Consider the following 57,671-nt stretch of genomic DNA (forward strand, 5'->3'; position numbering starts at 1 on the left):
CAGCTTGGTATTCCAAAAATGTTAATTGGAATGAGGCCCATGCCGGTTAAAGTATCATGAATACTGTAAATTAATACCCCAAAGATCGCTATCGGATAAATCCAATTAAATATAATGAATCTATCGAAAATATAAAGCAAAATCAGACTAATGGTTACCGGGTATAATATGCTAAGAATAGGGCCAGCAAAAACAATTATTTTATCCAGGCCAATAGAGGTCAGGAAGATGGAAATAATGACGGTAATGATTACGACCGGTTTGTAGGGTATTTTCCCATTAGAATGTTTCTCAAAGAAATTGCCTGTGATGGCAGTCAGGGCGATGGAAGTAGAGAGACAAGCAACTGCAATGACAATATCCATCATGAACTTTCCTTCTGCCCCTAAGATTTGCTGAATGAGGTTGGCTAACAAATCCGGTCTGCTGGCTTCCGCAGGCATTTGGCCACTCATGTTTGAGGCAAGGAAAAGGACTCCACCATAAACAAAACCAAGTAATCCACCGGCAATCAATCCAGCATTTACCCCAATTTTGATGATTTTTTTCTTGTCGGTATACCCTTTTTCGTGAAGCGCCGCAATCAGGACGGCACCCATGAACACCGTTCCCAGGGCATCCATAGTCTGGTAGCCCTCCAGGAACCCCTTTCGGAAAATGTCTCCTTCCAGAGAAGGTTCTGCGATTTCATTAATCGGAAAAAATACACCCTTGAAAATGATAATGGCGACTAAGCCAATTAAAGTAGGGGCTAAATACTTCCCAATCTTTTCCATAATCCCGGTAGGTTTAATCACAAAAAACAAAGTGATGGAAAAGTAGATGGCCGCAAACATCAGGGCACTGAGGCCTGGAATCGTATTTTGAAATACCAATTCATAAGTTAAGGCACCATTTCTGGGGATGGCAATCAAAGGGCCTAAACAAATTATAATAATGCCCTCAATGAAGAGGCCAAATTTAGGATGAACTTTTTCCCCCATTTTCAGGGAAGAGCCTCCTGCTTTGAAAATGGCGATTACACCCAGGATAGTTAATCCGACATCTGAAGATAAATAACCTAAAGCCGCAGTCGTCCAGTCGGAACCCGAAGCATGTCCCAATCCTAATGGAAAGATGAGGTTCCCAGCGCCAAACATAGTCGCAAAGAAAGCAAAGCCAAGGATGATCGTGTCTCTTGTTGTCGTATTTTTATTATAAAGTTTTCCCATTTTAAAGTATTAAGGGCATTTGTGTAATGGAATAATCCTTACTGGATTTTTGTGGACTCTGTCTCTAATGCAGTTTTGTTTTTTTGCCTTTTAGAAAGTGAAAGGGCAATGACCATTACGGCAAGTCCGGGATACAGTACCATTGGAAGGGTGTCGGAAATAATCGAACCCACAAATTGGAATTCTTCACCAAATGAAATTTGAGAAAGCGTACTTTGAAGCAGGGTGCTGAAAGTAACTACTTTAAATGCCCAGTCTGGCAGGAAGTCACCTAGTAAATTAAGGAAGATTAACGCAATGGTTACCGGATACAGGATAGATAGTACTGGCACTGCTACCTTTATTAAGCTGTCTACCCCTGAATGGAGAAGTACCAACTGAATAAACAAGTCGCTACGACTAACGCACTGTATGGAATTTTCCCACCGGAAAGTTTATGGAAAAATTCGCCCACCGTAGCGGAAAGTCCTACCGAAGTGGTGAGACAGGCAAAGGTAATCGCTATCCCTAAAAGGATAAGACCTGCCTGGCCAAGGATACTTTCGATAATTGATAAAAGCAATTGGGAGGTCGCTATATCTGCCGGAAGGTCCGCTCCCGAGAAGGTGGCGCCAATGTAAAGCAGCCCCCCGTAAATAAAGGTCAGGCCGCTTGCCGCGATCAAACCAGCTTTAATGGTGATAGACAATTGGTCGCTGAATTTGGAGTATCCTTTTGATTTAAGGCCAGCGAAGGTTAATCCACCGAAAAGAATGGCTGCCAATACATCCATGGTTTGGTAGCCATCAGTAAAACCCTGTGCAAATGCACTCTCCAGTCCTTTATCGGCCGGACTTCCAACAGGGTCAAAAATACCAATGACCACAATTACAGTCATCACAAATACGAGGACCGGCGCCAATATCTGACCAATGCGATCAATAATTCCCTGAGGTTTGATGGAGAAAATTAAGGTAATTAAAAAGAATCCAGCGGTGACAAGCCATACCGGAACATCAAAATGAGGCTGAAAAGCTAATTCATAAGTTACCGCACCCGTTCTTGGAATTGCTAGCATCGGTCCAATAGCCAGAATAATTAGCGTACCCAGAAATTTCCCGAACCAGGGCGCTACTCTTTCGGAAAATGTATCTACGGTTCCTCCTGATTTTGCTACACTAATAATACCGAGCAGAATCAATCCAACGCCTGTAATTAAAAAACCTAATAAACTAGGAAGCCAGGCTGTGCCTGAAGTAAAACCGATAGATGGAGGAAATATTAAATTTCCCGCACCAAAAAACATGGCGAAAAGCGCCAATCCAGCAATTAATGTGTCTTTCCGTAATGAATTCATCCTCAAATGTGTTCCCTTTGATTAAAGCAAAGGAAGATTTTGTTTTTTTGTATTTATGATCAAATCGTAATGCAATATTACAAAATCACCAAACAACCTTTTAAGTTTGTGGGTAAAAAACCCATATTTTATGCTTTTAATCAAAAACCAAACCGTTTTCCTATGGATTTTTTTTTATTTTTTTTCAGTCTGTTAAAGTTGGTGGCTTTCACTTCTTTAAATGAAGCTTAGCGCTTGTTCTGGCATCTCGGGTAAAAAAAATGATTTCGGGGATTTTGTCGTTACAAAAGAAGTCCCTATGTTTGCATCGCATTACGGGAAACGCCCGTAGGAAAGCACGAGAGGGGTTTTCTCCTTTTAAAATGATGAACGGGTGTAGCTCAATTGGTAGAGTAGTGGTCTCCAAAACCATTGGCTGTGGGTTCGAGTCCTACCTCCCGTGCACATAATTATTTTTGATGATATTTTACAGAGAGGTGGCCGAGCGGTTTAAGGCGCACGCCTGGAAAGCGTGTTGGGTTCACGCCCTCGAGGGTTCGAATCCCTTCCTCTCTGCTGGATATACACGGGTGTAGCTCAATTGGTAGAGTAGTGGTCTCCAAAACCATTGGCTGTGGGTTCGAGTCCTACCTCCCGTGCCATTCCGGGCTCTTAGCTCAGTTGGTTCAGAGCACCTGCCTTACAAGCAGGGGGTCACTGGTTCGAATCCAGTAGGGCCCACCATCATCAAAGCAAAAATCAAAAGGATTTTTGTATATTTACACGGGTGTAGCTCAATTGGTAGAGTAGTGGTCTCCAAAACCATTGGCTGTGGGTTCGAGTCCTACCTCCCGTGCACATAATTTGACATTTATTATTATTCTTAGAGAGGTGGCCGAGCGGTTTAAGGCGCACGCCTGGAAAGCGTGTTGGGTTCACGCCCTCGAGGGTTCGAATCCCTTCCTCTCTGCACAAGGCTGTTTAGTTCTAAACAGCCTTTTTTTTTGCTCATTTTTGGACTAAGCCTTAAGAAAGTTGACCAACGAAATTGCTTAGGGATTTTTTGGGGATTTATGGCCTTATTTTTAGGGAGTCAAAAATTTTGTTTTTGAAAAAAAATGTAAAAAAAAGAGAAAACTTACATTGTTAGATATTGAATGATTACAATTCCAATTATATACAAATAATCGTTCAAAATTGAATTTTATATAGGATTACAGGCATCCCTAGTATTCAGAAAATTTTTTATTGCACCTAAATGATGTAATAATCATGTAAGGTTATTATTATGAATGCCCTTTTTCCCCAATATTGTGAATTGTCCTAAGGAGTTAATCCACAAAAATTAGAGGGGGATAAGTTTGGCTTCCGGAGGTGGTTATTGAGAGTATTAAACCTTATGAGCAAACTAAATGCCTAAAAAATTACTCTTAATTTTCATTTGCATGCTAGCTGTTTCTACCGCTTGGGCTCAGGACCGGACGGTAAGGGGAACAGTGACAGCGCGCGACTCGGGAGACCCAATCCCGGGGGTGAATGTCTTGTTGAAGGGAGCGTCAACAGGTACAGTCACAGATATTAATGGGGAATACTCTATCAGCGTCCCGGACGCCGGAGGAGTATTAATTTTCCGCTTTATTGGTTTGGCTACCGAAGAGGTTCGTATCGGATCTCAAAGTCAGATTAATATGACCATGACAGCGGATATCAAACAACTCACCGAGGTAGTGGTAACGGCCGTGGGTATTGAGCGGGATAAAAAACGCCTGGGCTATGCGGTGGAAGAAGTAAAAGCCAATGATTTGGTTTCTTCGCGTGAGTCGAATTTAGTACAGGGCTTAAATGCCAAAGTCGCCGGGGTGAATGTGACTCAAAACGCTGGTACTCCGGGTGCGGGTTCCACCATTCGTATTCGGGGAAACACCTCTATTACTGGTGATAACTCCCCACTTTTTGTTATTGATGGTATTCCGGTCGATAACTCAGTTACTGGTGGTGCCGGTTCAGGGGATGGCGGAACCGGTGGAGATGCTACCGGAGGGGTTGCCAACTCTAACCGTATGGTTGATATTAATCCGGATGATGTAGAATCCCTGACCGTATTGAAAGGTACAGCTGCTACTGCCCTGTATGGTATGCGTGCTGCTAACGGTGCGATTATTATTACCACCAAAAAAGGGGATGTTAATCAGAAGATGCGTTTGACGGTTCGACAAACGAACACCTGGAGTCAAATCAATAAGATGCATGATTTGAATGATGAATTTGCCCAGGGTTCTGCAGGGGTGTACCAGGGTCCTGAAACCGGACAGTCCGGCTCCTGGGGTCCGAGGATATCTGATTTGGTTTGGGTCCCTTCCATTGAAAATCAATATGATAAAAATGGAGCGGTTTTCACCCGTGCCGATGCAGAGGCCCAAGGATTAGATTTTACCCCCATGCGTGCTTATGATAATGTTGATGATGTTTTCGGGACAGGATTTACAAACGATACCTATGTGAGCCTTAGTGGTGGTACCGACCGTTCCACCTACTATACTTCTGTAGGTTTTACACGAGATGAGGGAGTGATTCCATTGTCAAATTATCAGCGTATCACCGGTAAAATTTCGGCAGATCATCGATTCTCTGATCAATTCAAGTTATCTACTACGGTGACTTATACCAACTCCAATTCACGAAGGGTACAGCAGGGTTCCAATACTTCTGGTATTATGTTAGGATTGATCCGGACTACGCCATCATTTGATAATTCCAATGGTTTTGGGAGTGATGCGGTAGACGAGGTTTCTGCTTATGAGTTTCCTAATGGCACCCAACGTAATTACCGCGGAGGAATAGGCTATGATAATCCATTCTGGGTAATTAATAATATCCCTTTTAATGATGAGGTGAACCGTGTAATTGCCATGTTACAGGCTGATTATTCCCCAGCTGAATGGGTTACGATTGTGGGGCGTATGGGTAATGACTTTTATTCTGATGAAAGATCTCAGCATGCAGAAATTAATTCTCGTAACTTTACTGCGGGACAGGTTTTTGAAAGGAGAATCACCAATCAGGATCTTACGGCTGATCTTTTGGCTACTTTTAGTCGGGACTTCACCTCCTTTTTGAGTGGACAGTTAATTGTGGGTTATAATTATTTTAACACCAGGAACCGTTCTTTATTTGTTCAGGGAGATGATTTGTCATTGCCCAATTTTGACAATATCTCCAATGCGGCTTCCGTGTTCTCTACAGATAATACGAATCGTCTTCGTCGTCATGGAGTTTATTATGATGCTCAACTTGCTTACAAAGATTTATTATTTTTGAATACTACCGGTCGTAATGACTGGTCAAGTTCTTTGCCAGATCAAAATAACAGTTTCTTCCAACCTACCTTCAGTTTGAGTTTTGTTTTCTCTGAATTGTTGGATGTAGAGGCGATTAGTTTTGGTCAGTTCCGTTCAAGTTGGGGGCAGGTAAAAAGAGATGCCCCGATTTATGCAACCCAAAATTACTTTCAGGGAGCAGCATTGGATGGTACCACTAACCAAATTTCTGATGGTTCAACTAATGGGGTTGGTTTCCCTTTTGGTGGGGTGAACGGCTTTACCCAGCAAAATGGTTTAGGAAATGATGATATCAAGCCAGAAACACAATCTACTTGGGAGTTAGGCTTGGGAATGAAATTCCTGGAGAATCGTTTCGGATTTGATGTGACTTGGTATAATACGATTACTTCAGATCAGATTGTAAATGCTCAGCTTTCTTCTGCCACAGGCTTTGGGTCAACCATCATTAATGGGGGGAAATCGAGTCTACCGGTTGGGAAATTACTTTTGATGCAGATATCCTTCGCACTAGTGACTGGTATTGGAATACGAATGTAAATTTCACCACCTATGAAAATACGGTAAATTCATTAGCTCCGGGCTTGACCAATGTTCAGTTGGGAGGTTTTGTAGGAACAGGTTCTTATGTGGAAGCAGGCCAGCCTTATGGGGTACTTCGCGGAGGGGTCTTTCAAAGAAATGAAGCAGGTCAAATCATTATCGGTGATGATGGATTCCCACTGGCAGCGCCTGATCAGGGTGTTATCGGAGATCCTATTCCGGATTTCACTGCTGGCTGGAGAAATACTATTAATTGGAAAGGTGTTACTTTAAGTTTCTTGTTAGATTTTCGCCAAGGAGGGGACATGTGGAACGGGACCAAAGGAGCATTAACTTTCTTCGGTATGTCTGAATTGACTGAAAACCGAGGGGAGACCGTGATATTTGATGGAGTTACCGAAACAGGACAACCTAATACCAAACAGGTGGTGCTGGATCAAAATTGGTATCAAAGTAATGGTGGTGGTTTTGGTTCAGTGGATGAGCACTTTGTGGAAGAAACTACCTGGGTTCGTTTGAGGGAATTGTCTTTGGGTTATGATTTCCCAAAACCAATGATTTCCAAAATCGGGCTATCTGGACTTAACCTGACCTTTACGGGTAGAAACCTTTGGTTAACCACCACCTATGATGGTATTGACCCGGAGGCGAACTTGACGGGTACAGGAGGTAACGGGCTTTCACAAAATGCCGTTGGTTTGGAATATTTTGTGAACCCCAATACCAAATCCTATACAGCTTCTTTGACTTTGACCTTCTAATCAGGTCGGTATTTTTAAGCTAAACCTTATGAAAATGAAATTTAGAAATATAATTCAGTCCCTGGTGCTGCTGGTATCTTTGGCCTGGGTTTCCTCTTGTGATTTTGGAGATCTCAATGTGGACCCCGCTAATCCAGATGCAGTACCGGTACAGGCACTTTTGCCGACCATTGAGGTAAGGCAAGCCTATTTATATGGTGGCGATATGGCCCGATATAATGCCATGTTTACCCAGCACTTCAATGGTGTTTCTAGGCAATCTTTAGTTATTGGAAGATATAACTTTACAAGTTCAGATGTGAACTCTGCCTGGAATCAGATGTATCGGGGTGCTTTTCGCGATCTAAAAGTGTTGATTGATTTAGCTGACGCTCAGGGTGCGACACATTATAGCGCTGTAGGAAAAATTTTGCAGGCTAATATGATTGGACTTGCCTCTGACATGTGGGGTAATGTTCCCTTTACCGAAGCGGGTCTGGGAACTGAGAATTTAGCTCCTGCCTATGATAGCAGAGATGAAATTTACAGTTCTGTTCACAGTTTATTGCAGGATGCCAGAGCGGCTTTAGCGGTTCGGACGGATTTGCCAGTGGGTAGTGAAGATTATTTTTATGCCTCCGTGAATACAGATTATGCTCCGCTGTGGATAAAAGCCGCTTTCGCTCTAGACGCCAGATACTATTTACACCGAGGAGATTTGGTAAATGCTTTAGAGGCTGCTAAAGTTTCTTTTGCCTCCGAAGCGGAGGAATTAACTTTTGCTTCCTTCTCGGAGTCTCCTACAGAATCTCACCCCTTATTTCAATTTATCGATCAAAGAGGGGATACCCGAATGGGGGAGTTTTTTGTAGAGTTGATGAAAGCGAATAGTGACCCTCGTTTACCCTTCTTTGTGGCGGAATTTGGAGATACCGGAGAATATATAGGTGTTCCCGCTGGCGATGATTCTGAAGGTTCAGAAGCAGGTCCCTTCTATAACAATCGTAGTGCGACCGTTCCTTTTATCTCCTATTCCGAGGTAAAATTCATTGAGGCAGAGGTATTGTTAAGACAGGGAGGAGATTACCAAACCCCGTTGAGAGAGGCCATCCGTTCCTCCGTGGAAGTAGTGACTGGTGTTGAAAACGATGATTTTGTGGATGCTCAGGTGGCCTCTGTTACAGATTTAGAAGGCTTAATTCTTCAGAAATATGTAGCACTGTTCTATCAGCCTGAGACCTTTAATGATTTGAGAAGAACTGGTTTCCCTGCACTCTCTCCAGCGCAAGGGGCCAGTCAGGAACAATCCGGAGGGGACATTCCAAACAGATGGCCTTATCCCATCAATGAGCAATTGTTCAATAAGGAAAACTTTGATGCTAATAACCCCTCAGGCCCTCCATTGGTACCTGAGTTAGGTTGGGAGTAAAAAATAAATGCAAAAGACAATGAAGAAATTCAGTATAATGATACTTTCACTAGCAGTACTTTTTCTAATGTCCTGCGATGCGGAGGAATATTTTGAAGGAACTGCGACTTTGTCCAGGCCTGGGGTAATCATTGCATTTCCGGATGGAGGTGGATTTGAACCATTTGGATTAGAAGTCTTGACCACCGATGAAACCTTTACGGTGGATGTAGAGCTTTCGGGCCCGAATGCATCGGCAGTCTCCTCCATGGAAGTGGTTCCTCTGCCTTCCGCTCAAGGCACATTTGATAATGCCTCGATCACCATTTCAGATGGAAAAGGAAGTTTTACCGGCGATTTGGCAGATTTTGGTCTTACCGAGGATGGCGCCAGCGTTACCCTGGTATTTATTGAGAGTTCTACTCCTTCGGAAAAAAACTTCACGGTTTTCGCTGCTGATCCGGTACCAGAGCCTGAAGAAACTGAATAGTGCTCATAGGAATGAAAAACTGAAAAGGGCGGCCAATTTTTGGTCGCCTTTTTTCAATCCCTTTTTTTAGAATATCTTGTATACCTCTTCTAAAGGAAGGCGATTCTTTGGGGAATAAATACCTGCAGCAACTCCCTTCCCACAGGGGATGATCATGTTGATTTCTGCCTTAGCAGGTAATTGAAGAAATCTTTTGACCCTTCTACTATCAAACCCCTCCAGGGGCAACTGTCAAGGCCTTCTCCTTTTAAGGCATACATGAAAGTCATTGCGGCTAAAGCGACGCTTTTGTGAATGGAAATGCGAATATCCGTTCTGCCCGCCTCTCGCATCATAGGTTTTTTTATGCCCATAAAATTCACAAGGATTTTTTTGAAAAAACCTAAAATTCCCATGCTGTCCTGATTATAAAAAAAAGGGACATACTTTTCATAGTATTCTAATGCGCGTTTCAGTTTTTTGGGATTACTCTCCTGCGCTTTAATTTTCGAGATATTGAACTGGGCATGTTTTTTCCACCAATCTGGTCGTGCCACGAAGACAATAATTTCTTTGGCATTTGCGGCAGAACCCTGTCCCATACAAAGACGAGACATTTCCTGAATGGCTTCGGCTTTTGTTATCCTGATAAATTGCCACAACTGCATATTGGAACTGTTCGGAGCCTGAATGGCTAAATCCAGGCATTTGTCAATGACTTCAGGGTCCCAGTTGGCCTCCTGGTCAAATCGCCGCATGGCACGCCGACTTCTGACGATCTCTTCAAAAGAAAGGCTTTGAGCTGTTTGTGTTGCATTCATTTTTCAAAGATAGGGAATCTTCTTAAGAATAAGGGATTAAGAATTATTTGTTGGGGCAGCCTCATGGTGCTAAAGGAAAAAAAGACCTATTGTCTGCCTATCTCACCATCTATAAAGTTTAACCTAATCATATTCTAATCTTTCCGGTTTTGTGCAACAGTTTACTTAGATTATTCGCTTATTAGACTTTAACCTATTATAAAAATATGAATTCCCTGAAAACATTTATTACGCTCTTGTTTTCCCTTGGGACGCTTAGTTTGTCGGCGCAAAATTTCTCCCTAAGCGGGTATTTGAGAGACTCTGCTACAGGAGAAGAATTGCCTTTTGCGAATGTAGTCGTTAAAGGAACGACGATCGGTGTTAATACCAATGCCTATGGGTTTTATACCATTTCCCTACCTGCGGGTGACCATGTGCTCTTATTTCAGTTTCTGGGCTATCAGACGTTGGAAAAGAAGATCTCTTTACAAAAGAATGAGCGGCTAAGTGTGGAACTACCCCTGGAAACTAAAACGCTTGAGGAAGTGGTAATTTCCGGAGAAGCGGCGAATGCCAATGTGGTTAAAAACGAAATGAGCGTGGTCTCCCTTTCCCCAAAAAGTATTGAGACCATTCCGGTGCTTTTTGGAGAAAAGGATATATTAAAGACCTTACAATTAATGCCTGGGGTTTCCTCTACCGGGGAGGGCAATACCGGATTTTATGTGAGAGGAGGAAGTTCAGATCAAAATTTGATCATTTTGGATGAAGCTCCGGTCTACAATGCCTCTCATTTATTAGGTTTTTTTTCCGTCTTTAATTCTGATGCGGTAAAAAGTTTGAAATTATACAAATCCGGTATTCCAGCTGAATATGGGGGAAGACTTTCCTCTGTTTTAGATGTGAAAATGAATAATGGGAATGATCGAAAATTTGGGGCAGAAGGTGGTGTTGGATTAATTTCTTCCAGATTAACGCTGGAGGGACCGCTTAAAAAAAATCGGGGCTCATTTATTGTATCCGGGCGAAGAACGTATGCGGACCTGTTTTTAAAGTTGAGTTCAGATCCGGCATTGAAAGATTCCAAGCTATATTTTTATGATTTGAATGCTAAACTGAATTATCGGATCGGGGAGAGAGACCGGCTTTATCTGAGCGGGTATTTTGGCAGAGATGTCTTTGAAAGTAGTGGTATTTTTGGTTTGGATTGGGGAAATGGGACAGGCACTCTTCGTTGGAACCACCTGTTTTCAGATCGATTTTTCTCCAATACCTCTATCATTTTTTCAGACTACACTTATAACATTGGTTTGACTTCGGGTTCTACTCCCTTTGATATTACGGCCGGTATTCAGGATTGGAACTTTAAGCAAGATTTCAATTTGGCACTATCCAATAATAATCAGCTCAAGTTTGGCTTTAATATTATTCGACATGATTTTACTCCGGGAACTTTAACCCCGACGGGTGGTAATATCAATTTTAATGCAATCATTGTCCCGGGAAGAGTGGCGGTGGAAACCGGTACTTATGTTTCCTATGAACAAAAATTAGGGGAACGGCTGCAGCTCACTTATGGCCTGAGAATGTCTACTTTTTCTAATGTAGGAGCAATGACGGAGTACCAATTTGAATCTGGTCAGGAAGTCCCCTTTGATTCGGTGACTTATGGATCAGGAACTTTCTATAATACACAGGTCGGTTGGGAACCTCGGTTTAATGCCAATTTTGTGATCAATAAAAAAAGCTCATTGAAGGTATCTTATAATCGTACCTATCAATACCTTCATTTGTTGAGTAATTCCTCAGCGGGTTCCCCAACGGATGTATGGATTCCAACGACCCCAATTGTAAAACCGGAGATTGCCGATCAGGTAGCCTTGGGGTATTTCCGTAATTTCAATGATAATAAATATGAATCTTCCGTGGAAGTCTACTATAAGAATTTGGATAACCAAATAGATTATAAGAATGGAGCAGAAATTTTATTAAATCCTTATTTGGAGTCTCAACTGGTATTTGGAAAAGGTTATGCCTATGGGATGGAATTTTTTTTAAAGAAAAGATATGGTCGATTTAATGGTTGGGTAGGCTACACCTTGTCGACCACGCGGAGGGTTTTTGAGGAGATTAATAATGGGGAGCCTTTTTCCGCCCGGCAAGACAGACGACACGATATTTCTTTGGTGGGGATGTATAAAGTAAATGACCGCTGGGAGTTATCGGCCACCTGGGTATACAATACAGGCGATGCCGTTACTTTTCCCACAGGGCAATATAAAGTAGAGGATAGAAGAATTTCCGTTTATTCCGAGCGTAATGGATACCGTATGCCTTCTTATCATCGAATGGATTTTGGTGCGACCCTGCAAGGGAAAAAAACTAAAAAATTTGAGTCTTCCTGGAATTTTTCAGTCTATAATATGTATGGTCGATACAATGCTTTTTTTATTCGATTTGAGGAAAATGAGGACAATCCGGAACAGGTAGATGCCATTCAAACTTCCCTTTTTTCTTTTGTTCCTGCCATCACTTATAATTTTAAATTCTGATGAAAAGGTATTATTTGATCATGTTTTTTTGCGGCCTGTTGGCCTCCTGTGAACAGGTTATTGATCTTCCGTTACGCACCTCGGACCAATTGTATGTACTTGATGGCCATTTCCATGAAGGAGATACCGCTTATATGCAGGTAACGCTATCAGGTGCATTTAATGCCTCTTCCTTCAATTTTGTGGAAGGTGCACAAATAATGATAGCAGGACAAAATGGGGAAAGTGAGATTTTGCAGGAACTTGACTCCGGCCGCTATGCAGGTCGATTCTTAAAAGGGGAGGCCGGTAAGCAATATACCATACAGGTCATGCATCAGGGAAAGACTTTCAATACACAGGCTGAGATGCCCGCCAAAGTAACGATTGACAGTCTGATAATTCGGGATGAGGAAATTGTATTTCCCGGGCAGGAACCTAAAAAGGAAGCCGTTATTTTCTTTACGGATCCCGGGGGTGTGGAGAATTATTATCGGGTAAAATTTTACCACAACGAGGAGGAACTTATTGGCTTCAGGGTAACGGATGATCAGGTATTCGATGGCCGTCAGATTCCATTTAATCTGGCTATTGAGGATTTATTACCAAATGATACCGTTCGGGTGGAATTAATTGCTATAGAGCAGGTTGCCTATGATTACTATGTTGGCTTGGTGGAGATTTTAAATTTAAATCCGGGTTCGGGAGTGCCCTATAATCCAATCAATAATTGGAGTCCGGAAGCTTTAGGCAATTTTACGCTGGGTAATATTGATAGTACCGGGGTGATTTTCAGAGGGGATTGATGAAGCCCGATTATTCTTGTTAAAATTTTCGTTTAGCTGCAAGCCGGAATAAATGCGGGAATTTCACCTATTTCGTTTTTTCCCGGAAAGCGAATGAATGAGGAGAAAGAAAGCCTACCCAAATTGGGGCTAAATGAAAATCGGTAAAATCAATTTTAACAAGTTGAAATAAAGTTATATAGGCTACTTGTCTGAATCTATCGGTATATTATTTGGGTTAAGAGCGTGCTTAGAAGTACACCAACTGGCGGCAAATTCGAATTATTAGAAGCGATTTTGGATAATTTCTCAACAATAGCCACGTCATTCCCTCTAAATAATCGGGTATCACTTCAACGACGCCTCAGATTTTCTTTGCGAATTTTGTCAGATAAAGATGCTCTTTAGGGTTATTTGCGGTAATTCTGAGCGTTTCATTAGCAAAAAGAATGGTTAATAAAAAAAAAGCGGATTTAGATTATCCGCTTTATATTCCATTAATTGGAGAAACAATGATAATCAACACCATCTATCGTTGTTAAGTAATCACTTTCTCTATACAGAAGGATCATCATGGTTGTCATTTCTTTCACCTTACCATTGAATACCAATTGGTCACGATGATCGATGATAATGACCTTTTTTTGAAAAACAAATATCTGTTTATCAGAAGGGAGGTAATCGGGGTAAACCTCATTGGCGACGAGCTTATTTTCAGGAGGAAAGCAGAAAAAAAATCCAATGAAAAATAAGAAGGAGAGATAGATTTTTTTCATGGGCTTGATAATGGGTATATGTTTATTAACCCTTATTATTTTGCCCGGGTTTCGCTCAAAGCTTAACTTATTGCTTTTCGTACGTAAAGTTTAGCCTCGGAAATTGCCGCTTAAATTTTTCTAAAAAATCTTCATCATAAGGCTCGTGGCAAATTTCACTGTGGTACTTTTTAAAGCCGGCTTTTTGGTAATTTTCAGCCGCATTAGGGTGGTCAAATTCGCAAGTATGTAACCAAATGCGTGATGCACCAGCTTTATAAGCCATTTGACAGGCGGTTGATAAGAACCCTTTTCCTAAGCCTTTGCCGATAAAGCTTGGGAGCAACCCAAAATAAACTAATTCGAAATCGGTGGCTACTTGTTGAAATTCAGCAAAGCCGGCAAAATTACCCTCCAAACTTAATTGAAAAAGAAAATTGTTTTCGTCTTGTAAAATGGCTTTTAATTCTTCTTGTGGCATTAAAATTCTTCCGGTCCAACCCCAGGGCTCACCGATGCTACGGTATACGTGCAAGTATGCTTCAATATCGGGCTTCCATAAATGCAGTTTGGCATTTTGAGGTAAGCTGAAAACTGGAGCTCCTTTCTGATGCTCATAATAGCTGGTGGCTACTGGTATTGTTTTATACATAGATAATGGGATAAAAAATAAAACCGCTTCCTAAAATTAAGGAAACGGCTACCCAACAAAAAAATATTTGTTGAAAAATCTTTTAGCGCATAAACAATGACCATTTTTGATCAAAAATTCATTGGGTAAAAAAACAATTTCGTTTTACTACCAACGTTATACCACAGATCAATAATTAGGCCATAAGTTGATTTTTGGGAATTAAATTACTGTAATTCAGTGATATAGTGTTGCTGAAATTGCTGAATGATTTTTTTCATGGAAATAGCGCCTACCTCCTTTAAATCTATTTCTAAGGGTTGAATAAATAAGGCTTCAGAAATATCATCCATGACATGCATATTGGTGAAGGAGTCGACTTTGCAAATGAAGGTAATGTCGGTGGTGTAATAACTTAAACCTTTGAAAATGTATTCGTTGGGAACAGAGCAGAAAAAGTCCAGTTTTATAATTTCTAAATTGAGTTCTTCCTTAATTTCTCGACGGATGGCCTCTTCAGCAGATTCCATCGGATCTACGAATCCTCCGGGTAAATCTAAAGTGCCCTCAAGGGGAGCAAATTTCCTTCTACTCAAAAGTAATTCGCCTTTTTCATTGAGAATCAATGCTGCTACAGCACAGGAAGAGTTAATGTAAAGCGTGAAATCACAGGAATCGCATTGAAATTTTTTCCCTTCGAAAGGAAAGCTTTTACCACCACATTTGGGGCAGAAATGCATTTGATCTTTAGGTTGGGTGCTTGCCATAAAATTTTGTCTTTCCCCAAAGGTAATGATTTGGTTTTGCTTCAATAAAGCCTTGCAATGGCAAATTGAATATTTTCTGGATCCTGGGAGACCGATAAAGGCAGCATTCTTCCCAAAACTTCTTTGCAACAGGGAAGATAAAGTATTGCTGTGGAGCAATAGATTAAAAAAACAGGGAAAATTCAAGGATCTAAGCCGGATTGATCATACATAAATCCTCCTTTAGCTGTAAGGCTGAAAAAATGACGGCATAGTTTTCTGTTTCGACTTTTTACCAAGGAAGCAAATGAATAAGGAGAAACTGGCTTTGGCCAAATTTGGGCTAATAATAATCAAAGAAAAACACCTGCTACTGATTGGCTTTAAGTTTTTTGTCCTGCTTTAGTGAATTTAGCGGTGAATAATTCGGGCTAAATTTTCTTTGGAGGTATTGAAACCGGCGTTACTTTTTGTCAGGAAGGCGCTAAGATTTGAATCAGTTCTTCTCTTAGTTCCTGAGGAACAAATGGTTTGGTGACCGATCCATTCATGCCAGCTTTTTTAACCTTTTGCTTTACTTCAATTAATGCAGAGGCGGTTAAGGCCAAAATGGGGGTTTTTGAGTCAAAAGTTCTGATTTTTTCAGTGGCGGTGTAGCCATCCATCACCGGCATCTGAAGATCCATCAAAATAAGGTCATAGGAATTTTCCTTTACCTTATGGACTGCCTCTTCTCCATTTTCAGCCAAATCATAATCTAATTCCCATTTCTTGAGAAATTGTTCCGCTACTTTAATATTGAAGGGGTTATCTTCTACTAATAGCACTTTTTTATTTTTGAGTTGGTTGTGATCTGCTCTGTTTTCTTTGACTTCAAAAGGTTCATCTATTTCGGCCACAGGTTCCATATTTAAAGTGAAATAGAAATTGGAGCCCTGTCCAAATTCACTTTTTACCCGAATCTCGGAATCCATTAATTGCAGAAGTTTTTTGGTAATGGAGAGCCCAAGCCCCGTCCCTCCAAACTTACGGCTGGTAGAAGACTCTTCCTGTTCAAAATCTTTGAATATTTTTGTTTGGTTTTCTTTTTTGATACCGATGCCATTGTCTTCAACTTCAAAACAGATGCGGTTATTATCCGAGCCACCTTCTTTATAAATTCTGATTTCGATTTTTCCTTTATCTGTAAATTTTATGCCATTACTAATGAGGTTGTTCAAGATTTGAGCAAGACGTGTTGGATCGCCTTTTACCAGTTTTGGAATAGAAGGATCAATCAATAATTTGATGGTATTTTCTTTTTCTTTGGCTTTAAATGAATTGGCCTCTTTGAGATTTTTGACATGTTCAATTAAATCAAATGGGATCGATTCTATTTCTAGTTTACCTGCAGATATTTTATTGTAATCCAAAATGTCATTGATCAGCGACAACAGGTTATCCGCTGAGAATTTCATAATATTGAGGTTCTCAATTTGCTCTTCTTTTGGGTCAGAAGTAATAAGCAGATTGGTAATTCCAATTACAGCATTTAAAGGTGTTCTTAATTCATGACTCATCGATGATAAGAAATTCTCCTTGGATTTAGATACGGATTCGGCCGCCTCTTTAGCCTTAAGCAAAATTTCGGCATTGGCCTCTTTTTCCTCCAGTAGTTTTTTCAGTTCTTCATTTTTGGCGTTTCGATATTCATCCTGCTTTTGTTTTTGTTTGAGGAAAAGGTAATTATAAAGGCAAATGAAAATAAAAACGGTCACGATATTGGAAATGGCCAACCAGGACATGGTTTGATCTTGCAGGATTTTTTGGTCATGCATCTTATAGCCCACATCCGCAATGAGCAGGGTGAAAATGATGAAATAGGAAAGGAAAATATAAGACCGTTGTTCGTAAGTAAACAGCAGGAGCGGCAGAATCATAAGGGAAAAAAAGTAAAGAAAAATATGGGAATCAAAACCCAGGTAAATGCTGAAAAGCCAGATGGAAATACTGGAAATTAAGATGAGATTGAGTCTTGCGGGTATATATCGCTTTTTATAGTTAAGTATGGGGGTTAAAGTCAATAGGCTGGCAAAAATAATACAGATTCTGCCAAATGGGATGGGGGCTGAATATTCCAGTTTCCAAAAGATAAAAGAATACAGGAGGATGATGGCTGCCAAAAATCCAGCGATAAAATTTGAAATTTGAATTTTATCCTTTTGTTCAAAGGCGGTACTATTCTGAATGCCAAAAAAAAGTAAATTATCGAGTCTCATAGGCAATGTTGGGTAACAAACTAATTTTCCTTTTATTACAAACTGTTTAATCAGAAATGTGTGTCAAAAAATATTTGTTTTTTTTGCTTTTTGGATGGATTTTTTTTGCGAAGAGCGCGAATGATGGGGTTAATAACGGATTATAATGATGAATCAATATAATTATGGGTGAAACATGAAAGGGTGGCATTGGTAACTTTTGAAGGTTTTTTATTAAATTCTAGTATAAACCCAAAATCAAAACATATGCAATTAATCGCAGTAATTGGGGCAGGAACAATGGGCAATGGTATCGCTCATGTTTTTGCTCAAAGTGGCTTTGAAGTCAATTTGGTTGATTTAGACCCTTCGGTGCTGGAACGTGGAACCGTGACCATCTCAAAAAATTTGGATCGACTGATCGCTAAGGATAAAATTACCGAAGAAGATAAGGATCAAACCCTTGCCCGTATACATAAATTTACGACTTTGGAAGCGGCAGTAGTCAATGCGTCAATAGTAGTGGAGGCGGTTTCGGAGAGTGAGCATCTTAAAACCAGAATTTTTGAGTCTTTATCACAATATTGTGATCCGGAGACGATTTTAGCGACCAATACCTCTTCTATTTCTATCACCAAATTGGCCGCCAGTGTTCGAAATCCCGAGCGGGTTATCGGAATGCATTTTATGAATCCGGTTCCCTTAATGAAGTTAGTGGAAGTTATTCGGGGATATTCTACCTCTGATGAAGTTTGCGCACAAATTATGCAAGTAGCCCAACAACTGGGAAAAGTAGCGGTGGAGGTGAATGACTACCCTGGTTTTGTAGCAAATCGAATTCTTATGCCTATGATTAATGAGGCCATTGAGTCTTTATTTGAAGGAGTCGCAGGGGTGGAAGAGATTGATACGGTAATGAAACTGGGGATGGCACATCCGATGGGGCCTTTGCAACTAGCGGATTTTATTGGGCTGGATGTTTGTCTGGCCATTCTTCGGGTGATGCATGAGGGGCTTGGAAAACCCAAATTTGCGCCTTGTCCATTATTGGTCAATATGGTAACTGCCGGGAAATTAGGGGTAAAATCCGGGGAAGGTTTTTATGACTATCGGGAAAGCAAAAAGACCGAAAAAGTTTCGGCCAGGTTTTTAAAGGTTTAGGATGTGTTGCTCGAATCATAAACTATCATGAAGCCTCCAGAGAGGTTTTGCTATTAAATCACCTGCTTTGTCATTTATTCGAAGAGTAGTGTTTAGTGCACTATCCGAAAGCAAGTAGAATTGATTTTGGATTCAACCGGATTATTCATGCTGAAATCCTCGTTTTATTGGCAGGCAGAAAAATGATGTAATTGGTCCTATTTCGAGTTTTTTTCAACGAAGCAGATGAATGAGGACAAAGCAAGCTTGCCCAAATTGGGGCTATTAAAAATCAAAGAAAACAAGTTGTGATAAACTAAAAATAAACCATTTGCACTTAGTTAATGAATTAGGCGGTGAATAATTCGGCTTAGCCAAATTTGAGCCATTTAAGGTTAATGAAGTCGGCTATTATTAACAGGTAATAAACTGTTAAGGGTGGTTTCCAAACCCGAGCGTTGAGTGATTAGACCGGGTTTTGGCTATAGGGAGGCGGTGCTTACCGAACTAATTATTAATGCTTACTCCCAACTTACTATTGCCGTCATTACTTCTGAGTTGTGAATGGTTTCTTAGTATTTTCAAAAGGCAGAGATTGAGATTCTGCCCTTTTTTAAACCCAATACAATCATAGTAGACCCGGAGTATTTATGCTTAACCAGTATAATTCATGCTTAGATCCTCGTTTAACCGTAAGGCATGAAAAATGAAGGAATTTTTCCTATTTCATTTTTTTCCAAGGAAGCTGATGAATGAGGAGAAAGCAAGCATAACCAAATATGGGCTGTTTAAAAACAATATAAATACGCTTAATATATTGATGCTAAGATTTTTATTAGGTATTTCTAAAAATGCTAGGGAATAATTACAACTAAGATGGTTCCCAAGGAGAGTGCCATTGGCTAACCCTGCGATTATAGTCCACCGCTTGTAGGATTTTATTCCGAAGTTTTGGAGGGTAATCCGGATTTTGATTGAGAAAGCCATCCACCAGACTTATATTTTCTTGCTGCATATGTCCCCAAAAGCCTGCAGCCACCCATCCTTTTGGGAAGAAAATATCGCCCGTCTCTTTTACCTCAATGATTTCCTCCAATAAGGCGGGCAGGTGTTGGGCAGAATTTTTCGCCCGCAAGGGGTGGTTGATAAGCTTCAGGCCTTCTAGCACCCAGGGTTCTTTCGTTCGATGCTCAGGAAGAAGTAGTCGATTAAAAAAGGCAGATCGCAGCTCGGGCTCCGCAGCACAGGCCGGTTTTAAAAAGGACCATTTGCGTATTTTGTCCTCATTTTTTAAAGATTGATCAATCAGGATTTCAAGGTTTGCGGCCTTTTCTGGCATTCGGACCATGAGATTCATGCCCATTTCCATTAAGTCATTTTCAGAAAAGCCCCAACTATCCAGGGCTTGCTTATTTTTCATCAACCGCAGTTCTTGTTGTAGCCAGTCAGGCTGTTCTCCCAGCGTGAAAATACCTTTTAGGAGGGTCCTGTTCGCCGGGGATTTTTCTGATTTTAAAACCTCCTGGTAAATTTGGTATAAGGTTGCCTGCCATTTTGTTCTTTCCTTTTCAGGCAGAAAGCCCCAGTAATCTTGTTTCAAATATCGAAGCATTAATTGCTGAACCAAAGGGGAGCTTTCCTTTGGTAAATGGTGGGTGAGTAGTTTTAAATATTGCTCAGGCTCCAGGTCAGAATTTAAAACCATTTCCCGAAGGTTGGTAATGGTAATAGCCCTGTGGATGGGTTCAGGAAGTGTGGAAAAATTAGCGATGATTTTATCCCTGAGTTGGGGATGAAAGCGAAAATAGCCATATCCATAGCCTGAAATATCAGGTAATATCCAGACGTTTTCCCGTTCTGGTATGGGGAAGGAGAAGCTATCGGATAGCCGATAAGGCATGGCAATCATCTTTTCTCCATCCCAAAGCCCGGCGACCAATTCCTGATCCCACAGGCCTTCAGTGGGGCCTTTTTGAGAAATGATAACCCTGTGGTCCTTCAACTGGATGTCTATGGTAGGCATGCCCTTGGATTTTATCCATGCATTGTTCCAGTTATTCAAGTCAAGTCCCATGCCGGCTTGTTCGTCCAGAATTTTTATTAAGCCATCCCAGGAGGCGTTGCCATAGGCATAAGATTTTAAGTATTTTTGCAAACCCTGTTGAAAAGATTCCGCACCCATTTGGAGTTCCAGTTGCTTCATCGTAACCGGTGCTTTTTTATAGATAATATTGCCATAAACGCTACCGGCCTCAGATAAATTGTCTAATTCCTGGGCAATCGGGTGGCTCCCTAATGAGCGGTCCTCCTCATAAGCGGAGGGGATATGATTTAAAAAGAAAAGCAGGCCATGGTCCACTTCCGGGAATTGGGGATTGGACATTTTTGCCGCCATAAAATTGGCAAATACTTCTTTGAGCCAGACATCATCAAACCATTCCATGGTGACCAAATTCCCAAACCACATGTGTGCGACTTCATGCCCAATGAGGGAGGACCGCCGGAGTAGTTCCGACTGGCTCGCCGGTGCACTGAGCATCAGTTGTGACTCCCGATATTGGATGGCGCCCACATGCTCCATGCCCCCATACTGAAATGGAGGAATTAGGGCGAAGTCCAGTTTCTTAAAGGGAAACGGGATATTGGTATAATCTTCCAGCCATTTAATATTTGAGGTATGCAAGTCAAAAATAGCCTGAATATTCTGTGCTCTTTTGGCCGGGTCTTTAATGCGATGCAGCATGGTCATTTTATCGTCCCGAAACTGGATGCTATCCGTAAAAAAAACTCCCGCTGCAAATGAGTACAGATATGTACTCATCGGGCCTGCACTTTCGAAGGTGAGTTGTTTTACTCCCTGATGAACCGTTTCTGCAATAAGCTTCCCTCCACTGATGGCAGTGAAATTTTCGGGCATTCTTAAAGTATTCGTGAAATAGGCTTTAAGGTCAGGTTGATCAAAGCAGGGGAAGACCGTAGAAGCTTTGGCCGGGACAAAGAGGGTATAAATTAAATCTTCGGAACAATTAAGGCCTCCGCGACCAGCTTTTCCGCTTATTTCTATTTTTTGATGTCCTGAAGCGAGGCTTTGGGCTGGAAGGATGAGGTGATCTCCCGCAAATTTAATGGTTTCTGGGCGATCATTGATATTCACCAAGTCAATAAGGCTGGTGTCCGCCTGAAAGTCTAGCCAGACATCATTAGTCCCAAAGTAGTCAAAGCTAATGAGTGCGGTGAAAAAAATGTCCTCCATGGGGCCCTGATGAAAGTCAAAAGTAATATGATAGGTCAGCTTACTGATTTCATTTTTTCGTTTTTCTGCCAATTCCTTACTTACTCCTGAAGTAGGTAGATTGATATTATTCTCAGGTAAGGCTAACTGGCAATTTGTTAAGAAAATGATAAAAAATAGACATAATAAGTGAGAATATTTCATGGGTGATTGGGCTGGTTTATGGAAGTGAATAAACCTTTTCTTTTTTACAAATCAAAGCCTAATCGTTCTGTGACCGCCAGAGGGGGAAGTTTTAAAAAAAAGCAAATGACCGCTGGTCAGTGGGTTACTATTTAACGTTATGAAATATATACATATGAATAAATTGGTATAATTTCTCACTTTAAACTCCACCGTTATGCAACGTCACGTGATTTTTCTTACAAACGGCATGTTTTCTACCACCGCGCGGTTTGGATTGATCTTTATTGTTGGATTATTTCTGGTTCTGACCGGTGCGTTTAACCTCAGTTTTTTTGGTGGTTTAGACGGCTTATATATTGTACTGAATATTATTGCCTTAGTCGCAGGGGCTATTTTATTAATTGACGCCTGGTTACTCCGACCCGGATCCGATTCTATGCCTCGGGTAGAGGTGGATGATCACCACATTTTGGTGGTCAATGATGAATTGGTAGGAAAAGTGGAATTATGGCCGGATGAAATTGCCTCCATTCAATTAGCAGCCTATGAGATTATTGTGGATTATAAAGAAAAAGAGCGATTAATCATTTCGATCAACACGGAGGATGTGGATACCTCCAAAGACGTCAAAATGGCCGTGAAAGAATTCTGTGAAGTTCACAATATTCCCCTTAGTGGCGGCTGATAAACAATAGCGTATTAAATAAAAAACAAAGCCATCGATTGATATCGATGGCTTTTCCTTTAACACCTTTTTCGAACGGAAAATCAGCAAACTAGAGTTGTTCAGTCTCTAGCTTTCAACAAGAGTAAATTTAGAAGCTTTTTCTTTATTATGAAAAAAGCGGGTCATTTTTTTTAATAAATTTTAAAAACTCAAGCCTAAATCACGCTTTCTTTTGCGAATTTATTTGGTCTCATGCCATTTAATCGTACAGCCAATTGCTTTGGAGCTGGTTTTTGTGATCGCTTTCCCTGCTATTAAGGCTTCCAGCGCATCAGCTAAGTATAATTTGTCAGCCTGAGTGGCATCTTTGGCGTTATTATCAATTGCTCCGATATATTTTACTACATAATCTGTTCCCTCTTTTTGTAGTAAATAGACATGCGGTGTTCGGGTGGCGCCATATGTTTTAGCCATTTTTGAATCCTTATCAACTAAATAGGGAAAAGTGAAGCCCTTTTCTTTGGACCGCTGAATCATTTCCTGATATCCATCGGCCGGTTCAATTTTCGGGTCATTAGGATTTAGCGCCACCACGGGATAGCCAAGGCCTTTATATTTTTTATCTAAGGCGATGATGCGGTCCTCATATAATTTTGCGTAAGGGCAGTGGTTACAGGTGAAAATAACGATAGCGCCTTTATTGTCCGAAAGGTCAGCTAATGACATCATTTTACCATCAATATTTTTAAGGCTAAAGTCGGAAGCCTGATCGCCAATTTCATAACCTTCCGCCATTCCGATAAAGGGTAAAAGCGCAAGCAGTAATACTAAAATTGAATTTTTCATGATTAAAATTTTATGGTTGGTCAATGATTGAAAGAATTTCCTGTTCCGTCATTTTGCCTTCGTGAAAAGTGATTTTGCCCTTTGGGCTGATAAACAAGGTGGCCGGAATGGCACCGGACCACTGTTCATTAACCTTTGTAATGATCGGGTCAAGGTCAGTTTCATCCAATAGGTACAAACTGGAATTCAGGGCTTTCTTTTGGGCAAAGTTTTTGACTTTTTTGTCCAGTTCTTCAATGAAGTCCATACTGACCAGATGCACTTCCACCTGCTCCATTTTGTTCACGGATTCAAAGGCAGGTAATTCTTCTATGCAGGGTCTGCACCAGGTCGCCCAAAAGTTGATGATTTTGGTCTTTCCCTCAGGGGATGATTCCGCTAACTGATAAAGTTGTTCTTTTTTAATCACCTGAATGTCCTGAGCCTGAAGCTGGACAATGGATGTCGTAAAAGAAAGCAGGAGTAGAAATAATAATCTTTTCATGTGTTTTGGGGGATAATTTCAAAAATTGCTGTCAATGGAAAGGTCAGTTGCCTTACCATTGTAAAAATATAAAATATAATGAAATGGGAATTACCGCGCTAAGAAGGTTGACCAGATCATTATCCATCCATGAAAAACCTGCGCTTAAAATGGTGGCTTGTCCATGACAAAAAGTTTTTTCCGTAATATGCCCTTTCGGGCAGTGGTACTTAGCTTGAAAGGTGTCTCCTAAAACGCTATCAATGAGACTGCCTAAAAAGCTAATCAATATGACAGTGAATAGGAGGTGGATGCTCCCTATGCAGATGAAATACAGTAATCCCATTAAACAAGCCCCTAGCAGCGCGCCCCAGATTCCAGCCAGGCTGACGCCACCGGATAAGCCCTGGGGAATCGGCTTGCCACTCAACAGGTGGAACGTTCTCCTTTTTTTCAGGGTACCTATTTCCGTGGCCATGGTATCGGACAAATGGATGCCAATAGCGGAGAAATAGGCCGGCCAGATTTTTTCAATTGGAAGGAAGTAAACCAACGCAAGACAAAGCGTGGGAATCAATGCATTGGCGATTACCTGTATGCCTTTTCGTGGTCCGGATCGTGCATTGAACTGTTCAGAATCCGGATTGAGTTTCATTTTAATTTTACTCAAAATACTTCCAAGGAAAAAAAAGAGAAGCATGGGGACGTCTGCCTGCCAGCCTCCCCAAAAATGGATTAGACCACCAAAAATGATCATCACAGCTAAAGCGGAGAGGTCAATGCTTTTTTTGGAAAGGGCGTAGGTGCCTATTCCAAGGAAAAGGGAAGGCCGAGCCAGGGGTATAATGAAGAAAACAGTTCCAACTCAGGTCATTTTTTAATTTTTCCCTACTTCTAAAATAACAGTTTTGCAGGGATAAATAAGTTTTTGGGGCAATATATAATGTTTAAGGGTTTGGTCAATATAGAAGCACGCTTGAATTTGTTTGATGACTGAGTGGTAAAAATAGGATGCGTGAGGCTTATTTAATGCAATCTTGACCCAAAAATCAAATGCCTCTCGGGATTTATAGTCCGGGTAATTTGTCCTGTTTCATTTCAAGGGGCGAAAATGACCAATTTCTCAAGGAAAATTGTGTGTTGAAATTACACCCTTAACCGATAGGGAGTAAAGAACAAGCGGTGGGAAAATTGCTTTTGCTAGTAAAATTAATTGAAAAAACATATGGCAACTCAATTAGAAAAATTGAAAGTAGGGAAGAGCATTTATTTTTTCGATGTATCAGAAACTAAAACAGGGTCGATGGTGCTCAATATTGTAGAGTCCAGAAGAAATGGAGAAAAATTTGACAGGACGAAACTGACTTTGTTTGATGAGGACATCATCAAATTTGCGCAGTCTATGGTGGCGGTGGTGGGCAAATTGGACCCCATAGGCAGGAATCTTCGGGAAGAGGAGGACAGGGTACATGCTATTCGTGATAAATATCCGAATGCATTTAAGGTTTGGTCACAAAAAGATGATTTAGATCTTACGGCCATGTTTATGGATCAACTGAGTGTTGAACAAATTTCTGAACGCCTGGGCAGAGCTCCTAAAGCAATATCCATTCGGATGGAAAAGCTGGAGTTGCATCAAAATTTATTAGAATAGGGTGGTTAGTTCTTTCTTTACAGAGAGGGTTAATGGGTAAAGGGGAGCAGCAATGCTCCCCTTTTTTTTAGGCGATTTTAAAAACAATAGGCAGTACCATCCTCACCCGTACCGGAACACCTCTTTGTTTTCCAGGATCCCACTTAGGGGATGCGGAGATGACTCTTTTGGCTTCCTCATCACAGCCTCCTCCTATACCTTTCACCACTTCTACTTGCGTAATGGAGCCATCTTTTTCTACCACAAACTGAACAAATACGCGTCCCGAAATGCCCATTCTACGAGCTTGCGCAGGGTACTTTATCGCCTTCGAAACATATTGATAGAATTCCCCTACTCCTCCGGGGAAATCGGGTTTTTCTTCCACGATAGTGAATATCTCTTCTATTACTTCTTCTTCAGGAGCTTCTTCAAAAACCACTTCCGAAATTTTCTGATCGGGTATTTGAGTGTTTTCGGAGAAATCAATATCCAAATCAACATCCACAACTTCTTGCAGAACAACATCATCAGGGATCTCTATGATGTTGACATTAGCACTAAGTTTAGGCTTTGGAGGCGGAGCCTGCTGGCTTAAAGGAATTTCCTCTACCTCAAAATAGGCAGTCTCCGTGATGACTTCTTCCTGCATAATTTTTTGAACGGGGGTTTGGTATTCAAAAACCAAAACGACCAATAGCAGGCTGATGACCAGGCCGATACTAAAATATAGGGGGAGCGCATTGGCTTCTTTGCCTTCTTTTTCTTTTTTGAACTGCATCCACTCTGCAACTCCTTCTTTTATTTTTCGTTTCCGAACAATTTTATCTAATTGATTGGATGCCTTTTCGGGCTCCTCATGATAGTGTTTTGGAGGTTGGTAGAAATGAGGAAAGGGGTTGTGGGCAATAGCTTTCATAGTTGTGGGCATTAAATGAAAAATATATATATAAGCACTCTTGCGAGTGTTAGAGCCTCAACTATGAATAAAATTTTCAGCTAATATTCTACTTTTATATACGTAAAATGTAAGCCGGTAGGATAAGGTAATTTAAAAAATCAGGAATTTTCTTTATAGGCTTTTTCTAAGTTGATCAGGGTCATGAAAATTCCTGTTTTTTTGTCGGTTATTATGATTTGTTCTTAGGTTTGTGAAGGAATTTTAGGTAAAATGCCCAGTTTCAGGAGATTGATGAATATGTTGTGCTCCAGGTGAAGAGAAGGTCGAGATGAGGTATTGATTTAAATTGGGGCATTTAATTTTTCGGCATAATTTTAATTTTTCCGGGAATCACAGGTTTTGCATTCTGATATTGTCTAAATTGCAGCGAAATTATTTTTACATATGAAAGGGAGGATATTTTTATTAGGAGGCGGGCTTTTGCTTTGGTTAGGAATTATTGCTTGGAGTTGTAGCGATAAGGATCGGGCAGAGGAGTCGAAATCAGCAGCTGATTTGGTTGTGGAGCGCATTAAAAGTGTGGAGGCAGAATATGTCGGGACGGAAAAGTGTCAATCCTGCCATGAGGAGGAGTATGGGGAGTGGAAAAACTCAGATCATGATTGGGCCATGCAAATAGCAATGGATACCACTGTTCTGGGCGATTTTAATGATACAAAAGTAACGCTGAATGGCATTACTTCCCATTTTTTCAAGCGGGATGGAAAGTATTTCATCAATACCGAAGGCAAAGATGGAAACTACCATGATTTTGAAGTGAAGTATACTTTTGGTTATTATCCACTTCAAAATTATATGACTGAAAATGAGGATGGTCGTATTCAGGTGCACCGGGTGACCTGGGATTCTGAAAAAAATCGTTGGTTCAATCAGCATGATGAGCTGGATATGCATCATGGGGAATGGCTGAACTGGACCGGGGCTGCCGGAACATGGAATACCATGTGTGCTGACTGTCACTCTACGGATTTAAAGAAAAATTACGACCCGGAGTCGGATACTTTCAATACCACTTTCAGAGAGATTAACGTAGGCTGTGAGGCTTGTCATGGAGAAGGGAGTCACCACGTAGAGTGGGTGGAGTCGGAAGATTATGATGAGGATAAAAATATGGAGGTCAAAAGCTTTATGAGGATGACCGCCTATCTGGACAATAAGCAGCTGGTGAGAGAGTGTGCACCCTGCCATAGCCGCCGAATGAATATCGAGATTGATAATCAGTTTGAGGGTGAATTCATGGATCACTTTGTGCCGGAAATTTTACGGGATGGCATGTATCATGGTGATGGTTCCATTCAGGATGAGGTTTATGTGTACGGCTCTTTTGTGCAATCTAAAATGTATGAGCATGGTGTGAAATGTACGGATTGCCATAATCCACATACTTCTCGCATTAAAGGAGCAAAGTCTCATGATAAAGGACAGTGGGTTTATGATAATACTGTTTGTACTAACTGTCACCTGAAAGGGCATGAGGCGGAAATTTATGATACGCCAAAGCACCATTTCCACGAGCAGGATACCGAAGCGAGTCAGTGTATCTCCTGTCACTTTGTAGGAGAATATTATATGGGGAATGATTATCGACCTGATCATGCTTTTCGGGTACCCCGTCCTGACCAATCAGTGGAATATGGCATTAAGAATGCCTGTAATCGTTGCCATGAAGATCAGTCGGCACAGTGGGCGGCAGATGCAGTGGTAGAGTGGTATGGCCCTGACCGTGATATCAATTATACGGATGCTTTGTTGAAAGGACGTGAGCGCGATCCGGCGAATGTGAAGGAGATTGCCAAATTCGTGAGAGATGTTAGTCAACCGGAGATTGCCCGTGCCACCGCAGTGCATTATCTATCTCAAACCAATGATCCTTCGGTAGTCAATCCGATTGTTTTGGCCCTGAATGACCCGGAACCTTTGGTAAGGTATCGGGCGGTGGAGGCCATTTCCACCTGGTCGGATGAGGAGCGTGTCACCTATTTGGTGCCAAGATTGAAAGATGAGATTAAATCTGTGCGCGTAGCGGCAGTAAGAACATTGGTAGGTCCAATTGCGCAGCAGGTTCCGGCTGAATATAAAGGAGCCTATGAGCAGGCGATGACCGAGTATATGAAATCTTTGGCCATTAATGCTGACTTCCGAAACGGAAATTTCTCTTACGGCCAGTATTATGAGCGAATGGGAGATGATTTGGCGGCAGAAAAATATTATATACGAACAATTGGCATGGACTCCCTTTTCAATGCGGCACGTGTTCAATTGGCCAATTTGTATAATCGTAAAGGAGAAAATGATAAAGCCCTGGAACGCCTGGAAGAAGTGATTGAAATTGAGCCTGCTTATGGAGGCGCTTACTATTCTATCGGATTGATAAAGGCGGAAGAACAGGATTTTACTGCTGCGGAAAAATACCTTGGATTGGGAGTGGAAAAAGGCAATGATCATCCCCGCGCTTATTATAACTGGGCTTTGGCGGCACAGCAAAATAAGGATTTAAAAAAGGCGGAGAAGGTGTATAAGATGGGAATTGACCGCTATGGCAATGCCTTGGACCTTCGCAATGCATATGCGATTATGTTGATTCAAAATCAACGATTTAAAGAGGCCTTGGCACAAATTGATGCCATGGATAAAATCTCTCCAAATAATCCTCAGATCCAGCAAATGAAGCAACAGGTGATGCAAATGATGTAAGTCTGTAAAATCTAAAATGATTTTGAAAGCCTTTTGGTGTTTTGCTGAAAGGCTTTTTTATGGGCTAATTTTCGGCTTAAGCCGATGTTTTCATGTTTCAAGGCTCATTTTACACCAAAGCGGGAAAATGAAGGAATAGCTCTTTGTTTTGAGTTTTTCCCAATGAAGCGGATGAAAGAAAGCATCCCCCTATTTGAGCTATTGATAATTCGACAAAACTAACCAATAAAAATCTGAAATCTAGATGTTTAAAGCAACTCACTAAGTCTAGCGGTGAATAATTCGTGTTAAATCTGACGGCACATGATTCAGGTTAAAGTACCCAAATTGAAATGTTCCGGATTTGTTTTTTAGGAATAATGCAAATGCGGATAGTTGGATGCATACTTGTTTTTCTATAACTTATTTGTAATCAAACAAGGCCTTTGTATGCATCTCAACATCAACGACACCAACTACTTCTTGGATAGTACTGCCGAAAGGAAAGAAACCATTGTTTTTTCTCATGGATTTTTATTGGATCATAGCCTCTTTGATGGTCTTCGAGAGGCACTGCGAGGGGAGTTTCGTTGTGTGGCTTTTGACCATAAAGGACATGGGAGAACGGCCCCGAATGAAACGGATTATGCGCTGGATCAATTGGTGCGGGATACGATAAGCTTAATTGAAAGTTTGGGGGAAACAGCCGTCCATTTTGTTGGAATGTCCACTGGCGGTTTTATCGGGATGCGCATCGCCCTCCAGAGGCCGGATTTATTAAAGTCCCTGGTGTTACTGGATACCTCTGCGGAAGAGGAGCCTGCATGGGCCAAAATTAAATATCATGGTCTCATTAAAATGCACCGACTGCTGGGTTGGCAACCACTTATTGGGACTATTATGAATTTGATGTTTTCAAAAGCTTATCTAAAAAGTGCAGCGAATCAGGAAAGTGTATACTATTGGAAAAAAGTGATTATGGGGAATCCCCATCATACCATTCGTTATTTCGGTGAGGCCATTCTTGCACGGGATAATGTCCTGTCTGAATTGTCTGGCCTGAACTTGCCTCTTTGTATTATTGTGGGGAAGGAGGATGTGGCTACTCCGGTGGAATATTCCCGAAGAATGGCAGATCGTTTGCCTCATGCCTCCTATCATGAGATAGCAGGATGCGGGCATATGGCCGTCGTGGAGGCGGTAACAGAAGTGTCCGATTTGCTGAGGGTCTTTTATCGGAATCATGGTTTTCCGGCTGCGCCATGAAGTTTAAGCCGGATTACTCAGGCTTAAATTCTCGTTTAGCAGCACGGTACCAGCAATACTCATCTTTGAAACCATGGACTATAATTTTCAAAAGGAAAGAATACTTTCGAGTAAACCAAATGACCTGACTAGGATTGTGGATGAATTTGTTTCTAAAAATGAAGCTTGGACAATTGAACTATTGATTGACCTTCTCGAATCTGATAGACCTGAAATAAGAAATGCTGGTGCTATAGGAATTTATGAACTTAGGCCACAAAAAGCTTTAGAACCACTTCTGAATGCGATTTTCAAACAAGAAAATCATAATTATAACGGGACGCTTGTTTGGGCACTTGGGCAACTTGATTGTAAGAACAGACTAATTGACATTTTCAGAATTTTATTTTATGAATCCTATGAAGCGAAAATTAGTGCCTATGAAATACTCGATAGTCAAATTTTTGAGTTTTCTAAAACTGACCTCAAGGAAATAAAAAGTATGTGGATAAATCTTCAAGCTAGCCCAGATAGAAGCCCTGATTTCGATAAAGGAGACGTAAGAATTATGATAAGTGATGCTGTTGAAGGGTTTTTAAGCTACTTGGGTAATAATAAAAAAGCTGGTAACAAATAATAAAATCCATCCTTGGCTTAGTGGGACTGGAAAGCATTTGGTAACTTGATCTTATAGTGTTTAGTGGATACGACCACTGACTGTTAAACCAGCACTTTTTTTATCAAAGCGGTAATGAAGGTAATATGCCCTATATCGATTTTGCAACACAAAGCAGCTGATAGCGGTGAAAGCATGCCCACTTAAATGTGGGTTGTAAAGAATGTATCAAAGTCGCTTCCAATAATTCGGATTGCAGTCGGATAATGAGGTTCTAAATTTGTTCGCCGCGATGCGCAATTCGAGATCAGCCTGAAGGCTAAAAGCAGGGGTAAGGAATTTTTTTTCCTTTCCCCCGAATTTCGGGAAAGGCTTTCCTGAAATCTGAAATAAATTGGAATAGGTTTGATGGTCTCAGAATTTTTTATTGCATTCTACCCATTCCATCTCTTCCTCCTGGTATTCACTAACGATCTCGTAGCCCAGATGCTGAAAAAAGTTGATGCTGTAATCCAAAGCTTTGGGAAGGCGAATATAGAATTGATCAATGTTTTCCTTTCTTTGATTTTCTAAATGTTCCAAAAAGAAAGCGCCATAGGCTTGTTGTTGCTTCTCCGGTTCCATCATGATCATCTTGATTTCATCTTCCTCTACAATGGCAAAAGCAGAGATGCTTTCATCAATCAGCATGAGGTAAGTGTTTGCCAGTTGTTCCAGGAGGAAGTCAAGTAGCTCCTCTTCATTTTCCTGCGATTTAGCAAAAGCTTCCCCTAACACCGGTTTGAAATTATGGTGAATGCAACGCTGGTAGATATCGATGATGGCGTCCAGGTCAGTGTTGCTGGCTTTTTTAAAGTCTATTAAGGGTACAAACATATATTTTTATTGTGGTGGTATTTGATTAATACGGGCAGTGGGAACATTATGATCATTTAACAAGGTCAGTCCGGCTTTAGCTTTTTGATCAAGGCTTTTCTTGTAAGGGTGATCGGTGTATTCCAGACATTTTTTGTAATAAAAATGAGCTTTTTCATGATTTCCCTGGCGGACATAAATTTGAGCCATTTTCAGGCAGGCCGATGGGGCGTAGTATTCTTCCTGATTGGTTTGGTGGGCAATGGTTCGTTCATAAAAAGACAAAGCCGGCAACCAGCGTTCTTCCGCTTCCATTAACATGCCTTTCCGGTAAAAATAGAGAAGTTGATTTTTTGTTGAAAGCTCCTCAAAGGTAATTTCCTCGAAAGTTTTGGCGGCCAATGCCGTATATCCCCCATCCAAATGAAAGCGGATTTGTTGTAATCTGGGGTCATCATGGAGTCCTTTTGTCGCCATTTTATGGGCATACCGATCGGCATAGGTTTGGTTGTTGCAAATCGGTATATTATTCAAGGCCTGTTGAGCAGCGATTTGTTTTCCCAATATTTGCCAACAAACAGCCGTTTTGAAATAGGCATCCGCCTTAAAATCCTGACCCTTTCCCTGATTGAAAAGTGAAAAATAATGAATCGCTTCCCTGAGTTGCCCTGCCCGTAAATGGAGATCTCCCAGGTGATAATCTAAAATCCTGAAATCCGGTAATTGGTCTTTAAGGCGGATGAATTTCGCCATTGCCTTCGGGCTTTGCCGGTCCTTCTTCAGCATCAGCGCCTGAAAATATTGGTGCAAATGATCATTGCCGGCCAGTGAATTTAGCGCCTTTGGGGTGTCATTGGCCAAAAAGTGCCACAATAAGCTTTCTAATAATGCTGCCTCATAGCCGAAATCCGTATTTTGGGCGAGCCTCAACTGCTTAATCCCATTTTCAAAACTTCCCTTTTGAATGCCGAACCATTTGGCTGTGCGGATATACTTTTTGGGAATCATACTGCAGGCAGCTTCGGTGATGCCGGTTATTTTCCTCAGGGGCGTATATTCCGGATATTGCGCTTGTAGCTGCTGTTGTTTTTTTAAAACTTTATACAATTGCCATCCTCCGGCCCATTCCTGATTGAATTTCAATTTCAATAGGCCAAAATGTAACTTTATTTCCTGTTGATAGTGGGAGCGCTGCGGTTCCGGTAGTCCGGCTAATTGTTGAAGCCATTTTTTTTCCAAATGTGCTTTATCGCTGAAAGCCCCGGCTTGATCTTCCATTAAGAGTTTGAAAACCAATGCCAGCGATTGATAGTACTCTCTTGGACCATGCGCTTGTTTTTGAGCCCATTTGTCCAGGCTGTCCAGTTGAAAATTCCCCAAATAGTCATATGGCTGCTGCGCAATAAGGGTATTGCTGAGCATCATCAGACAAAAGATTAGGGGGAAGGCTTTCATGTTGGTTGCAATGTTTCCGTGAAGATAAGCATTTAGCTTCGCTTATCACAAATTTTGGAAGCCCCTGTGATGAACAGGTTTTACGTATGGAAAGGCGAGGGGAGAGTGAACTTTTTTGTCTTTGGAGGGGATCCTTCCGGTTTTCGGATAATAAAAAACCCTTGCCGTAAAAGACAAGGGTTTGTGTATTTTTCGAATTTCGGCAATTATGCTTCTTTCTTAGTTCGTCTTGTAGTTGCTCTGCGTGTAGTACGTTTTGGCTTTTCTTCCTCTACTACCGGAATGTCAGTTACGGACGCCAAAATACGACCACAGTGCTCACATACGATAATTTTCTTACGATCACGGATATCCGCTTGACGCTGTGGAGGTACCACTGCGAAACAACCACCACAAGCATCACGCTCAACAGATACTACTGCCAAGCCGTTGCGAGCATTGGTACGGATACGGTCATAAGACTTTGCCAAGCGATCCTCTACTTCTGCGAAAGCCGCATCACGCTCTTTACCCAGGCGCTCTTGCTCCTCCTTGGATTCTGCTAAAATTTCTTCCAGCTCTTTCTTTTTTGAATCCAAATCCTTCTGACGCTCCACCTTTTGTCCGTCCGTCTCACCGATACGCTCTTTCATCGCATCAATTTGCTGGTTAGCTTCACGGGTTCTTTTTTCGGAAATCTGGATTTCCAGCTCCTGTAGTTCGATTTCTTTGGTAATAGCGTCGTACTCACGGTTGTTGCGAACATTCATCTGCTGATCTTTGTACTTCAAGATCAATGCTTCCGAATCCTTAATCGCCTGACGATATCCACTGATTTGAGCTTCCGCTTCTTCAATGTCCGCCTGCAATTTATTTGCTCGAGTTTCGTATCCAACTATTTCGTCCTCAAGATCAGCTACTTCCTCAGGCAATGCACCCAAGATTTTCTTGATTTCGTCAATTTTAGAATCAATATTCTGAAGGTGGATAAGCCCCTCTAATTTTTGTGCTACCGTTTTTTCCATGAAATTTTATATATAGCTAACAGGATTTGTGTTTACCTGAGATACATGAACTGCAATATTAAGAAAATTTTTACTTAAAATCTCAACAAAGATTTCTTTTGTGTGCACCTCACTTTCATAATGTCCAATATCAGCGATTGTAATTCGGTTTTCCGCATCAAAAAATTCATGATATTTAAAATCAGCGGTAATGTATAAGTCTGCGCCTGCACCGATGGCCGATCTTAATAAAAAGCTTCCGGAACCACCACAAACGGCTACCTTCTTTACAGGACGATCTAAAAGGGCTGTATGTTTTATTACACCCAGGCGGAAGTCAGTTTTCATTTTTTTAAGAAAATCTATCATCGGCATTGGTTTTGGCAGTGTGCCCACCATGCCTGAGCCTGTTTCCTGATTGGTATTTTCCAGTGCATGAAGATAATAGGCCACTTCCTCATAAGGGTGCGCATTTTTTAGAGCAGCGATGACTGCTCCTTTTCTATGCGCATCAAAAATGACCTCTACCCGCACTTCTTTCACCTTTTCGATTTCCCCTCCGGCTTCGCCAATGGTGGGGTTCGCATTTTCGGAAGGCTGGAAATAACCATCCCCCAGTATCCGGAAACTACAATTTTTGTATTCTCCAATCTGGCCAGCGCCTGCCTGATGCATCGCCTCGGTCACCTCTTCTTCCTGTTCTTCCGGAATAAAGGTGGTTAGCTTTAAGAGATTGCGAGATTTTGGTGATAGAATTTTTAGGTTTTCCAATCCAAGCTTTTCGGCAAAAACTTTATTTACGCCTGCTTTTACATTATCCAGATTGGTATGGGCTGCATAAATGGCGATGTCATTTTTGATGGCCTTTATCACCGTTCTTTGGATGTAATTACTTCCTGTTAGGCGCTTCAGCCCTCCGAAAATGATCGGGTGATGGGCTACAATTAAGTTGCAATTTTTTTCAATGGCTTCCGCCACCACATCTTCCGTACTGTCCAGGCATATTAATACGCCGGTTACCTCTTGTTTTTGGTCACCCACTAATAAACCCGCATTGTCATATGACTCCTGCAGGGCAGGTGGGGCAAATTGTTCAATGGCGCGAATGATGTCTGAGATCTTTGGCATTTTTCTAGGGGATAGCATAACAAGCAATAAATATAAATGCGCCCTTTTGGGCCTGTCTGGCAAGTTATCAATACAGAGGAGGAAAAGAAAATAAATCAAAAAAATATGCCGGAATAAAAAAGGAAATGCGATCAGGCATTTCCTTGAAAAATAAATATTGTTCGATGGGCAAATCAATGCCGCATTATTGCTTCCAGCTTTTTAAAATCTGACAGGCTTTTATGTTGCCCATCTTTTCTGCTTTTTTTAAAGACTTTTCAGCTGATTTCTTTTTTCCTAAATACCAGTAACTTAGTCCTTCAAGCAGTTGCGCTTCATCATTATCCCCTTCAGAAAGTGCCTGCTGGCTTAATTGTAGACAATCTTCATATTGTTGCTGAACAAAAGCCTGCTGGGCTTTGGAAATGGTTGCCTGTTGATCTTTCAAAGCATAAACATTCCACTGAAGCGCCATAAAAAATGCGAAAAACAAAATTACTTTTTTCATTTGGATAAGAATCGTTACGGATAGGAACAGGCAAATACTAGTCCATAAATTTGATAAAGCGGTGAAATTAGCGCTTTTAGGCAGGCAAAAAAAGATCCTCATGAAAAAATTATAAGCGATCTTTTAAATATGCCCGCTGCTTTATTTATCAACAATGCTGGATGCGCAGGCAAAAATCAGTAATTTTGATTTTTAATTGAGATATAAATGAGCATTAGAAATATAGTGGGCTGGCCATTCTCTGTTTTATATGGCAGCATTACCCGACTCCGGAATCACCTTTTTGATATCGGCTATACGAAATCCTTCAATTTTGAGGTGATGACCATCAATGTGGGGAATTTATCAGTAGGAGGAACCGGCAAAAGCCCGATGATTGAATATTTGGCCCGACTGCTGAAAAAGGATTTTCGGACTGCCACGCTAAGTAGGGGATATGGAAGAAAAACCCGTGGATTTCAATTGGCTGGCCTAAAAGATAATGCCCTTACCCTGGGCGATGAGCCTTTTCAATTCTATCGGAAATTCGGCACGGAGATAATGGTGGCAGTGGGAGAAGAGCGGGCATTGGCCATTCCCGAGATGCTTCAACATCAGGAGGACCTTGAGCTGATCCTGCTGGATGATGCTTTTCAGCATCGCTATGTGCAGGCAGATTTGAATATCATGCTCACCGAATATGATCGACCCTTCTTTCATGATTTTATTTTACCAGCCGGCAGATTAAGGGAGGCCAGAAAAGGCGCCGACCGCGCTGATATCATTGTGGTTACTAAATGCCCGGATCAGATTCAGGAAGCCAACTATCGGGCGGAAATCCAAAGATATGCTCCTGAGGCATCGGTATTTTTTTCCAAAATTGCCTATGGTCGCCCGCAGGCACTGGAAAATGGGCAAACAGGTGCCAAGGTTTATTTATTCTCCGGAATTGCTCAGCCAGGGCCCTTTGAAGAATTTGTTGGTCAGCAATATGAAGTAATGGCACATGAGCGATTTTCGGATCATCATGCTTACACTGAGGAAGAACTCAGAAAAATAGCGGAGAATTTTAAAGCTTCTGGAGCTGATTTTATCCTGACCACTGAAAAGGATGCCGTTAAATTAGTGGTTTCAGCGTTTGATTCATGGCGGAAAGATTTACCTTTGTTTTATCTTCCGATAGAAGTTGAATTTTTAAAAGATCAAATGGCTTTTGATGCTTTGATAAAAGCGGCCATTGAAAAAAAGTATGCCCAATAAAGTGAAAGTTAAATTTCTTTTAACCGCCTTATTTTTACTTACGCTGGCTCAGTTCACTGAAGCACAGATTTTGAATGACTCCCTGGAAGTCTTGTATGGTACCAATACCATTCGTTATCAGACCCTGGAGGAATTTCGTGAGCGTTCTTATGAATATTATCAGATAGATTCCGTTCTGGCGGGTCTCACCAAGTTTTATCCGGTAGAAAAAGAAGGCTACCAATATCAGGATCTTGGAAATCCGGGATCTGCTATGTTTTCCATTTTTCCGAAGCTCCCTGTGCAATCCGGGGTGACCACCGGTTTTTCGGCTTATGATTATTATTATAAACCTGCTTCGGAAACGCCACTTTTTCAAACTTTATCGCCCTATACCAGTGTGACCGGTATTTTCGGTGGCGGCGGTCGTGGTTTTGTCGACTTCACCTTTACCCGGAATATTTCAGCCAATATTAATCTGGGTTTTGAATACAACCGACTGGTGGTAGAAAGAGCCTTTGAGCGTGTGGGACGTGGAGATAATGGGCAGGATATTAATGATGTCCGCCTGTGGACGAATCACATTTCGGAAGATGGCAAATACCGGGGTATGACCCAATTGGTGATTTTCAGTGCCAAGGGAGCGGAGCCGGGAGGGGTAGTGCTTTCCGGGAATAATACTACCTATTTCGATTATGAACTGGCGAAAGTTCTGAGTAAAAATGCGTCTTCAAAGGATCAGCGATTCAATATTCATTCCTACCATAATTATGCTTTGGATGATAAATTTCAATTATTTTATGAATTGGATTATTTGAATCAGAATAATCGTTTTGATCATACCGATGTCAAAAATGATACGGCCTATTCCAAATCCGTGCAGGTGAATCCGGATGCTACAACTGACCATTCTGCTTTTACCTTTATTGAAAATTCCGCTGGTATTCAGGGGGAGTTAAAGGGCTTTTATTACTCTGCTTATTATAAGAACAGGATCAGTCGGTACAGTTCCTTGTATTTAGGACAAGTAGATCAAAATGTGGAGAATTTCATTGGAGGCTCCTTGAGGATGAAGTTTGACTCCTTGCATTATATTAAGATTAAGGGAGAAGTGAACGAGGCCTTTAACCATAAGCTGGAAGGTGATTATACCAATAAATTCCTGAATGTGAAATATACCAGGATGCAGTATGCTCCTGCTTATATTGAGCAGCGCTATTTCTCGAATCACGCCAACTGGGCCAATAATTTCAACTCTACACAAGCCGATAATATTGAGGCAAAATTAACGCTGAGCCTGTTCAATGATCGGATATATTTTGCCCCCAAAGCCAAATTAACGAACTATGTCAACCTGATTTATTACGATTATGATAATCGGGGGAATGAGGTGGTGCCGATTAATGATGCCAGGCCTTTTGTAGGGGTGGCCAGTCCACAACAAGCTTCCGGCGCGGTACAGGTGACTTCTTTTGGTTGGGACATGAAGATTAACTTCTGGAAGCATTTCTATTTAGAAAATAGTGTGTTATTGTCGGCAAGTAGCGGAGGTGCTGCAGATGTGGTGCGGGTGCCCGCCATTTGGACGAATTCATCCTTATATTTTAACAAGGTACTGATTAAAAAGCTGGAGGTGCTTTTTGGGGTGGATATGAATTATACCACGGCCTATCAGGGAATGATGTATGATCCGACGGTGCAGCAATTCTATTTGCAAGACGGTTATGATATTTTCGGGGCTCCCATTGTGGACGTGAACATTGAAATGAAAATTACCCGCTTCCGATTGTTCGCCAAAATGCGAAACATTACCCAGCAGACGGGGGAAGGCTATTTTATAACACCATTTTATGCCGGCTATAACAGTACCTTTGACTTTGGGGTGGTTTGGCAGTTTTTTGATAATAAATAAAAATAGGTCTCCGGTAATCGGGGACCTTTTTTGTTTTAGTTGGAGGTTAACCCGGTTTATTTAAGCCTAAATCCTCGTTGAGCTGTAAGGCGGAAAAAATGAAGGAATTTTTCCTATTTCGAATTTATTCCCACGAAACAGATGATTGAGGAGAAAGCAAGTTTGCCCAATTTGGCCTCTTATAAATCAAGGCAAACAAATTATAATAAGCTAAAAATAAACCACTTGCGATGGGTTGATAAATTTAGCGGTGAATAATTCGACTTAATTCACGATATTTTGTGGCTTTCCTTCACAAAAGCCTTTGATATTGGCAAAGAGAATATGCATCAGATTTTGTCTGGCCTCTACTGCCGCCCAGGCCATATGCGGCGTGATAATACAGTTTTCCAGTTGATAAAGGGGATGATTTTCCTCAGGGGGTTCCTGACAAAGTACATCCAGCCCGGCCCCGGCAATTTCCCGATTTTTGAGCGCGATATACAGGTCATTTTCATTGATTAAAGGGCCTCTGGCGGTATTGATCAGGTAGGCACTTTTCTTCATTTTTCGAAAAGCTTCCTGATTGAACAGACCCTCATTCTGACTGTTTAGCGGAGCATGTAAACTGATGATATCAGATTGTCGGATTAACACTTCCAGTTCCACTAAGCGCCCAATTTCAGGTTCTTGATTACTGGAACGTACCACCAATACTTCCATTCCAAAGGCATGGGCGATTTTACTGACTCTTTTGGCAATCTCCCCATATCCATACAGGCCGATTGTTTTGCCTTCCAAACCCGTAATCGCCTGATCCCAGTACGCAAAATGGCTGTGCTTTGCCCATCCATTACTTTTTGTAAAATCTCCCAGAGGGCCAACACGATTAGTGAGCGCTAATAATAAGGCAACACTATGTTGTGCTACAGCGGCCGGACCATAAGCCGGTACATTGGAGACCGTAATCCCCTTGCTTTTGGCAAATGCCAGGTCTACCATATTGACGCCCGTTGCGGTAACGGCAATATGTTCCAGCTTTGGACATTGGGCAATAGTAGATTCAAAAAAGGGTACCTTATTCGTAATGACAATATGGGCTTCCTGACATCGGTCTATTATTTTATGTTCGGGGGTATTCGAAAAGTAGGCCACACTCCCCAATGCCTGAAGAGGCTCCCAGGATAATCCATCCTGATCCAAAGGGTTGCCATCTAGTATTACAATTTTTCTCATTTTGATGATGGTTTGAATCTCTAAGATGGGAATTTATTAAAGCAGATAGCAAATAATTTGGCTTAAAAATAGGGGGCAGGTTGATCCCAAGTTAAAATTTGCCGGTAATGATCCCCGCATTTTTTAGCTTTTTGAATGGTAACCGTTTCGCTCTTTTGAATTGGAATAAATAATCGCTTTTTGGTAAGAAAATATCAACGTTAATCTGGTGGTTTATCAAACTTTCTGTTTTGGTACAGGTTCTATCGGTAAAATTCAGGAGGATAGTTTTTTCATGCTCCTCTTTTTGAATGATAGCGATTTAAATTATTATATTTTTCATTTTTGATTTCCTGTAATAAAATGCCAGATACTGCCACCATTAACCTATATCGATTAAGTGCCTTATTAAAAAGACTGACTTCTGCTGATTTTTTTCAGCATATCAGTTATATGCAGGCGGCAATGGAAGAGGAATATCGATATTTTATGCTTTGGAATTTAAAAACCAATTTTGTCAGTTTGGGAGCGCTGCCTCAGGAATTTCCCTCCTCTTCGGCGATGTCCACGGCCGATGGTTTATTGGATCAATTCTGTGAATCCGATAGAAAATGGTTTACCTCTGAACTCACACAATGGAATGGATATGATTATCAATTCTTTCAAAGGACCCTACGGTTGGAGCCTTCTCAGGATCGCGTGCATCCTCGGTATTTTGTTACCCGGATTCACTTTATTCCGGAAGGGGAGGAATCCTGGCTGGTATTGGATTTGAAAAATCGGGAAGGGGAGTGGCAGGTGAAAAAGCAAAGGGCGAATTTTTTCACACATTGGGAAGAAGGGGTGGCCCATTTTCAGGATTTGTACCGGGAAATGAATTTAGGTTCATTTTTATTTTTTGAAAATCGGGAGGAGATCAAATATGGTTCGGGATTATTAGATTTGATTGGCTTGCAGGAAGAAATTGTGGGGAAATCAATGCTGTTCAGCTTTATTCACCCCGGGGATTTGGAGTTATTGCAGTACCAGCTGAATGCCATGAAAACGGAAGTTTTTTCCTTAATTTTAAGGTTAAGACATGCCTTGTTAGGCTATTGCTGGGTCAATATGTGGATTAGAAAAGAAGAATTGGCGGGGGAGTGGCTTTTCTTTGGTTTTATTCAAAAGGCCGATATTCTGGAAGATATTAATGATGGAAGGAGACCTGAGGCGGGCTTGGAATGGAGTTTGAAAATTGCGCGCCAGGAGTTGGTTCAAATGAAAGAAAAGTATACCACCAAGGAATTTGAACTGGATCAACTGATTTATAGAATTGCGCATAACCTCAGAGCTCCGGTCGCCTCACAGAAGGGGTTGATTAACCTATTAAAAAGAGAGACGCAACTGACCCAAATTTCTGAATATATTTTGATGTTGGAAGAGAACTCCGAACTATTAGATCACTTTATATATCAGGTGATGCAGTATTTGAATACCACTAAAGATAGTCGGCGTTTCTTACAACAAGTGAATTTGTATCAATTGGTATCAGATAGTCTGGACAAAATGAAAGCTTCTTTTGGGGAGGAGGTTGTTCATTTTTGTACTCACCAGGGAAATTTCCCCCTACCCACATTTTTCACCAATGAAGCTAAACTGGGGGTGGTAATAGAGCATTTAATGATGAATGCTTTTAAATTCAGCCAATTCAAGGGAAGGCTAAAACCCATTGTCGTTTATACCAGAATGAATCAGAAAGGTCTGTGGGTAACGGTGGAAGATCAGGGCGTTGGAATTCATAAATCAGAATTGCCTCATATTTTTAATATGTTTCACCGTGGCATACAGGGGAAGGTTTCCAATGGATTGGGTTTATTTATTGTGAAGAACGCCATTGAAGATTTGGGAGGAAAAATTTCCGTGGAGAGTAAATTGAATGAGGGATCAAAATTTCGATTTTTCATCCCTCATTATGCTTTATAGTTATTTCTTTTGTGCCACTACTATTATAGAATCTTTTTCCTCTATTTCATCATAGCGGTAAATTTCCAGGATCTCGAATTGTTCTTCCAAAAGTGTTTTCAGATCCTCTATTTCGTAATACTTAAATTTTAGCTCCATGATCTCTTCTTCATGCGCTCCCCACCAAAAAGTGTGTAATAGTTTCCCACCCGGTTTTAGGGCTTTCCATTGCTGTTGAAGAGCTTCCGCTAGTTGGTCATGTTCTAAATGATGCAACACCTTATTGGAGAATATAGCGTCATAGGATTTATCTGTTTCCAATGCAGTAGCATCCATTTGATGAACAGGTATTGCTGGGAATTTTTCTTTTAAAAGATTCACAAAAAATGGGGAATAGTCAGAGCCTTCCACTTCATAATTGGTGGTGATCCATTCCAAATCACGACCCGGCCCACTACCTAATTCTAAGATAGTATCTGTGGTTTTGATCCATTTGGAAAATAACGCTTGCATCAAAGAAGGATCATATCCTTCGGTCATTTGGATGTATTGTTGCGCGGTTTTTTCGTTTTTATAAAATTCAGACATATTAATTGCTTGTTTTAGACAAAAATAGGCAAGTACCGAAGGATTTTCATTTGATGTGCTTACAAATTATTGGTGAATTTACGAAAAACGTATTTTGGGGTAGAGGCTGTCTGTTTGATTAGCCGTTATTTTTTGATCGCCTCTCGGGCGATTAGCCCGAAAGGGGCAGGGATGAAGCGGGCTTGTTTGAACCACAGCGGCCCAAAAGGCCGATGGGGTGAGCCGCGCGAGCCCGGTGCTGCCGTCTAAGCGGCAGCAGTCCCCCAAAAAAAGAAATCACAACTATTTTAACGGGGAAGGAAAAGGGGTTTGTGGGGATATTATTCTGGGGTGAGCAGAGGCATGTTTTTCCCAATTAGGGAGGAGAAAGCCTCCATAATTGGGTGATGGCGTATAGGTGTGGTATTGTGGGGCCTGTTGGTATGTCCTTCGGATTAAACCAGATGATTCTCCGCCAAATTCACTAAACCAATTGCAAGAAATTTAAAACTAGTCTGTTGCTGGTGGTGTTTCTCTTGGATTATTAATCGGCCAAATTTGGGCAAGCTTGATTTCTCCTCATTCATCTGTTTTGTTGGAAAAATCTCGAAATAAGTAACTATTCCTTCATTTTCTCCGCCTTATAGCTAAACGAGGGTTTAAGTAGGATTAATCCGGTTATTGCATGTATAATCTGGCTTAGAGGTTATTGATTTGCTCAGGAACAGTGGTTGGTGAGTTCAGGGCAAAGGCTTTCTGAAGGAGTCCAAATACATCAGTAGATTCCAAATGGTCATTGATTTCCAGGCTTTCGTCATTGGAGAATAGGACGGGCCAGTCATTTTTTGATTCAGGAATGCGTCCATGGGAACCTTTGACCAGGGTTTCATTTATGGGGATCACATTCAGCAGCGTCCTAAAACCTAATTTTTTTGCGAGCAATTTTCCTGCAACTTTTATGGGCGTTAAAGGAGAGCTGTCCATAAAGAGCTCTACGGGATCATATCCTGGTTTTCGATGAATATCCACGGTTTTGGCAAATAATGGTGCTTTTTTGTCATCGAACCAATAATAATAATTGAACCAGGCATTGGCATTGGCCACTAGCAATAAATCTCCGGACCGTTCATGGCAAAGGCCGGCTTTCTCCTGCTCTTTTTTGTCCATCACTTTTTCCACCCCATCCAAAAGCATCAATTCATTTTTTAGGTCGGCTAAATATTCCGTTTTCTTAATATATAGGTGTGCCACCTGATGGTCTGCCACGGCAAAGGCTTTGGAGGCTCCGGGATCTAATAATTCCTGTCCTTTTTCCATACGGGTTTCCAGCCAACCATTGAGCCTTAAATGGCGATTAATGGCAATAGACTTATTGACAGGCGTGATGCCATATTCAGAAAGGGCAATAATGCGTAGCCCTCGGTTTTCAAAAAAAGTAAAGAGGTCCTGACACAACTGATCAATCGCCAGAAGTTCGGCTTTCATTTTGGGGTGATCAGGTCCGTATTTTTGAAGGCCGTAGTCGAGGTGTGGAAGATAAACTAAGCTTAAATCGGGTTGATGGTTCAGTTCCACTTTTTTGGCACAGTCTGCAATCCATTGGGAAGATTTGATGGATGTTTTTGGCCCCCAGAAATGAAAAAGGGGAAAAGTGCCCAATTCATCCTGCAATTGGTTCCTGAGATTTTTGGGCATGGTATAAATGTCCGGAAATTTACGTCCATCTGCCAGGTAATTGGGCCTTGGGGTTACGGCAATATCAACATCGCTGTACATATTATACCACCAGAATAAATTCGCCACCTTGATGTTTGGATTTTTTCTTTTGAGTTCTTCCCAGATTTTGGGTGCCTGCACCAGGTGGTTGGATTGTTTCCAGAATTTAATTTCGGCATCCGTACGATCGTACCATCCATTACCTACAATTCCATGCGCTCCGGGTTTTTTGCCTGTAAGGTAATTGTACTGGGCCGTTGTGGTGACGGCAGGGAAGGCCGGGAGTATACTTTTTCCCTGGTGGTTTTTAAAATACCGGGTGAGGAAAGGCAGGCGATTATCCAATAGTCGTTGGCTCAATCCAACGATGTTAATAAGTACGGTTCGTTTCATACTGATTTAGCTTAGAAAAATATTTTTAGCCCAATTGATTTCGTTGGCAATGCCTTCCTGTATGCATACAGGCTCCTTTTCTGGTAAGACATTCCAGGTGTAAGTCTCCACTTCCCAATGTTGGCAGTGATTTTTTTGGGTAAGCAGCTGAATAGTTTTAATGATATAGTGTTGGGTGGAATCTAGTATGCCCAATTGGGCCAGGTGTATAGGGACATGAAAATGAATGCGCCACTGTGTTCCCGGGCTTATGGGCTGTTCTGTGACTGCGCCCTTAAGATCGCGATATTGGGTGATCTGCTGGTCAGGCGTTTTCTGGATGACTTGATGCAGATAAGTGGGCTCGATAAATTTACTGACCGCCGAGATCGTTTCTTCCATATGCTCCTGGAAATTGGCAATTAGTGCCGCACTGATCTGTACTTTTCCGATTTTGATTTTGTGGTGTTGCAGCATGCCCAGACTTTCAATGGGGTCTTCAAACATGAGGGCTAGATGGCAAATATCCCAGCAAAAGGTAATGTGGTTTTTCAGCCTGAGAATGATCTCCCGAGGGGTTAATTGCGGAAACTTTGCAATGGCTGCTGGTATTAGAAAGTGCTCGTAAAAATGTATGAAGTCCTCTGTTGTTTGCAGGAGACCATCCGGCTCCGGCTCCAGGCAAATGTTAATATTTTTCTGGCTGGTAATTTGTAATAAATATAGATGCTGTAATAAATCCACCAGATGTTCTGCTCCTTTTTGTAGTGAGGAATGTTTATCGATATCTTTTTTATGCCAGGGGCTGTAAGATATGGGAGAGGTGGAAATACTGCCGACCTTTAGCTCATCGGGGAGTAATTCCGCTAAAATAATGGCTAATTGCTTGGTGTACTGTAGCCTTTCCGCTGTGGTCCAGTCCGGGGCGTGTACCTGATCTTTTACAGCGGAATTGAAATTACCAAAAGGGAAACCATTTATGGTATAAACGTAACAATCATGCGCAGAAAGCCAGGATTTGAAGTGGTTGATTTGCTGTTCATTAAATGCTTTAACGGCCCGGGCAGAAAGCCGCAATCCGATGCCAAAGGGCTGGTCTGGTGCTACCTTTTCCTTGATCTGGGGGATATTGTCTTTTAATGCCTGTAAGGTTTCCTCCAGACTTTCAGCCGCATGGATATTGGTACAATAACTCAAATGATGATCTCCGTGAATATTCATGATGCATGATTATTGATAAGCATTTTCGTTTCAGGTTTTTCACCTTCCCATGCTTGTAAATACTTAATAGCGGCTAACAGTACTTCTTTTTGTATATCATGAACCTCTTCGGGTTTTCCCGGTCCTTTGATCAAAAGAATCGTGAGTTCTCCACCTAAATGCTCACGAAACTCCTCCAAGCCTTCCCAAAGCTTCCATTCCTCTATATGGGGTAGTAATTCGGGATGGAAAAGCTGAAAACCGTAATTTCTCAGCAGGTTTAAAACAGCTTGCAAAAATTCACCGGATAGTTTACCTATTTTATGCGCATAGATACAATCAATCGCAATGCCGGTAGCGACGGCCTCCCCGTGCCGGATTTGGTAATTGGAAAGATATTCTATTTTATGAGCAGCCCAATGTCCAAAATCCAACGGGCGGGAACTTCCTTTTTCAAACGGATCTCCTCCCAATCCAATATGTGCCACATGAAGATCTGCACAGCGGTGAATGATTTCCTCCATGGCATCCAAATTTCTGTTGTTAACGGCTTCAGCTTTTTGTACCAGGGTCTCATAGAAATTAGCATCTTTGATAAGGGCGACCTTTACAGCTTCAGATATACCAGATCGCCAATCTCGTTCGTCTAAGGTTTCCAGGAAAGTGCTGTCATTGATGACGGCCAGGGGTGGCGCGAAGGTGCCAAGGAAATTTTTTTTACCGAAATCATTAAAGCTGTTTTTTACCCCGACCCCTGAGTCATTTTGGGAAAGTACGGTCGTAGGAAAACGCACTATGGGAATTCCCCGATGGGCGATGGCGGCGGCAAATCCCACCGCATCCAACACCGCTCCCCCCCCAATGGCAAATATTAGGGAGTGCCGATCCAAATGTTGCTGATCTATTTTTGAAAGTAATTGGAATAAGTGTTTTCTTTCATTTTTTATTGGTTCTCCACCCGTTATGGTTTTGGTAATTAATTGAATTTGAGGGCAATGGATATCGAAGTAGGCCTGCATTTTATTTCTCAGATGAGGATGTGCCCGGTCCACATTATGATCCAGGAATACCAACACTTTAGCCGCCGAGGGAGCCAGCTGCATTAATGTATCCTTCAGAATTTGATTTGGAAGTTCAAAAATATATCGGCTAAAAACTACCGGATATTGATAGTCAATTTTAAACTTTTGATTTAAAGTAGGTTGCATATTTTTTCTGGTTTTCCCGATTAATTCAAGGTTTAAATCTTACTTTTCCTTGAGGAGCAGCGATAAGGCTCAGATGGCGATTTAATAACTTGATCTTCTTCTTTTTTGAAAAGGCAGCTAATGGTTTTAGGTAACTCTGAATACTTTCGCAACACCCAGTGTAATAGGTAATAGCGGGAGGAGTAGCAGGGCAAACCAACTATTTCCAAAAGCGGCCACAAGCCCGGCATTCAGAAGAATGAGCGAAAGGACGGCGTATTTTACCGCTTTCTGTACAAATAAAGGACGTTGCGTTTTCCAGGCTTTATAGGTGGGAGGTAATAGCATAGCCAGCCATAGCCCCAGAAATATTAGGGCTGCCCACCAGTTTCCCTCAAATTGTATCAGACTGTACATAAAATAGACCAAGGCCGATAGGTAAAGGATGCTTCCAACGATGATAGAAGCGCGATTCCTGCCCAAATGCTCTTTTTGACCAATTACTGTGACCCCTATAATAAACAGGAAGGGGATCATGGCCAGTTCGGCGTACTGCAGGCTGGCGGGAAAAGCACTCATGCCCAGTAATAAATTTAAGCCCCTGCAGGCTCCCATCAAAAAAGGACTGAAGTAATCGAATTGCTTGCCTACAGCATCATAGAGAAAGGCCGTACAGCAAATGCCTACCGCCAGTATGCTGGAGAATTGATTGACAAAAAAGGAAAGATAGATCCCCAATGAAAAGCAAAAGGCCCCTAATGCAAAAGCCTGATTTTTGGAAACCAGTCCTTTTGGAATTGGGCGGTTGGCTTTATTCAAGGCATCCCTTTCAGCATCGAAATAATCATTAAATACTATCCCCCGCCATATAAAAACATGGAGGACAGGGCCAATATGATTAATATTTTATAATCATTTATGATAAGGCTATCTTTCCCAATAATCGCGCTTGCAATGAAAAAACCCGCAATAATATCCGCTGAAGAGGTTATTAAATTGGCAGGCCGGAGCAATTGCAGCATGCCATTCATGGTTCTGTTTTTCATTACTCAATAATGTTTTTGTTGAGTTCTTCCTGCGGATTTTGCCCCGAAGGACGCCATTCCCTCCATACAATTCTGCCTTGTCGATGGGCTGGCTTTGAAGCCAGTCAGCTTCTTCAAACTGACCACTTTGCCCGTAGGCCAAGAGGGCGTTTTTATAGGTTACCGCCTCGATTTGCGCCATTGGGATGCCTTTTTCCAACATCATATAGGCTGTTTTGGGCACCGCTAATGGATCACTGACCCCCCAGTCAGCGGAACTGTCCACAATGATACGATCGGCACCATAAGTTTCGACCAGTTTTACCATTCTTTCATTGCCCATTTTGGTTCTGGGGTAAATGGTAAAAGCGACCCAAAAGCCCAAATCCAGTACTTTTTCAATGGTTTCTTCATTGTTATGATCAATAATGACCAGGCCGGGATCCAGTCCATGCTCCAGGCAGATCTCCATGCTTCTGAGGGTGCCCCTTTTTTTATCGCGATGTGGGGTATGGATTTGTACCGGCAGTTGATATTTTTTAGCCAGCTCCAGTTGAAGGCGGAAGTATTTTTCTTCCAGAGCGGTTTGGTCATCAAAACCAATTTCTCCCACGCCAACTACTCCTTCTTTTTGAAGGTAGCGGGGGAGGATCTCCATCACCTGTTCCGCCAAGGCCTCATCATTGGCTTCTTTGGCATTTAAGCCAATGGTGCAATAGTGTTTGATTCCAAATTGACTGGCCCTGAAACGCTCCCAGCCCACCAGGGAATTGAAGTAATCGCGGAAAGAACCTACAGAAGTACGGGGCTGGCCTAACCAAAAGGCAGGTTCGATAATGGCTTTCACTCCCAAAAGCGCCATCCGCTCATAATCGTCTGTGGTGCGGGAGGTCATATGAATGTGCGGATCAATAAAGCGCATTCCCTGGAGTTTGTGGTATAGTTCTTTCATGGTTATTCGGGTTTATAATTGATTTGATGATATCCGGAACCGGCCTGTTGATAGCCCTGCGGACGGGGTTTTGCTTTCCAGTAGGCCATGCCCAGTTGGTCCCAGTCCTGATAAATATTTTGGTGTTCGAGTTGGTAATCCTGTAAAAGTAATTGGCTTGCGGCTTGCTCAAAGCTACTTCCCTGAGATAGGCGATCGGTAATGGATTTTCGGATGGGAACTTCTTGCTGCATCATTCTCCATAATTCCGGTGGTACGTTTCTTTTGGCGGCCCATCTTTCCATGGCATAGTCAAACACCATCTGAGCTAGTGCTTGATTTTTCCGTTTATCAAGTTGCGCTATTTTGAAAAGGGGGCGTTCGGAAAATAATGCTTTGAGCACCATTTGATTCCAGCTATTTTCAGAGAAATAATGCCCCGGAAAGGGGTTTTGAAGGCAGATGGCATCAAAAACCGTGGTTAGATTTGACCGAACGGCCATTTCCGCTATGGGAATCATGGCTGGCGAAAAGGGAATAATCGCCAATGATCTTAAAAGGGCAATTTGCTCTTTTTCATCGGCTGTTTCATAAATTTCTTTCCAAAAGGTTACATGAGGCAAGCTTTCGTTTTTCGTTAATTTTTCCAAAAGGAATATACGGGCAAATAGGCATTCCCTCTCGGACTTAAAAAGCCGGGCCATCCTACTGAAGTCGGCAAAAAAGTCTTCTTTAAGCCCAAAGGCCTCATAAAAGATGCTTCTTTGTTTTAATTCGCGGTAGGGTATTGAGGTTAATGATTGTTGATCAATCTCAAGTTTAAATTTTTGGTATTCCTTGATCCATTCCATTTTATTCAATTATATGTGAAATATTACCTTCTGGAAATGAGATGGTTATCAGGGATTCTTCTATAAGTTTAAAAAGCGGAATTTTCTGATGTAAAGGGCAGTTGGCCTCTTTTTCCGAGAATGGATTGGGGGTTTGAAGGTTTTTCCCTAAAATGCTGGTGAAAAATTAAACCGAATTATTCATGCAAAATCCTCCTCTGGTTGCAAGGCGGAATAAATGATGGAATATTTCCTACTTCGATTTTTTTCAATGAAACGGATGCATGAGGAGCAAGCATGCTTTCCCAAATTGTGGTTATTATTAATTCAGTAAACGCGCTCTTATTGGATTGAGGCTTGGTGCTTTAAGGAGGGTTTTTAAATTTATCGGTGAATCATTCGGTTTAAGGCTAGTCATCAATAATTCAGATAAAATCATACTTTAATGCAATATCAGGTAAGCACTCCGGAGGAGTATTTGGAAGTTTTGGAGGATGATTGGAGAAAGGGAAAGTTGTTGGAGATCAGGGCTTTGATATTGTCCTTTTCCCCAAAACTAGAAGAATTTATTCATTATAAAATGTTAGCTTATGGCGGTCAGGAGGAGTATGTTTTCCACCTGAATGCCCAAAAACATTATGTAGGATTATATGTGGGGGATATTCAAAAGATTGATCCTGGCGGAAGCTTGCTTGCCGAATTTGATTGTGGAAAAGGTTGTATCCGCATTAAGCGGAAAGATAAAGTAAACGCGCAGAATTTAGGTACATTTATTGAGCAAGCGCTTATCCTGTGGCGTGAGGGAAAAGATTTATCCTGTTAGTTGTTGATTTTACGTGTACAGCAGATTTATTTCAAATAGTGCCATTTTATTCCTAATATTTGGAGCGGGGAGGTGTCGTTAAGCCTTTCTTTAGGCCAAATTATTTGCTACCAAGTTCAGGGATTGGGGCAGAAGCATTAATCGGTAGCTTATATTGAGTGGTTTTGCTTATTTTAGGATAGCCTAAATTGAGGGGTTAGAGCTTGTTTAAAACGCAGATGCGATACCCGATTATTTTGAGAGAATAGCATTGAGTTTGTTGAGAAATTATCTAAAATCGCTTCCAATAATGCGAGTTTGTAGTCGGATGGTGTTCTTTTAAATACGCTTTTAGCTTTTTCCTCATTTACCTGTCTGGAAGTATCTGGAAATGAGGGATTGTTCTATATTTTGCCTTTTGGTAGCTATAGGAGGAATAATGCATGCTTCATTTGGGTTAGATATTATTCTTAGGTGCACCCATTTGATCAATCCAGGCTTTTATTAAAGCGACACCTTCCTGATCAATCATATTTCGGCCTAATTCTGGCATCATAATGCCCGGATCATCACTATTCATTCGGTACCATAATATGGATGCTTCCGCATGTCCCGGAACGATGTCATATTGAAGATTTCCCGCTCCTCTACCGGCCGCAATCGGAGCTTTATTGATTCCCCGCTCCAGATTAGACTGGGCAAATACAGTCAGGTCCAATGCCGAAGTTTTGGCGGGCCCTTCAGGATTATGACAATGGCCGCAATTGATGTCTAAATAGGCCAAAGCGCGGTCATCAGTCGAATACTGAGCATTATTCCATACGGCATTTGCCGGCCATTCTGAAGGTTTTGGTAATTTTGTTAGGATGCTTTGTTTTTCCCAATAGGCCAGTTGATTGTGCTCGCCCTGGTCTGATTTTACTTTACGATTGAGATGTCTGGCTTTTGGTCCAATAGGGCTAATGGATTGGCCTTTGATATGGCAGCTTTTGCATTGATTGAGGTTTGGAATCAGGTATTGGTTTTGCTGTTGTTCTCCTTTTCCATTGATCCAACTGACCTGGGTTTGTCCTCCGGTTACCTCCAAATAGGCCTCTTTTTGATCTTCGGACCAAATGTAAGGAAGGCTCCTCCATTGTTGCTTTTCTTTGATTAAAAGGCGGGTTTCAATGATACGTTTAGGACCTTCTGCTTTTCTGAAATCCAGAGGATAATAAAAATTTTTTATGAGGACCGCCCCTTCCGGAAAAGCAAAAGTTTCCTTGGGATGGTATTGCATTTTGCTGTTTTCCGGTATATAAATGAATCTTTTCTTATAGGCATAATCGGTAAACAATGGGGTATTGAGTTCATAAGGAAATACGCGCTCAGCCGGAAGTAAATCAGAAAGTTCTCCTTTGAAAAAACCATAATCAGACAACTTCAGCTTGCCAAGCGCAGCGAGATGGCTGTTGTCGAAGCGCTCCTTTTGAGCTGGCGAAGCGGTTTCTTCCCGGGCTTTTTTAGGTTGGCAAAAGGCAAACGAGCATAACAATATAAATAGCAGTGAATTTTTCATAAAAGATAGGGCGGTGCTGGGCCGCCCGGTTAAGATGGGGTGATTATAAACTGGGCGAACAAATATTTTCAGGGATTTCGGTGGTGAACCCTTCTAAATCATTTCCTGCATCCAAATTAACAAAAAGTATTTCACCATTATTTTCAAGGCAAATACTGTAATCCGGATTAAGCTGCCCGTTGGGTAAGAAATATTGGGGCGCCTGTATTCCATCTATTGCAATGTCCGGAATGTTCAGGCCAAGCTTTGAAATCCATAACAAACCAAAATCTGATTGTAAATTGGGAAGGCTGTATTCATTGCTAAATTTATTATCACTGATGCGGACCTTCCCGGGAAACGGGTCATAATTTTGGTCCTCTTTATAATTCTGATCCATTCCTCTTACGCCGGCTACCGCCACTGCCTGCTGCTCTTTTAAATCCCCTTCTTCCTCTTTAGCCAATGCGGCTAATATTTCATAGGAGATGATACCGACATTAATGGTTTTATGATTCGCGAAATGATTATTATATATTTCAACATCACGGGTGGCTAAAACAACCAGGCCTGAACCAGTCGGAATGGTGCTGACAATTGATCCTTTTATGCCAAAATTGGGCTGATTGTTATTATGGATATAATTATTATACATTTTCACTTTTTTTCCATAACGGCTCAGTCCCGGCAGGTCAAAAATTAATATGCCTCCCGTATTATCAAAAGCTTCATTATTATAGATTTCCACCTGTTCGCTATTTTCACTTTCAATGCCGGCTACATTGGCATAGGCTTTATTGTTTCGGATAATTACATTGGTGGATTGCCCTACATAAATACCGGCATCAGAAGCACCAATAGCCTCACATTCCTCAATGAGGACGTTATTACAAATTACCGGGTAAAAACCATAGGCGCCATTTTGTTCTGATAATGGGCCGGTCCAGGCTACTTTAATGTCCCGGAAAGTAATGCCGTCGGTATCGGATGCTTTGATGTTGTCGCCATCGGCATCTTCTACTGAAAAGCCTTCCAATATGATGTTTTCGCAGTTTGCTATTTTTATGCCTTCCGCGCCCTGTTGCTGGTCTTTAAAGGAAAGCACGGTTTTTTCCATACCGGCTCCTTTAATGGTGATATTCTTTTTTCCATCCAGAATAAGGGATTGGGAAAATAGAAAGTGCCCTTCTGGTAATTCAATGATAGAGGAATCTTTACATAAAATGAATTTGGTCAGAATGTCTTTTTCGATATTGGAGAAATGGCGCTCCGGATTGTAAGAGAAGTTGGAGTTTCCGCAGGATATTAATATGCGGATGCCGGAAAGCAGTAAAATCAGGGTGAATAGTTTTCGCATAGTTTGGATTGGGTCATGGTAGGTGATAATTAATTTATTAAAATATAATTAATTACCAAAGTTCCTGTTGACTGCTTCGATTGTTTTCACCAAAATAATGCGTAAAACCGATGTGTGTAAATTACAAGGCCTTAGTTTTATTCCGTGTGGAGTTTCCTTTTTTAAATAAGATATTTTGACAATTTACTTTCTGCGGGAAGGCAAATCGCCATGCATTCTTGTTCCTCTTCCCAAAGTAAGACCTGGTATTGAGGGAAGTTTTTAAATAAAAACCGGTATTTCCCTTCCATCACTTCTATTTGACTGATCTCAAAAATTCTGAAAGGGGTGGTGATGCCGGTGGTCAGGCATTTGGATAGGGCTTCTTTGGCGCACCAAAGCTTTCCTTCGATGTTGGAGAGCCCCTGGGTAATGGCCAGTTGCTTTTCAGAATAGGTAATGGCGCCTTGGGTTTTTTCTTCCATCTGCTCCTGAATGGTTTCGCAATCAATGCCCATCGGGTGAGCGGAAGGAAATATCATCGCTACTAGCCGATTATCCGTATGTGAAATGGAACATGCCCAGCGGTTTAAGAGGGGATGGAGCAGGACGGGTTGCTGGAAAACGCCTTTTTGAATCAAAATTTTTGAATAGGCAAGGGGGCTGAATTGTTGTAATAATTCTTTAACCGCCCACCTTCCAGCCAAAAAACTCAGCTGACGTTTTGGATGTACGAGATGATTAAAATACTCAAATTCTTCCGGGTGTAAGATATCCTCCTTAAAGTTAAGCAAGCTTTTACATTCCAGCAGCTTAAGGGAGAGCAAGTAGGCCTGTCCGAAGGGCTTTTCGGATCTGTAGATATTAAAAGGTTGAATTTTATGTGGGATATTCATTTGGGAGCTTAGGGATTTCTGGGGAAGCAAACGCATAAAGCCAGATGATCCGACAATAAATTTGAATGGTAGAAAGTGATTTTAGGTGAATTTTCAACGAAAAGGTGCTATTACGCTCTAAATGATTAATCGTGCATCGCTACTATTTCAACTCAAATTATCGTAAGATACTAGGCGTTCAAAACGTTGAGAATATGGGGCGTTTGGCATTTCAAAGCTTCAAAGCTTTAAAGTATCAAAACGCTATATAATTTATTAAATGTAAATATGGCCAAAATTAGCACCATGCGCCAAATGACCTATTTTTATCGTTGTGCGGTCGGCTTTTTTCTTTTTAATTTATATTCATCTACCAACTTCAAGCATTCAGAGTAGTCAGAAACATACCTGTCACTTTCGAATTGCTCCTTAAAATATTGATAGAAGTTGTCATATTTTTTTCCAAAAATCTCATTCCAAGCTTTGTCTTGATTCTCTATTAGTTCCAACTCTTTTGCCGAAACCAGCACTAATATTCTGTCACCTGGTAAATCTTCGTTTGGATTGTCGTGCCATAATTCAAACGCTATTTTAACTTGGTCATGTTTGAGTTTTAAAACCTGCTCTCCTAAATATTCACTAAAGGAAAATTGGTCAATTGTTATTAAGTCTCCGTTTTCTTCTACTTGAAAAAATTCGACTTTCAAGTTTTCCTTGAGTTCTAAAGTCAGTGGAAATACAAGTTTGTCATGGTCAATTTTAATATCGAACCTTTCTACCATTGCGTCCGAGAAAACATGAGTCGAAAAGTCGTTCAGAGTAATCTGAATCTTTTTTTCGTCCAACTCGAAATTTGTTATCCAACTATCATGAAGTTTTCCGTTAAGATACTTTTTCAAGTTTCCTAATTGGTCTGAATTTTCATCTAAGAATTTTGAATACTGCGTTAAATCGAAGATAGGTTCGTCTAAGTCAACAAAGTCGTCTGCCAAAAAAGGAGCAATTTCTATTATGTTTCTGTTTTCTATCATTTACTGTTTTGTCGTCTTTTTAACTGCCGTACACCAATACCATATGACTTAAATTTTTCACAATTTACAACGGTTTAGCTACATTTCATCATCAATAAGACGTCAAATAGTGGAATTTGTGAAAATTTGAGTGTGCTCATTACCATTGACCTTGTTGAAATAAATTTTGTATAAAAAAAGGATTCCCTTTCGGAGAGAACCCTTTTCTTTTAAATTGATAATTGGCTATTGATGGGAGACAAAATAATCGTAAACGACTACTTCCCCGTAATTATTCGGATCCCCGGTATAGCTGCCTTCTTTTTCGGAATTACTTTGGGTATAGTTGCCAATTTTGAAATAGGATTGGTCATAATTCAAGTCCATCACATAATCATTTCCTCCGTCTTTGATCAGATAAGCCGCTGCGGAACCATTGGCATAAGCCTCTGCCAGTTTTCCATCTTCACTATAATATAAATAGTGCTTACCATTGATAACTTCAAATATTACTTCGTGCACGGTACCTAAGTTGTAATTGGTTTTGATGGTCAGATCACTTCTTAATTTTCCACCATTGAAACTGGCAAAGAGGTGATTGCCTTCTAGTCTCATGACCATGGCATCATCAATGCCTGCGGATTTATCTCCATGGATTTGTGTGGCCACCAGATGGTCTTTTACGATGGGCAATTGCGTAATCGCCTGTTTTACATAGACCACATGGGTTCCGGTTGTGGTCCAGTAGATGTCGGCGCTTCCATCTTCTTTTCTTTCCCTGAGTTCGGATCGAACATAGGAGGAATTTGGGGTGGTGCCGTTATTACTTCTGATGGGGGCTCTGAAAACCATGGCATTTTTGTCCTCATTCACAAACCAGTACTCATTATTGGCTTCCCCGCAAAGCGTTTTGTCTTCAGATCCGTCCGGATAAGTGATTTTCCACTGATTACAGTTACTCATTAAATCCGAGGGAATTTGAGCGGTTCCCGGTGCTTCTTCATTTCCATCCCCTTCCTCCCCGGCATGAAAAATCGCTACTTCGGTAATACTGTTCCAAGTGTTGCTGGAGTTGCCAAAACCCGTGATGCGAATGTAGCGCGCAGTAGTAGCGGTAAAGGAATAGGACTCCAGTGCATTGGTTTGTCCACTGCTGGTACCGCTATAGACTTCCGTAAGGCTGGCGGGATCACTTCCCAGGCTAATGGAGAAGCCGGAAGTTCTGGAATCGCCATTGTACCAGGCTGCTTTTACCTGATTGACGGTTTTCGCGCTGCCCAAATCAAAGGTAATGTATTGTCCGGAGCCATTGGCGGACCATCGGGTGGAGAGGTTACCGTCAATGGTATTTTCAGGTAAATTGCCATCATGAGCACTAGCGGTGACCGCTACAATATCATATTGAACGGTGGTGGTGACCGAGGGGTCCTGAGGGGAGGAATCAGCTCCCTCAAAAAGGCTGAAATCATCGAAGCGCCCCTCTCCACCGCCATAGGCAGCATAAATGGTTATGCTCGTGCTGTTCCCGGAATTGAAATCTACCTTGTATTGGGTCCAGTCATCACTAGCGGCAGTGGTCTCGAAGGTATCATTGCCATTGGTCACCCCGATTTTTCCCTGCCCTAAAATCCAGGCTGAAAGCTGATAGTCGGTGTTTTGGTTCAGGGATACCGTTTGTGTTACTTTGCCTGCGCTTCCGGTGATTTTGGCGGATTTAGACCCGCTGCGGGCATCTCCGGAAATGGCAGAAGGATCGATATCCGTCCAGGAATCAAAATCAGCTTCAAAACCCGGGTTGTTCAGGCTGATCTCATTCCCCAAAGCAGTGATGTTGCTGGGGAAAGTGCACTCAATTCATTAAGTGTTTCATTTTTGCTACAGGCCATTAATGTGCCAATGAGACATAAAGTGAATAGTTGGTAACCGGAAAATCGGA

The 57,671-nt window shown here is 41.5% G+C and carries 45 protein-coding genes, 6 tRNA genes and 1 pseudogene (1 of these 52 only partly in view); 22 read left to right on the forward strand and 30 right to left on the reverse strand.

Annotated features, from left to right (window positions below):
• Nucleotides 1–1,211 carry the 5' portion of a branched-chain amino acid transport system II carrier protein gene (brnQ, locus tag NG22_RS04235; protein ID WP_053404570.1) on the reverse strand. The gene continues 76 nt to the left of window position 1, outside the view, so 1,211 of the gene's 1,287 nt are visible here — the first part of the coding sequence; the start codon lies at nucleotides 1,209–1,211; the stop codon falls past the left edge of the window.
• A gap of 38 nt (nucleotides 1,212–1,249) precedes the next feature.
• Nucleotides 1,250–2,547: pseudogene (gene brnQ, locus NG22_RS04245) on the reverse strand (branched-chain amino acid transport system II carrier protein).
• Nucleotides 2,548–2,916: 369 nt separating this feature from the next.
• Between brnQ (NG22_RS04245) and NG22_RS04250 the strand changes: the two are divergent.
• The 10 genes from NG22_RS04250 (at nucleotide 2,917) to NG22_RS04295 (ending at nucleotide 9,045) form a co-directional block, all read left to right on the forward strand.
• A tRNA-Trp gene (locus tag NG22_RS04250) sits at nucleotides 2,917–2,989 on the forward strand.
• A 28-nt stretch (nucleotides 2,990–3,017) separates the two neighbouring features.
• Nucleotides 3,018–3,102, forward strand: a tRNA-Ser gene (locus NG22_RS04255).
• A gap of 10 nt (nucleotides 3,103–3,112) precedes the next feature.
• Nucleotides 3,113–3,188 (forward strand) — tRNA-Trp (locus tag NG22_RS04260).
• Between the two features lie 4 nt (nucleotides 3,189–3,192).
• Nucleotides 3,193–3,270, forward strand: a tRNA-Val gene (locus NG22_RS04265).
• Nucleotides 3,271–3,309: 39 nt separating this feature from the next.
• A tRNA-Trp gene (locus NG22_RS04270) sits at nucleotides 3,310–3,382 on the forward strand.
• Between the two features lie 29 nt (nucleotides 3,383–3,411).
• Nucleotides 3,412–3,496 (forward strand) — tRNA-Ser (locus NG22_RS04275).
• 475 nt (nucleotides 3,497–3,971) lie between these two features.
• A complete protein-coding gene (locus tag NG22_RS04280) occupies nucleotides 3,972–6,404 on the forward strand; it encodes a SusC/RagA family TonB-linked outer membrane protein (RefSeq protein WP_053404573.1) in 2,433 nt (810 codons plus the stop codon).
• Nucleotides 6,405–6,448: 44 nt separating this feature from the next.
• On the forward strand, nucleotides 6,449–7,168 hold the full coding sequence (locus tag NG22_RS17555; RefSeq protein ID WP_053404574.1) for a hypothetical protein: 720 nt from the start codon (nucleotides 6,449–6,451) through the stop codon (nucleotides 7,166–7,168).
• A 34-nt stretch (nucleotides 7,169–7,202) separates the two neighbouring features.
• Nucleotides 7,203–8,576 carry a SusD/RagB family nutrient-binding outer membrane lipoprotein gene (locus NG22_RS04290; protein WP_172674318.1) on the forward strand — a complete coding sequence of 458 codons (1,374 nt, stop codon included), beginning with the start codon at nucleotides 7,203–7,205 and terminating at the stop codon, nucleotides 8,574–8,576.
• A gap of 37 nt (nucleotides 8,577–8,613) precedes the next feature.
• On the forward strand, nucleotides 8,614–9,045 hold the full coding sequence (locus NG22_RS04295) for a hypothetical protein (protein WP_157600862.1): 432 nt from the start codon (nucleotides 8,614–8,616) through the stop codon (nucleotides 9,043–9,045).
• Between the two features lie 152 nt (nucleotides 9,046–9,197).
• On the opposite strand, the gene NG22_RS04300 is transcribed toward NG22_RS04295, so the two are convergent.
• On the reverse strand, nucleotides 9,198–9,845 hold the full coding sequence (locus NG22_RS04300; RefSeq protein ID WP_216597592.1) for a nitroreductase family protein: 648 nt from the start codon (nucleotides 9,843–9,845) through the stop codon (nucleotides 9,198–9,200).
• A gap of 206 nt (nucleotides 9,846–10,051) precedes the next feature.
• On the opposite strand from NG22_RS04300, the gene NG22_RS04305 reads away from it, so the two are divergent.
• Complete coding sequence (locus NG22_RS04305) at nucleotides 10,052–12,379, forward strand: TonB-dependent receptor (protein ID WP_053404578.1); 2,328 nt, start codon at nucleotides 10,052–10,054, stop codon at nucleotides 12,377–12,379.
• Nucleotides 12,379–13,164 (forward strand): DUF4249 family protein, encoded by a 786-nt coding sequence (locus NG22_RS04310; protein ID WP_053404579.1) that lies wholly within the window; start codon nucleotides 12,379–12,381, stop codon nucleotides 13,162–13,164. The genes NG22_RS04305 and NG22_RS04310 overlap by 1 nt, the downstream gene beginning before the upstream one ends.
• Before the next feature lie 476 nt (nucleotides 13,165–13,640).
• Here NG22_RS04310 and NG22_RS04315 read toward each other — a convergent pair whose 3' ends face one another.
• The 4 genes from NG22_RS04315 to NG22_RS04330 form a co-directional block, all read right to left on the reverse strand.
• Nucleotides 13,641–13,919 (reverse strand): hypothetical protein, encoded by a 279-nt coding sequence (locus NG22_RS04315; RefSeq protein WP_053404580.1) that lies wholly within the window; start codon nucleotides 13,917–13,919, stop codon nucleotides 13,641–13,643.
• Between the two features lie 67 nt (nucleotides 13,920–13,986).
• Nucleotides 13,987–14,550 carry a GNAT family N-acetyltransferase gene (locus tag NG22_RS04320; RefSeq protein ID WP_053404581.1) on the reverse strand — a complete coding sequence of 188 codons (564 nt, stop codon included), beginning with the start codon at nucleotides 14,548–14,550 and terminating at the stop codon, nucleotides 13,987–13,989.
• Between the two features lie 206 nt (nucleotides 14,551–14,756).
• Nucleotides 14,757–15,296: an NUDIX domain-containing protein gene (locus NG22_RS04325; protein WP_053406879.1), complete on the reverse strand. Its 540-nt coding sequence runs from the start codon at nucleotides 15,294–15,296 to the stop codon at nucleotides 14,757–14,759.
• A 452-nt stretch (nucleotides 15,297–15,748) separates the two neighbouring features.
• Nucleotides 15,749–17,533, reverse strand: a complete 1,785-nt coding sequence (locus NG22_RS04330) for an ATP-binding protein (protein WP_053404582.1) — start codon at nucleotides 17,531–17,533, stop codon at nucleotides 15,749–15,751.
• Nucleotides 17,534–17,779: 246 nt separating this feature from the next.
• Between NG22_RS04330 and NG22_RS04335 the strand changes: the two genes are divergently transcribed.
• On the forward strand, nucleotides 17,780–18,673 hold the full coding sequence (locus tag NG22_RS04335) for a 3-hydroxyacyl-CoA dehydrogenase family protein (RefSeq protein WP_053404583.1): 894 nt from the start codon (nucleotides 17,780–17,782) through the stop codon (nucleotides 18,671–18,673).
• Nucleotides 18,674–19,523: 850 nt separating this feature from the next.
• Here NG22_RS04335 and NG22_RS04340 read toward each other — a convergent pair.
• On the reverse strand, nucleotides 19,524–22,088 hold the full coding sequence (locus NG22_RS04340) for a M1 family aminopeptidase (RefSeq protein WP_053404584.1): 2,565 nt from the start codon (nucleotides 22,086–22,088) through the stop codon (nucleotides 19,524–19,526).
• Between the two features lie 196 nt (nucleotides 22,089–22,284).
• On the opposite strand from NG22_RS04340, the gene NG22_RS04345 reads away from it, so the two are divergent.
• Complete coding sequence (locus NG22_RS04345; RefSeq protein WP_157600863.1) at nucleotides 22,285–22,755, forward strand: hypothetical protein; 471 nt, start codon at nucleotides 22,285–22,287, stop codon at nucleotides 22,753–22,755.
• A gap of 222 nt (nucleotides 22,756–22,977) precedes the next feature.
• Here NG22_RS04345 and NG22_RS04350 read toward each other — a convergent pair whose 3' ends face one another.
• From NG22_RS04350 to NG22_RS04360, 3 genes are read right to left on the reverse strand one after another with little or no spacing between them, the layout of a single operon-like run.
• The gene (locus NG22_RS04350; RefSeq protein ID WP_053404586.1) at nucleotides 22,978–23,583 is read right to left on the reverse strand and encodes a thioredoxin family protein; all 606 of its coding nucleotides are present in this window, start codon (nucleotides 23,581–23,583) and stop codon (nucleotides 22,978–22,980) included.
• A gap of 10 nt (nucleotides 23,584–23,593) precedes the next feature.
• The gene (locus NG22_RS04355) at nucleotides 23,594–24,067 is read right to left on the reverse strand and encodes a TlpA disulfide reductase family protein (protein ID WP_053404587.1); all 474 of its coding nucleotides are present in this window, start codon (nucleotides 24,065–24,067) and stop codon (nucleotides 23,594–23,596) included.
• A 52-nt stretch (nucleotides 24,068–24,119) separates the two neighbouring features.
• Complete coding sequence (locus NG22_RS04360; protein ID WP_082304986.1) at nucleotides 24,120–24,893, reverse strand: DUF92 domain-containing protein; 774 nt, start codon at nucleotides 24,891–24,893, stop codon at nucleotides 24,120–24,122.
• Between the two features lie 378 nt (nucleotides 24,894–25,271).
• On the opposite strand from NG22_RS04360, the gene NG22_RS04365 reads away from it, so the two are divergent.
• Nucleotides 25,272–25,700, forward strand: coding sequence for a DUF3276 family protein (locus NG22_RS04365; protein WP_053404589.1), 429 nt, complete (start codon nucleotides 25,272–25,274; stop codon nucleotides 25,698–25,700).
• A gap of 67 nt (nucleotides 25,701–25,767) precedes the next feature.
• Here the strand turns inward: NG22_RS04365 and NG22_RS04370 are convergent, their stop codons facing one another.
• A complete protein-coding gene (locus NG22_RS04370; RefSeq protein ID WP_053404590.1) occupies nucleotides 25,768–26,598 on the reverse strand; it encodes an energy transducer TonB in 831 nt (276 codons plus the stop codon).
• A 426-nt stretch (nucleotides 26,599–27,024) separates the two neighbouring features.
• On the opposite strand from NG22_RS04370, the gene NG22_RS04375 reads away from it, so the two are divergent.
• The 3 genes from NG22_RS04375 to NG22_RS04385 all read left to right on the forward strand — a co-directional run bounded on the left by NG22_RS04375 (nucleotide 27,025) and on the right by NG22_RS04385 (nucleotide 31,195).
• A complete protein-coding gene (locus tag NG22_RS04375; RefSeq protein WP_053404591.1) occupies nucleotides 27,025–29,334 on the forward strand; it encodes a tetratricopeptide repeat protein in 2,310 nt (769 codons plus the stop codon).
• Between the two features lie 429 nt (nucleotides 29,335–29,763).
• Nucleotides 29,764–30,579 carry an alpha/beta fold hydrolase gene (locus NG22_RS04380; protein WP_053404592.1) on the forward strand — a complete coding sequence of 272 codons (816 nt, stop codon included), beginning with the start codon at nucleotides 29,764–29,766 and terminating at the stop codon, nucleotides 30,577–30,579.
• 73 nt (nucleotides 30,580–30,652) lie between these two features.
• Nucleotides 30,653–31,195, forward strand: coding sequence for a HEAT repeat domain-containing protein (locus NG22_RS04385; RefSeq protein WP_053404593.1), 543 nt, complete (start codon nucleotides 30,653–30,655; stop codon nucleotides 31,193–31,195).
• Nucleotides 31,196–31,588: 393 nt separating this feature from the next.
• On the opposite strand, the gene NG22_RS04390 is transcribed toward NG22_RS04385, so the two are convergent.
• The 5 genes from NG22_RS04390 to NG22_RS04410 form a co-directional block, all read right to left on the reverse strand.
• Nucleotides 31,589–32,050: a GNAT family N-acetyltransferase gene (locus NG22_RS04390; RefSeq protein ID WP_053404594.1), complete on the reverse strand. Its 462-nt coding sequence runs from the start codon at nucleotides 32,048–32,050 to the stop codon at nucleotides 31,589–31,591.
• A gap of 6 nt (nucleotides 32,051–32,056) precedes the next feature.
• A complete protein-coding gene (locus NG22_RS04395; RefSeq protein ID WP_082304988.1) occupies nucleotides 32,057–33,484 on the reverse strand; it encodes a lipopolysaccharide assembly protein LapB in 1,428 nt (475 codons plus the stop codon).
• Nucleotides 33,485–33,690: 206 nt separating this feature from the next.
• A complete protein-coding gene (locus NG22_RS04400) occupies nucleotides 33,691–34,488 on the reverse strand; it encodes a zinc ribbon domain-containing protein (RefSeq protein ID WP_053404596.1) in 798 nt (265 codons plus the stop codon).
• A 6-nt stretch (nucleotides 34,489–34,494) separates the two neighbouring features.
• The gene (locus tag NG22_RS04405) at nucleotides 34,495–35,595 is read right to left on the reverse strand and encodes a Nif3-like dinuclear metal center hexameric protein (RefSeq protein ID WP_053404597.1); all 1,101 of its coding nucleotides are present in this window, start codon (nucleotides 35,593–35,595) and stop codon (nucleotides 34,495–34,497) included.
• Between the two features lie 184 nt (nucleotides 35,596–35,779).
• Nucleotides 35,780–36,082 carry a hypothetical protein gene (locus tag NG22_RS04410; RefSeq protein WP_053404598.1) on the reverse strand — a complete coding sequence of 101 codons (303 nt, stop codon included), beginning with the start codon at nucleotides 36,080–36,082 and terminating at the stop codon, nucleotides 35,780–35,782.
• A 207-nt stretch (nucleotides 36,083–36,289) separates the two neighbouring features.
• On the opposite strand from NG22_RS04410, the gene lpxK reads away from it, so the two are divergent.
• Both lpxK and NG22_RS04420 read left to right on the forward strand, forming a co-directional pair.
• On the forward strand, nucleotides 36,290–37,321 hold the full coding sequence (gene lpxK / locus NG22_RS04415) for a tetraacyldisaccharide 4'-kinase (protein WP_053404599.1): 1,032 nt from the start codon (nucleotides 36,290–36,292) through the stop codon (nucleotides 37,319–37,321).
• Complete coding sequence (locus NG22_RS04420) at nucleotides 37,311–39,212, forward strand: putative porin (RefSeq protein ID WP_053404600.1); 1,902 nt, start codon at nucleotides 37,311–37,313, stop codon at nucleotides 39,210–39,212. The genes lpxK and NG22_RS04420 overlap by 11 nt, the downstream gene beginning before the upstream one ends.
• A 264-nt stretch (nucleotides 39,213–39,476) precedes the next feature.
• Here NG22_RS04420 and NG22_RS04425 read toward each other — a convergent pair whose 3' ends face one another.
• Entirely contained in the window at nucleotides 39,477–40,427 is a 951-nt protein-coding gene (locus NG22_RS04425) for a D-2-hydroxyacid dehydrogenase (protein ID WP_053404601.1), read from the reverse strand.
• Between the two features lie 342 nt (nucleotides 40,428–40,769).
• Between NG22_RS04425 and NG22_RS04430 the strand changes: the two genes are divergently transcribed.
• Nucleotides 40,770–42,368: a HAMP domain-containing sensor histidine kinase gene (locus NG22_RS04430; RefSeq protein WP_053404602.1), complete on the forward strand. Its 1,599-nt coding sequence runs from the start codon at nucleotides 40,770–40,772 to the stop codon at nucleotides 42,366–42,368.
• Here the strand turns inward: NG22_RS04430 and NG22_RS04435 are convergent, their stop codons facing one another.
• The 7 genes from NG22_RS04435 to NG22_RS04470 all read right to left on the reverse strand — a co-directional run bounded on the left by NG22_RS04435 (nucleotide 42,369) and on the right by NG22_RS04470 (nucleotide 50,196).
• A complete protein-coding gene (locus tag NG22_RS04435; protein WP_053404603.1) occupies nucleotides 42,369–42,935 on the reverse strand; it encodes a trans-aconitate 2-methyltransferase in 567 nt (188 codons plus the stop codon).
• A 678-nt stretch (nucleotides 42,936–43,613) separates the two neighbouring features.
• Nucleotides 43,614–45,023: an alkaline phosphatase family protein gene (locus NG22_RS04445; protein WP_053404605.1), complete on the reverse strand. Its 1,410-nt coding sequence runs from the start codon at nucleotides 45,021–45,023 to the stop codon at nucleotides 43,614–43,616.
• Nucleotides 45,024–45,029: 6 nt separating this feature from the next.
• Nucleotides 45,030–46,223 carry a metabolite traffic protein EboE gene (gene eboE, locus NG22_RS04450; protein WP_053404606.1) on the reverse strand — a complete coding sequence of 398 codons (1,194 nt, stop codon included), beginning with the start codon at nucleotides 46,221–46,223 and terminating at the stop codon, nucleotides 45,030–45,032.
• Complete coding sequence (locus NG22_RS04455; RefSeq protein WP_053404607.1) at nucleotides 46,220–47,410, reverse strand: 3-dehydroquinate synthase; 1,191 nt, start codon at nucleotides 47,408–47,410, stop codon at nucleotides 46,220–46,222. The genes eboE and NG22_RS04455 overlap by 4 nt, the downstream gene beginning before the upstream one ends.
• A gap of 126 nt (nucleotides 47,411–47,536) precedes the next feature.
• Entirely contained in the window at nucleotides 47,537–48,292 is a 756-nt protein-coding gene (locus NG22_RS04460; protein WP_082304989.1) for a UbiA family prenyltransferase, read from the reverse strand.
• A gap of 24 nt (nucleotides 48,293–48,316) precedes the next feature.
• The gene (locus tag NG22_RS04465; protein ID WP_253275648.1) at nucleotides 48,317–49,366 is read right to left on the reverse strand and encodes a TatD family hydrolase; all 1,050 of its coding nucleotides are present in this window, start codon (nucleotides 49,364–49,366) and stop codon (nucleotides 48,317–48,319) included.
• Between the two features lie 2 nt (nucleotides 49,367–49,368).
• Nucleotides 49,369–50,196, reverse strand: a complete 828-nt coding sequence (locus NG22_RS04470; RefSeq protein WP_053404609.1) for an EboA domain-containing protein — start codon at nucleotides 50,194–50,196, stop codon at nucleotides 49,369–49,371.
• Nucleotides 50,197–50,620: 424 nt separating this feature from the next.
• Here NG22_RS04470 and NG22_RS04475 point away from each other — a divergent pair, with 424 nt between their 5' ends.
• Complete coding sequence (locus NG22_RS04475; RefSeq protein WP_053404610.1) at nucleotides 50,621–50,998, forward strand: iron chaperone; 378 nt, start codon at nucleotides 50,621–50,623, stop codon at nucleotides 50,996–50,998.
• Between the two features lie 436 nt (nucleotides 50,999–51,434).
• On the opposite strand, the gene NG22_RS04480 is transcribed toward NG22_RS04475, so the two are convergent.
• The 5 genes from NG22_RS04480 to alyQ all read right to left on the reverse strand — a co-directional run bounded on the left by NG22_RS04480 (nucleotide 51,435) and on the right by alyQ (nucleotide 57,556).
• Entirely contained in the window at nucleotides 51,435–52,535 is a 1,101-nt protein-coding gene (locus NG22_RS04480) for an SO2930 family diheme c-type cytochrome (RefSeq protein WP_053404611.1), read from the reverse strand.
• Between the two features lie 43 nt (nucleotides 52,536–52,578).
• Nucleotides 52,579–53,871, reverse strand: a complete 1,293-nt coding sequence (locus NG22_RS04485; RefSeq protein ID WP_053404612.1) for a parallel beta-helix domain-containing protein — start codon at nucleotides 53,869–53,871, stop codon at nucleotides 52,579–52,581.
• A 161-nt stretch (nucleotides 53,872–54,032) separates the two neighbouring features.
• Nucleotides 54,033–54,746, reverse strand: a complete 714-nt coding sequence (locus tag NG22_RS04490; RefSeq protein WP_172674319.1) for a 4'-phosphopantetheinyl transferase superfamily protein — start codon at nucleotides 54,744–54,746, stop codon at nucleotides 54,033–54,035.
• Nucleotides 54,747–55,051: 305 nt separating this feature from the next.
• Entirely contained in the window at nucleotides 55,052–55,756 is a 705-nt protein-coding gene (locus NG22_RS04495) for a hypothetical protein (protein ID WP_053404614.1), read from the reverse strand.
• Between the two features lie 225 nt (nucleotides 55,757–55,981).
• Nucleotides 55,982–57,556 (reverse strand): alginate lyase, encoded by a 1,575-nt coding sequence (gene alyQ / locus NG22_RS04500; protein ID WP_053404615.1) that lies wholly within the window; start codon nucleotides 57,554–57,556, stop codon nucleotides 55,982–55,984.
• Nucleotides 57,557–57,671 lie beyond the last annotated feature (115 nt).

The sequence above is a fragment of the Persicobacter sp. CCB-QB2 genome, assembly GCF_001274635.1.
Taxonomy (GTDB): Bacteria; Bacteroidota; Bacteroidia; order Cytophagales; family Cyclobacteriaceae; genus Persicobacter; species Persicobacter diffluens.

What these genes read in the sequence shown, in the direction of transcription:
- NG22_RS04455 (WP_053404607.1), bottom strand. Translation starts at nt 47,410, where the DNA reads ATGCAACCTACTTTAAATCAAAAGTTTAAAATTGACTATCAATATCCG.
- NG22_RS04480 (WP_053404611.1), bottom strand. Translation starts at nt 52,535, where the DNA reads ATGAAAAATTCACTGCTATTTATATTGTTATGCTCGTTTGCCTTTTGC.
- NG22_RS04290 (WP_172674318.1), top strand. Translation starts at nt 7,203, where the DNA reads ATGAAATTTAGAAATATAATTCAGTCCCTGGTGCTGCTGGTATCTTTG.
- NG22_RS04375 (WP_053404591.1), top strand. Translation starts at nt 27,025, where the DNA reads ATGAAAGGGAGGATATTTTTATTAGGAGGCGGGCTTTTGCTTTGGTTA.
- NG22_RS04390 (WP_053404594.1), bottom strand. Translation starts at nt 32,050, where the DNA reads ATGTTTGTACCCTTAATAGACTTTAAAAAAGCCAGCAACACTGACCTG.
- NG22_RS04320 (WP_053404581.1), bottom strand. Translation starts at nt 14,550, where the DNA reads ATGTATAAAACAATACCAGTAGCCACCAGCTATTATGAGCATCAGAAA.
- NG22_RS04350 (WP_053404586.1), bottom strand. Translation starts at nt 23,583, where the DNA reads ATGAAAAATTCAATTTTAGTATTACTGCTTGCGCTTTTACCCTTTATC.
- NG22_RS04280 (WP_053404573.1), top strand. Translation starts at nt 3,972, where the DNA reads ATGCTAGCTGTTTCTACCGCTTGGGCTCAGGACCGGACGGTAAGGGGA.
- NG22_RS04490 (WP_172674319.1), bottom strand. Translation starts at nt 54,746, where the DNA reads ATGAATATCCCACATAAAATTCAACCTTTTAATATCTACAGATCCGAA.
- NG22_RS04380 (WP_053404592.1), top strand. Translation starts at nt 29,764, where the DNA reads ATGCATCTCAACATCAACGACACCAACTACTTCTTGGATAGTACTGCC.
- NG22_RS04430 (WP_053404602.1), top strand. Translation starts at nt 40,770, where the DNA reads ATGCCAGATACTGCCACCATTAACCTATATCGATTAAGTGCCTTATTA.
- NG22_RS04365 (WP_053404589.1), top strand. Translation starts at nt 25,272, where the DNA reads ATGGCAACTCAATTAGAAAAATTGAAAGTAGGGAAGAGCATTTATTTT.
- NG22_RS04330 (WP_053404582.1), bottom strand. Translation starts at nt 17,533, where the DNA reads ATGAGACTCGATAATTTACTTTTTTTTGGCATTCAGAATAGTACCGCC.
- NG22_RS04485 (WP_053404612.1), bottom strand. Translation starts at nt 53,871, where the DNA reads ATGCGAAAACTATTCACCCTGATTTTACTGCTTTCCGGCATCCGCATA.
- NG22_RS04470 (WP_053404609.1), bottom strand. Translation starts at nt 50,196, where the DNA reads ATGGAATGGATCAAGGAATACCAAAAATTTAAACTTGAGATTGATCAA.
- NG22_RS04385 (WP_053404593.1), top strand. Translation starts at nt 30,653, where the DNA reads ATGGACTATAATTTTCAAAAGGAAAGAATACTTTCGAGTAAACCAAAT.
- NG22_RS04395 (WP_082304988.1), bottom strand. Translation starts at nt 33,484, where the DNA reads ATGAAAGCCTTCCCCCTAATCTTTTGTCTGATGATGCTCAGCAATACC.
- NG22_RS04295 (WP_157600862.1), top strand. Translation starts at nt 8,614, where the DNA reads ATGATACTTTCACTAGCAGTACTTTTTCTAATGTCCTGCGATGCGGAG.
- NG22_RS04495 (WP_053404614.1), bottom strand. Translation starts at nt 55,756, where the DNA reads ATGATAGAAAACAGAAACATAATAGAAATTGCTCCTTTTTTGGCAGAC.
- NG22_RS04445 (WP_053404605.1), bottom strand. Translation starts at nt 45,023, where the DNA reads ATGAAACGAACCGTACTTATTAACATCGTTGGATTGAGCCAACGACTA.
- NG22_RS04335 (WP_053404583.1), top strand. Translation starts at nt 17,780, where the DNA reads ATGCAATTAATCGCAGTAATTGGGGCAGGAACAATGGGCAATGGTATC.
- NG22_RS04420 (WP_053404600.1), top strand. Translation starts at nt 37,311, where the DNA reads ATGCCCAATAAAGTGAAAGTTAAATTTCTTTTAACCGCCTTATTTTTA.
- NG22_RS04435 (WP_053404603.1), bottom strand. Translation starts at nt 42,935, where the DNA reads ATGTCTGAATTTTATAAAAACGAAAAAACCGCGCAACAATACATCCAA.
- NG22_RS04315 (WP_053404580.1), bottom strand. Translation starts at nt 13,919, where the DNA reads ATGAAAAAAATCTATCTCTCCTTCTTATTTTTCATTGGATTTTTTTTC.
- NG22_RS04310 (WP_053404579.1), top strand. Translation starts at nt 12,379, where the DNA reads ATGAAAAGGTATTATTTGATCATGTTTTTTTGCGGCCTGTTGGCCTCC.
- NG22_RS04355 (WP_053404587.1), bottom strand. Translation starts at nt 24,067, where the DNA reads ATGAAAAGATTATTATTTCTACTCCTGCTTTCTTTTACGACATCCATT.
- NG22_RS04370 (WP_053404590.1), bottom strand. Translation starts at nt 26,598, where the DNA reads ATGAAAGCTATTGCCCACAACCCCTTTCCTCATTTCTACCAACCTCCA.
- NG22_RS04305 (WP_053404578.1), top strand. Translation starts at nt 10,052, where the DNA reads ATGAATTCCCTGAAAACATTTATTACGCTCTTGTTTTCCCTTGGGACG.
- NG22_RS04410 (WP_053404598.1), bottom strand. Translation starts at nt 36,082, where the DNA reads ATGAAAAAAGTAATTTTGTTTTTCGCATTTTTTATGGCGCTTCAGTGG.
- NG22_RS04405 (WP_053404597.1), bottom strand. Translation starts at nt 35,595, where the DNA reads ATGCCAAAGATCTCAGACATCATTCGCGCCATTGAACAATTTGCCCCA.
- NG22_RS04340 (WP_053404584.1), bottom strand. Translation starts at nt 22,088, where the DNA reads ATGAAATATTCTCACTTATTATGTCTATTTTTTATCATTTTCTTAACA.
- NG22_RS04400 (WP_053404596.1), bottom strand. Translation starts at nt 34,488, where the DNA reads ATGGAAAAAACGGTAGCACAAAAATTAGAGGGGCTTATCCACCTTCAG.
- eboE (WP_053404606.1), bottom strand. Translation starts at nt 46,223, where the DNA reads ATGAATATTCACGGAGATCATCATTTGAGTTATTGTACCAATATCCAT.
- NG22_RS04325 (WP_053406879.1), bottom strand. Translation starts at nt 15,296, where the DNA reads ATGGCAAGCACCCAACCTAAAGATCAAATGCATTTCTGCCCCAAATGT.
- lpxK (WP_053404599.1), top strand. Translation starts at nt 36,290, where the DNA reads ATGAGCATTAGAAATATAGTGGGCTGGCCATTCTCTGTTTTATATGGC.
- NG22_RS04465 (WP_253275648.1), bottom strand. Translation starts at nt 49,366, where the DNA reads ATGAAAGAACTATACCACAAACTCCAGGGAATGCGCTTTATTGATCCG.
- NG22_RS04345 (WP_157600863.1), top strand. Translation starts at nt 22,285, where the DNA reads ATGCAACGTCACGTGATTTTTCTTACAAACGGCATGTTTTCTACCACC.
- NG22_RS04300 (WP_216597592.1), bottom strand. Translation starts at nt 9,845, where the DNA reads ATGAATGCAACACAAACAGCTCAAAGCCTTTCTTTTGAAGAGATCGTC.
- NG22_RS04425 (WP_053404601.1), bottom strand. Translation starts at nt 40,427, where the DNA reads ATGAGAAAAATTGTAATACTAGATGGCAACCCTTTGGATCAGGATGGA.
- NG22_RS04475 (WP_053404610.1), top strand. Translation starts at nt 50,621, where the DNA reads ATGCAATATCAGGTAAGCACTCCGGAGGAGTATTTGGAAGTTTTGGAG.